Below are 57011 nucleotides of genomic sequence, written 5' to 3'. Positions count from 1 at the left end.
TTTGACGATGACGGCAGTGCCGGTATCAGCAGCCCAGCGCTGGGCGATGACCGTAGCCTCCTCGAAGGTCTGGGCCTGCGGAGTATCTGTGAGCACCGCGAGCTCCTTCAAGTTCGGCGTAATCACGGTGGCCTTGCTGCACAGCTGCCGCACTGCGGCCTCAGCTTGCTCGTCCAAGAGGCGATCGCCACTCGTTGCGACCATGACTGGGTCGAGAACAACCGGCGTGGAAGGTGCTAGCTGGTCTAGAAACTTTTCCACGGAGGCGGTGATATCTGCATTGCCGAGCATGCCGATCTTGACGGCGTCAACCGTGACGTCGTCAAGCACTGCGTCCAACTGGGCCTGTAGGAACTCCAGCGGCGGCGTGTGCACCGAGCGCACGCCCTGCGTATTTTGCGCCACCAGCGCCGTTACCACGGACATGCCATAAGCACCCGCAGCCATAAACGCCTTCAAGTCCGCTTGGACGCCGGCGCCGCCTGTCGGATCGGTGCCCGCAATGGTCAATACGCGCGGCAAACTACCCCGTGGATGAGAATTCTCCACAACTATCCCTTCGCTAGTGCTAACTAAGTGCAGGTTCTAAGGGTCTAATCTCAGCCGCAGGCCTGCGGCACCCCTTGTTGTAGAAGTGAGATTAACAAAGACTGGGAGTGCACGAAGGCGGTTTGCCTAGTTTATCGGCAGGTAGTGCGTTGGAGGCCCCGTCTATTATCACGCAATGTTGCGGAGTTCAGATGCATCGACAAAAGAAGAGTCCAGCTCCCACGGCGTTGTGGGAGCTGGACAATGCATCAACCTAATGCGGACTATGCCCTAGTATTCGGTACTGCAACGTCAGAGATTTTTTGAACAATGACTTTCTGGCCCTTGAATTTGCCGCTCTTCATGATAGCTACGCCATGGCCTGCGTGCTTGGCATCGTCAGCGCGCATGTTGGCGCGGTGGCCGCTGGAATTGTGCCAGCTGTTCCAGACGGCTTCGGACACATCATTGGTCATGATGATCGCAATGTTTTCGCGTTCATTGAACTTAGGGTCGTGGTAGAACTGGCCGGTCTCAGCAAGATAGTTTGCCCACTCCTGAGCGCGCTGATCCATCGTGCTGGAGCGCTGTACCGCCTCCAAACCATACTTTGCGCGGTACTTGTTGAGCTCGTTGAAGACGCGGGTTTGATCTGCAGCCACGTTGAAGTTTCCGTTGCTAGGGCTCGTAACCGAGGGATTGCCCGGCTGCGGTGCATTGGAGCTAGAGCCCACTGAACCGCCGGTGAAAATACCGACGAGAGTCAGGATGAGAGTGAGAAGGCCGGCCAGAATCTGCGGGACCATGTTGAGCAAGGAAGTAGGCATAGAGAACCGTCCTTGTAAGGAGAGAAGGGGTAGATACATTTCTCATATAACCACCCGTCACGCGTCTTCGGACGTGGTTCCGCAGAAACGAGATCAAGGACACAAAATCCCCCGCACACCAGGTGGTTTGGTGGTTGTGCGGGGGATAGCTGCAACAGTTAGAACAGCGACTATTTGGGCCTACTTGTTCTTGTTGATGAAGTTGCGAGCGATGCGCTGCTGCTCGGTGATTTCGAGGTTGCCGCGGTCGCGGGAGATCATGTTCTGGATCCAGTTCACCGCGACGGTGGTGCGGTTGCGGAAGCCAAGGACGTACATGATGTGCAGTCCCATCCAGGAAACCCAAGCCGGGAAGCCATCGAACTCGGTCTTGCCCATCTTCACAACCGCGTTGAAGCGGGAGATGACGGCCATGGAGCCCTTGTCGAAGTACTCGAATGCCTCGCGCTCGTTGGCGGTGGACTCCTCGTCGACCTTTGCCTTGATGAGCTTGGCCACGTGTGCGCCACCCTGGATCGCAACCTGTGCCACGCCAGGCAGGCGGTTCAGGGAGATCATGTCGCCGACCATGTAGACGTTGGAGTGCTGGCCCACGGTCAGATCATCATTAACGGAGACACGGCCAGCGCGGTCTGCTTCGACGCCTGCCTGGTCAGCAACCATCTTGCCCAGTGGGGAAGCGGCCACACCGGCGGACCAAATCTTGGTTGCGCCCTCAATGGTGACGACTTCGTCGTTCTTCATGTTCTTGTAAGTGACGGCGTCCTCGGTGACGTCAGTGACCATGGCATTCAGACGCACATCGACGCCAAGACGCTCCAGGGTGCGCTGCGCCTTGCGGCCCAGGCGCTTGCCGAATGGCGGAAGAACCTGCGGTGCGCCATCAAGCAGGTAGATCTTGGCGCTGGTGGTGCCGTAGTTGGAGTACTGGTCACGCAGAGTGCGGTTAGCCAGCTCGGCGATCTGGCCGGTCAACTCAACACCAGTTGGGCCGGCGCCGACGATGACGAAGGTCAGGAGACGCTCGCGCTCAGCTGGGTCGTCAACGAACTCGGCCTTTTCGAAGGCGGAGACGATTCGGGAACGCAGCTCCAGTGCGTCATCCAGGGTCTTCATACCCGGAGCGAACTCAGCGAAGTGATCGTTGCCGAAGTAGGACTGTCCAGCGCCAGCGGCGACGACGAGGGAATCGTAGGCGAAGGTACGCTGGAAGCCCTCCAGCTCAGCGGTAACGGTCTGGCCTTCCAGGTTGATGTCGGTGACTTCGCCGTTGACGAAGTGAGCGTTGGCCTGGTTGCGCAGTAGCTGACGGGTGGAAGGAGCAATCTCGCCGGCGGAAATCATGCCGGTGGCTACCTGGTACAGCATCGGCTGGAAAAGGTGATGGTTCTTCTTATCAATCAGGGTGATCTCAACGTCAGCGTACTTCAGCTGCTGAACTGCATTGAGGCCGCCGAAGCCGGCGCCGATGACGACTACATGGTGGCGTCCGCCTGCAGGGCGGTAAGGGGTTTCAGCCATAGTGGGGAGATACCTTCCTAAGAAAGCGAAAAGTTTTGTACCGAATCAGTCTAAACCCTAGTCACCGTACATGCATACTTTATGTAGGCTAAACAGCTCCTTCTTCGGCATGGCGGCGCATCTAGGTGGGCTTTTCACACTAGGGTTAATTGGAAGCCTTCGTGCACGTAGACGTTTGCCAAGGAGAAAACCGGACCAATGGGTGATTTTCCACATCTAGCCACCATCGATGCCAATCAGTGGCCGAGCGTAGCGACGCTTCCGGCGGTGAGCTTTGCACGTTTTAAAGCCCGGCGTGCGGAGGCGGAATTCGCCAAGGCCTGTGATCTCGCGGAGTTGGATCTGGATCCTGAATCTAAGGCAGAGGGCGGACCAGACCTTTCCGTGTTGCACGACGCCCTCTTCATTCGCATCGCAGCCACCGGCTGGCTTGGCTTTGCGGAATCTTATCTGGCGGGCGAGTGGACCACCGCTGACTCTGACAAGCTGGTCAAGGTATTGCGTGGACTGCTGCGTGCGAATTATCGCCCGAAGGCGCGCGAGCTCGACGTCGAGCATTCCACCCCGGGTGAGTTACCCGTGGAATTGGTGCGTCTTTATGCCGGTGATGGCTATACCCATTCGGGCGGCATCTTTGCCAGCGGCGTTCCCACGACAGTCCGAGAGGCGGTGCCTAGCTTTAGTCCACAGGCTGGCCGCAAGGAACCTAAGGAGCACTTCGTTGACGTCACGCACGTTAGTGAGCCGACTGCGGTGGACCGTACCGATCTAAAGGATGGCCAAAAGCGTGCTGCGCAGTGGCTTCTCGACGCCACGCGCACCGGCGCCGGCACTCATCTGCTGGTTTATCCCGCAGCCGGAATGAATGTGGCTGTCGAAGCAGTCAACAGGCGGGCGACGGTGGATGTGCTGACTGCCGACGCCGAGCAAGTCGAGGACTTCAACGAAACCCTAGTGCTCGAGGGCGCAGCAGATTCGGTACAGGTTCAGCAGATCGATGACACCGTGCCGCATCCGAAACAATGGCGTGGTCGCTACGACGCGATCATCAGCGTGGAAAAGCTAGAGCTGCTTACGCCTGCAGAGCGCAAGCGCTTCGTGGGGATTCTGGATCGCTCTCTGATCCCAGAGGGCAGGGTCGCGCTCGCCTCGACTTTTGCTACCGAGACGATGACCCCGGCTGCCCGCTCGGCGTTACAGGTACTGCGCGCCTATGTCTGGCCCGGTCTGGATTACCCAACGCTCGAGGAAACGCACAAGCTTTTCGACCGCAACTCGAATCTGCGCATCGTCGCGCAGACGCACGTGGGCGGTCACTACGTGGAATCGCTACGCGAGCAGCGCAGCTATTTCGATGGTCATCTACGCGAAGCCGCGGCGGCAGGTTTCGATCCTGTGTTCCGCCGCCTGTGGACTTTCCAGTTTGCGTTGCGCCAGGCTTTGCTGGAGCTTGGCCAGGTGGATGCCGTGCAGCTCACGGCCACCCACCGCCACCGTGGTGGCCGCCGTTAAGGCGTGACCACTGGGCGCGAAGCCCGCTCGAGCAGTACCGCGATTGAGTCGTAGGCCTTGCCGGAGATCATCTCCAGGCCCATCTCACAGGTGCGGTTGTCGGAGACGAAGGCATCGAAGTCTTCCGCCTCCAGGCTGGCTCGCTCCTCACGGGTGGCAGATTCCACCAGCTCCGGGTGCAGCATGACGCGGTCACCAGCGGAGCCGCAACACATGGCGCCCTCTGGCACCTTGGCTTCGCCGCAGAGTCCGGCCAAGGCAACGAGGTCATCGCTGATACCCATGTGGTGGGTAGAACACGTCGGATGTACTGCGATCCTGCCCATAGAGTGCACGATCGGCAGGTGAGGGGCCACTTCATCGCGCAGCCATTCCACAACATCCATGATGCGCAGCTGATTCCACAATTTTAGCTCGGCGTCGGAAAGCTCTTCTGGCACGTTGTCGAGCAAGCCATGAGTGCAGCTGGCGGCGTCGACAATGATCGGCAGTGCGCCCTCGTCGGACCACTGCCAGAGATCGCGCACGATCTTGGTGGCTTGGTAGGTAAAACCCTCCTTATAGCCCTTGGATGACCACGGGGTGCCGCAGCAATCGCCGGCTACGTCGTTTGGAATCCACACCGGCTGTCCCGAGCGCCGCCCGAGCTCCACGACGGCGCGCGGTAGATCAACGGAGTCTGGGGCTGCGCCGGCCGGACGACCAAAGATGCGGTTGATGCAGGCAGGGAAGTAGAGCGCCTGCGCGCCCTCGCGGGGTGTCTCCGGTAGGCGAGAGGCGCCCTTTGGAAGAGGCCCCGGAACGGTGGGCAGAAGGTCGGGCGAGACCACGTTGCGAGCCATGTTGGTGCCCAGTTCGAGTGGCTTGTGCGGGATCTTATTGGCAGAGATGACACCGGCACGGGCGAGCTTTTCGACGACCTCCCAGCGCTGGGCGGTGCTCAGTGCGACCTTTTCTGCCTTTGGTCCTGCTTCCTGCTTGCGCAGCTGCTTCATCACAGCACCGGTGTCGATGCTGATCGGGCAGGGAATGGAGCAGGTGCCATCGGCGGCGCACATGTCTACTGCGTCGTACTGGTATTCCTCCTGCAACCTGCGCAATACTTCGGAACCTTCTGGTTGGCGAGCCATCTCGCGGCGCAAGAGGATGCGCTGGCGTGGTGTCACAGTAGCGTGGCGCGAGGGACAAACGGGCTCGCAGAAGCCACACTCCACGCAGGGGTTGATGGTGTCTTCGACCTTGGGGAAGGACTTGAAGTTTTTCAAATGGACCGAGTTGTCGCGCGTGAGCTTCACATTTGGCGCAAGGATTCCGTGCGGGTCAAGCATCTCTTTGACCTCCCAGAACAGTTCGAAAGCCTCGGGGCCCCATTCGTGCTCGAGGAAGGGAGCCATGTTGACTCCGGTGCCGTGCTCGGCCTTCATCGATCCCTGGTATTTGTCGATGACCAGCTCGGCCAATTCATCCAAGAAGTTGGCGTAGGCTTCGCGCTCTTCTTCGATGTCGAAGCGAGGGGTAAGGAAGAAGTGAAGGTTACCAAAGGCCGCGTGCCCCATGACAGACTCCGGATAGCCGTATTTGTGCTGTAAGTCCAGCAGATCTGCTGCGGCATTGCCAACCTCTGCCGGCGGGAAGCAGACGTCTTCGGTGATATAAGTGGTGCCGTTGGGGCGGTCGGCGCCGAGCAGGCCGTAAAGACCGTTGCGCAGTTCCCAGGCGCCGCGCATGCCTTCGGCAGTGGTCTCGAATTCGACTGGGCGTAGCAAAGGCGCGTCCTTGAGGACGTCTTGCAGCCTTTCCATGGCGTCATGAAGATCGTCTTCGTTAGCACCGCCGACCTCCACCAGCAGCGCCGCTGCATCGTCGTCGAGGTCTTTCCAGGAAGCTGGCGCGTGCGAGTAGTGCTCGGCAGAGCGACGCATGACTGGTGCCACGAGCAGTTCGCAGGCCTCGGCGCCTGCCTCCATGATGGGGTGCACGAAATTCGCGGCATCACGCAGGTTCGGTAGCTCAACCCAAGTCGTGGCTTTGACCGTGGGGAGCTTGACGGTTTTCATTACCGATTCAACGATGGCGCCAAAGATGCCCTCGGAGCCGACCATGAGACGTTTCAAGATATGGACTGGCTCGTCCTCGTCTAAGAATGCATCGATGCGCAAGCCATTGGTGTTACGGATGGAGAACTTCTTGCGCAGGAACTGAACCATCTTTTCGTCAGCACGCAGGCGATCCCGGAAGGCGAGAAGAGCTGCGTGCAATTCGGGCTCTTGCGCCTTGAACGCGGCGTCGCCGCGCGCCGTGTCCACGATGGTGCCAGACGGCAGTACGAAGACTAGCTCTTCGACGCAGTGGTAACTGTCGCGTTCCAAAGAACAGCGCATACCGCCGGAGTTATCCGCTAGGACGCCGCCGATGGTGCATACGGAAGTAGAGCCTGGGTCTGGTCCCAGCATGAAGCCGTGGCGCCCAAGCACCGCCTGCGCATCTCCCAGGATTACGCCCGGGCGCGACCATAGCTTGGTGCCGCCGTCCCGAATTTCCATTCCGGAGAAGTGGCGCTTGATGTCTACCAGAATGTCATCGGACATCGCTTGGCCGTTAAGGGAGGTTCCCGCCGCGCGGAAGGTCATGTGGCGGCCGTTGTTGTGGCAATAGCGCATCAATGCGGCGAGATCCTGCGCGCTACGTGGAGATACAACAATTTGGGGGATGGAGTGATACGGACCAGCGTCGGAAGAGAAGCGAACGAGATCACTCAGACGCCCGTGCACGTTGGCTTCACCAACGATAGCCTCCATGTCTTTGATAAGCGGCAGGGGAGAGCCGTTGGTGAATTTCGGGGGCACAGCGTCGGCCTGGCTGATAGCCCCGGCCGGGCGGGAAATTTTTGTGGAGTCGGGTGAAAGGAGCTTCTTCATACATTAAAAGTAGCGGTATATATCTATTAACCGATAGTAAGTGTTACCTAACGTGCAGGAGATGGGGTTTCTAGCCAAACAGTGGTGACTTTCGTGGCTGCACATGCAGAACTCTGGTCTGGCTTCAGCATTGGCGCTTCAGTTCTTTACGCCGGAGGCTGCGTTGCCTGGCGTCGTTGCTGCGGTGTGGGCGAACATTACTGGCGCTGTGATCGCGGCGCTGGTTCGCCGCAAGCCTTTGGCGGGAGACAGCGGACCCGGAGGTGATGCCGAGACTGTCAGTGAGTCTGACTCTAGCGCCCGGCGGGAGGCAGACGAGGTTTCTGTGCCTGCCGGTTAGATGGGAGATTGGCCAGCCCAATCTAAAATGACATAATGTACATTATCGGACATTTATCAATATAGATAAACGCGATCGCCCGCCATTTTCGCGGTTGTCCGGCATACACTTACACCACCGTTTAAAGTAACTGTGACTTTAAGCGGTGGTGTTTCCGTTACTGGCGTTTGTATGCGTTAAACAATTGGAACCCCGTCAGACATCCCAATAAGACTGCAACGCCGAGCAACAACCACATCTGTTGGATGCCGACGAATATGGCAAAGCCAATCAACACTACGAGCCTGAACCAGATGATCGGAATCAGATGTTTGGAGTTCATCACTATCTGATTTTCTACTTCTCGAGCGTTACACGGATATTAACTTCGCCTTCTTCGGCGATCTTTGCGGCGATTAGTTCTGGGGTCTCAATTCCATAATCCAGTCGGTTCACCGGAATGTTGCCGCCCAGGACAATCGTCTTGCCGTCACGGACAACGTCAAAATCTTCACTAACCTTCTTCGTCTTGTCCTTAATAGTAAGCTCGCCCGTCAGTGTCACCTTGGCCAACGAGCCGTCCTCAGGAACGTTCGACAAGTCAGCGGGCTCCGTCAGCTTGAAGCTGGCCTCCGGGTACTCGCGCGTGATGAAGAGCTTGTCCTTCATATTCTGGTCACGGACCTTCTTATCCGTGGTCAGGCTGGTCATATCGACAACGATTGTGCCTTCTTCAACCTTTTGGTCCTTAATTACGGCCTGACCTTCAACTTCCTTGGTGGAACCCGAGGTGCGGGTTTTCTCAGCAGGTAGGATTTCGTCGATGCTGAAGCCAACTGAGGTGAAATTATGCGGCGTACCAGCGATAACGTGCCATTTGCCGTCTAGTTCAGTGCTTGCTGGCTTGGTATGTGTGGCGTCGACAGGCTTGGTCTCTACGCCACGGCCCATGTAGATCGAGTAAAACAGCGGGCCAAGCGCCACCAAGGTTGCAATGAGGATCAGCACCACGAAAATGGAGATGACCAGCTTGCGGTTACGTAGAAGTTTCTGCATTTGTCCTTATCTCAATTCCTCGAGCCGACGTGCCAGAGTGACAAGCTCCGTGCATAGCTGTTGAAGCTCTTTAGCGTCCGCGCCTTCCTGTGCGGCAATCCCGATGTCCTCTGCGGAGCAACGCAGCTCAAACAGGCCGTCGCGAAGCGCGTCAGCGCGTTCGGGCGTCATGATGACAGCGTCTTTCGGAATCGAGGTTCCAGAGACGTTGTTGCGCTGCTCGTATGCTCGTTGTTTGCAAGATGGGCTGCAGAATTTACGAGGGCGTCCACGCCCTCCTTGCGGGATCTCCTTGCCGCACCATTGGCATGTGGCTTGGGCGCGGTCGCGGGTAGCTTGACGGATCACCTGATACACCTTAGTCCATTTATCCCGGGGTGGGAACAAACCCGCGGAGTACTTCGTTATACTGTTAGTTTCTTGGGTGATGTATGTCTACCCTTCCAAGCACACTTTATGAAAAGGATGATGTTGCATGGCAGATCGCGTACTCCGTGGTAGCCGCATGGGCGCCGTCAGCTACGAGACGGACCGTGACCACGATCTCGCACCACGCCAGATGGTCAAGTACCGTACCGAAGATGGTGACATCTACGAAGTTCCTTTCGCAGATGATGCGGAAATTCCTGAGGAGTGGATGTGCAAGAACGGTAAGCTTGGCACCCTGATTGAGGGCGAAGGCGTTGAGTCCAAGCCAGCTAAGCCACCACGCACCCACTGGGATATGCTGCGTGAGCGCCGCTCCATTGAGGAGCTGGATGAGCTTCTCAGCGAGCGCATTGAGAACCTGCGCTCCCGCCGTCGTTCTGCCGCTCGCCTGCTCAAGGAAGAGCAGGAGAACCAGGGCTAGTGCGGCCTTCCCCAGCGGAGAAACGCAGCTAAATAGAAATAAGAAAGCGGCCTGTCAGCTCTCCTAGATATTAAATCTAAGTGTTAAAGGAGAAGCTCACAGGCCGCTTTTGCGGGCTTAGCCCGACGAAGTACTTGGTGTACTACTTGGAGTTGCCGAACTGGTGCTTGAGCAGAGACTTGACCTCGTCTGCGAAGTCACCGGTCCAGGCAAGGCCTTCCTTGACCTTGGCACCCAAGCCCGGGATGTTGCTGTGGCGGTAGGTGTAGGATGCGATGTTTCCTACCTCACCGGCGAAGTTCTTGACCTGCTCAGAGCGATGCGCGACGCCCCACTTGGTTACCTCCATCAGTGAATCCTTGACGAAAGAGCCGTCAAGCTTAGACTCGCCGTACTCGCGCTCGGTGAAGGTGATTGGCACCTCGCGTACATCCCAGCCGTCTTTGACGGCGCGGAAAGCAAGATCTACCTGGAAGATGTAGCCAGCCTTAGACAAGTCTTCGAAGTCGATGGACTCGAGCAGCTCGCGGCTGAATGCGCGGTAGCCTGCAGTCATATCGGACAGGCCTGCGCCCAGAGCCACTGAGATGTAGATATTGCCCAGGCGAGACAGGTACTCGCGGGAAGTCGGCCAGTTGACGGTCTCGCCGCCTGGAATGTAGCGGGAGCCGATTACCAGATCAGCGCCCTTGTCGATCTCAGCGAGCAGCAGGTGCAGTTGCTCCGGTGCGTGAGAGCCGTCAGCGTCCATCTCACAGAGAACCTGGTAGTCGCGCTCTAGGCCCCACTTAAAGCCGGCGATATAAGCGCCCAGCAGGCCACCTTTGCCCTCACGGTGCAGGACGTGCAGCTTTTCGTCTTCAGCTGCGAGCTTATCCGCTGCTTCACCGGTGCCGTCGGGAGAATTATCGTCAACGATGAGGATGTTGACCTCTGGCGTTGCCTTGCGGACGCGTCCGGTGATTAGCGGAAGGTTTTCGATCTCGTTATAAGTCGGGATGATAACCAAGGTGGAAGCGTGGGTGTTGCTCACGTTTTTAAAGCTCCTCTTTGTTTGCTGCCGCTAAGACGGCAGAGTTTCTGCGTGGCGCGCTTAAACAAGGTTTCTTCCGCAATGAGCGAAGAGCCCACAACGCGCTGACTGTACCAATGATAACCATCAGCCATTGCAGGAGCGAACCAAACCTTACAGCGATCGTCGTACCCTCGCGCAGCGGAAGCGTCTCAATCAGATACTTGGGCTCAAAAATTTCGCTCTGTTGGCTCACCGTGCCATCTGGGGCGACGATGGCGGAGACGCCGGAGGTCGCCGCCACCACAACCGCGCGGTCGGTCTCCATGGCGCGCAGACGGCTCATGGCCAACTGCTGATAGGTCATGTCGGAGTATCCGAAGGTGGCGTTATTCGTCGGCGTCGTAAGAATCTGCGCCCCATTGCGAATCGAGCTGCGGAAGGCTTGGTCGAAAGAAACCTCGTAACAGGTAGCCACCCCAACCAATACGTTGTTCATGTGGACCACGCCGGGGCCATCGCCGGCCTTGAAATCACCGGCCAAATCCACCAAGTCGGTGATCTTGCGGAAGAAAGAACGCATCGGCATGGTCTCGCCGAAAGGCTGCAGATACTTTTTGTAGTGGTGCTCTCCTACTTCCCCATCTGCTTTAAAGACCTGCATGGTATTACGCGAGCCCGCTGCGTCCTCAGTCAGTGTGCCCACGAGGATGGGGGCCTTGATGGCGTGCACCGCGGCGTCGATAAGCGCGCTTGCTTGGGCGTCCTCAAATGGGTTTACGTCGGAAGAATTCTCCGGCCAAATGACCATGTCCACTGGTTTGCCTGCCGCGGCGGCCTCCTTCGTTACCCGCACGTGGTTTTCCAACACCGCACGGCGCTGAGCGGCAAAGTCTAGCCCCATGCGCGGCACGTTGCCCTGGATTGTTGCAACGTTGACCTCACCTACTGTTTTGCTTGGGCGATTAACTAGACTGCCTGCAGCGAACCCAACGATAAGCGGAAGGATGACAGCAGCGGCAGCCCCCGCACGCAACTTGCCGCGCGATCGAATCATCCCTACGAGGCCGGACGCCATTAGCACCGTGGCGAAGGTGATAAGCGCAGGCCCGCCTAGCGGTGCGAGGTTCGCAAGCGGCCCGTCGATCTGCCCCCAAGCCAGACGCACCCAGGAAAAACCGCCGAAGGGAACGCTCGAACGCAGCATCTCGACGGCGACGTAGAAGAACGCAAAGAAGATAAACCCCGTTTTATGTCGCGCTAACGCAGTGCCGCCCATGCCCAGCAGGAGGCTGTATAGCGCTAGCCAAAACGCCAAGGCGACGTAAGGAAAATTGCCCACCAATTCGCCGATCCATGGCAGCGTGAGCAGGTAGAGCACGAATCCATGTGCAAACGCGTTGCCCGCGCCGGCGCGCAAAGTAGGGGCATTACTCCCCCACGGCGTGAGCACGCCATAGAGCAACGCAATGCCTAGGATTCCCATTGGCCACCAGCCGAGTGGCTGGACGGCTAGAAAAGTAAGACCGCTCGACAGGCAGGCTAGCGTCAGGCGGATTAAAAGGTGTTTCATTACTTCGCGGAATCCCCCGCAGAACCAGATCCACCGTCGGTGAAATCATCCGGACTGAGATTCTCGCTCCACTTGCGGATTTCTTCCTCGTCAAGGACCTCTGCCGAGCCGTCTTGGAAAGGATTCCGCACGTTAGAACCATTGTTTGTTTTGAAGCCATCGAATCCGCCGAAGCTGCCATAAGAATCGTGGTGCTGTGCCATGGGGCTAGCTTCGAAGATGCGGGTACCCATGTGCTCAATCTTGCGCACCATTGATGCTGCGAGGATAGTACGCGCCAGGGAACGGGTAGGCGCGAAGATCAGCAACGCGCCCACAATGGTGGACACAAAGCCTGGCATCGATAAGAGCATGCCGCCTGCCAGCGTGAGTCCCACGTTGCCTGCGGTCTTTCCCGCCTGCTTGCCGTCCATGTAATAGATGCCATCTTCGCCGCGGACCACCTGACGACGCATGATGCGGCGAACCTCCCATGCGGCAATGGTCATGCCGAAGAACATGGTGATAAAAAGCGCCAGCACCGCGCCCAAGATGCCTAGCCATTTAGCCACGGCCCAAAAGGCGACGGACTCGAGCAAAACATAGGCGATAAACAGAACAAAAGGCATGGCTTCTACCCTACCTATCCGCAAACTTTGCGCGTGCGGCCAACACCCCTTGGCAGACGCGAATATTGGCGGTAGGTCGAGGAAAGTTAAGATCGCAGCCATGACTGATTTGCCCCACACCCCGCCCCAAGAATCACCGCAGGGCGCTCCTCATGGCGCGCCGCTGCTGCTTGACGACGCCACCTTCGGCACCATCGCACGCTTTGTTCCGGTCGCAGGCTCGACCACCGCGACCGACTGGGTAGAGATTGCGGCCCTGGCTCAAGATTTGGCCGATGGGAATGTGTACTTGACAGAAGGCGCCGCACTGGAGCTACGCGGCGTGCATGATCAGCAAGAGCTGTTGGAGCGCGTTAGCGCCCCGGGTTTGCTGGCAGGTACTAAGCCGGTGCTGGCCTCTCCTCTATCTGCCGCTGCTCGTGCCGTGGCACGCGATATCGCAGCAGTAGTAGAAAGCTTGGATGCTGCGGCAAACCTGCGCCTCGGAGTCGACGGCGGCCACGGCGACATCCTGTACGAGGGGCTGGACTTTGGTGCGATGCTGGAGGGCGAAAATAGCGCGCGCCTGATTAAAGGCGGCGCACTAGATAAAGATGTTTTCAGCATCGAGGAGCTAGTGCCAGCCCTAGTCCAGGCGCTGGAAGAAAGCGATACCCTTTCAGCTACCGTGGCGCATGGCTCCGGCAATGCCCAACACGACCGTGGGGCTTTTGAAGGCGAGCGGCCAGCGCTGCCAATTGGTTGGCTGGCTGAGCATACTCGCGAAGGAATCGTGGACCTTGGCGCGGGCCTACACAAAGGAATCATCCCGGCAGAGTTTGCGGATCTGATTGGTCGTCTCGATGTCCCGATTACCGTCACCCCGTGGCAGGGACTTATCTTCCACGACATCGCGGAAGGCGATGCCGAAGTGGTCCTGCGTGTTCTTGCGCCACGCGGGTTCATCTTCGACATCAATTCGCCGCATCTCTACAGCTTTTAAGCGCGCCTATTGGCCACGCAGTTTGGCTTGGCTACAAGCTAAACTCGGCAGTCAATTCTCAACGCTGCGTCTAACGCGGCATATGCCGCCAGATAGGACGTGGTACAAGCCGCATGACCCATGCCAGAGCCTGCAAAGCGCGAGGAATCCAAAGCGTGCGGCTGCGAGGCATGCGGCCTTCATCTGCCGTGATGGAATCCACGACGGCGTCTGCCACGACGTCGGGAGTCACTGATAACGGCGCCGGCTTCATACCAGTGGTCATGGAGCCAATGACGAAGCCCGGGCGAGCAGTGATTAGCGCGAGCGGACCACCGTGCAAGCGATCTGCCAGTCCCTGGCAAAAGGCGTCTAGACCAGCCTTGGTGGAACCATAAACATAGTTCGCGCGGCGCGCGCGCCATCCGGCAATCGAAGAAAAAGCGACGATGTGTCCGGACTTCATCTCATCAGCTAAGACCGTAAGCATGGACACCTGAGCGGCATAGTCCACCAGTGCGATATCGAATGCGTGTGCTTCGTCATGCTCCGCGCGTTCTTGCTCGCCCAAGATGCCGAACGCGACTACCGCCGTTTTGAGTTCTTCGCCCTCGCCAAGGCAGCGCTGCGCCGCGTGTACGAGGTCGCGATGCTTTTCTACCTGGGTGGCGTCGAAATCTAGCGTATGTACTTCGGTGGCACCCGCGGCGCGAAGCGTGGCGACGCGCTCGTCAAGGCCTTGCAGGCCACGGGCGGCCAGCACCAGTTCATTTCCCGGCGCAAGGCGCAGCGCAATCTCGCCGGCGATGTCGCTGCGACCGCCCAAGATCAAAACCCCTGCCATCTAGCGCAGCTCCCGCGGAGCCTTGTTCAGGGACTCGTAACCATCCGCAGCGGTGTAAACGATGTCCTCCAAGCGCATGCCCCATTTGCCCGGAATGTAGATGCCCGGCTCAATGGAAAAGGCCATGCCTTCCTCCAGCACGAGCTCGTTGCCTTCCATGATGAAAGGCTCCTCGTGAGTGGAAAGCCCAATGCCGTGACCGGTGCGATGGGTGTAGTACTCGCCATAGCCCGCCTCTTCGATGATGGAGCGGGTGGCGCGGTCTACATCCTGCGCGGTGGCACCGGGCTTGGCCGCAGCGCGGCCGGCAGCCTGGGCACGCTCCAGCACTGAATAAGCTTTCTGGAAGTCCTGCGGTGCCGCGGAAACGTCGCCGCCGACGACGTAGGTGCGGGTGGTATCGGAGTGGTAACCGGAAGGCAAGGTTCCTCCGATGTCGACGACCACCGGCTCGCCTTCAGTGAGCACGCGGTCGCCGTAGTCATAATGCGGGTTCGCGCCATTCGGGCCAGAACCAACGATGATGAAGTCGATCTCGACATGCTCGCGCAGGATCAGCTCACGCAGATCAGCGGCGACGTCGGCCTCGGTGCGGCCAGGCTGAAGCAGCTCCGGCACGGCGTTATGCACGGCGTCGATAGCCGAGCCCGCCTTGGCCAGCTCCTTGATCTCGGCGTCATCCTTGCGGGTGAAAAGCTCAGCCAAAGCGTAGGTGGCTAGTACGTACTGCGGTTGCGCAGAAGAATTGGCGCGCAGCTTATCCTGCAAGCGCAGCACATGATCGGCAGTCAGGGAGGCGCCCAGCGCAATAGTGGGCGCCTTGTTCCCTTTGTCCCCTGTGCTTTCAGAGCCTTCCTGCTGCTGTGCAAAGGAATCGCAGGCCAGCGCATAGGGATTTTCGCCATCTTGCCAGCCGCGCAGTTCGATGCCCAGCTCCGCGACAGGAGAAGCATTCAGCGTCTCAATATCGGTTGCAGGGGCAACGATGAAAGGCGCGGCGTCCGGGCGCAAGACCAGTGCGGTCAGGCGTTCGTGGGAAGAAACCCACGAGCCGGTGAGGTAGGCAAAGTCTGCGCCGGTACCGAGAATAAGGAGGTCAATCCCCTTTTCTGCGGCGACTTCTTGCGCATGCTTAAGACGCTGCGCGTAGACCGAAACGGGAAAAGCAACTTGTGAATCAGACATGCCCTCGAGCCTACCTTTTTGGATTAAGCTCCAATTGCCACAACGCCGCGCTGAATCGCATCCATAGCCCTGCGGGCATTGCGGCGAATATCTTCCTCGTAGCCCGTCTTCGCAATCTGCTGGAGCATATCGACCACCTGGCGGCACCAGCGCACGAAATCACCTGGAGTAAGCTCCGCACCGGCCTCGTTGGCTGCTGCCATGCAGTAGCCCAGCGGTGCGCCCGCGGCCCACTGGTGGATGGCGAGCGCAAAGCCGGCCTCAGGCTCGCGAGTGCGCGGCAGGTTGTGGCGTGCTTCGTCTGCGATGAGCTCAGTGTAGATGCGGTAGGTTGCCTCCATCGCATCGGCCATCGCCTCCGTTGCAGCCTCCGGCTCACCGCGGGTCTCCTTGCGGTTTTCGAAGACACACAGCGAAGCCACGCCCGCGAGCTCCGCGGGATCCAACTCGTTCCAGATACCGCGCTTGAGGCACTGCGCAACTAGTAGGTCGGATTCGCTGTGGATTTGTGCAAGGCGCTCGCCCTCGTCGGTGATAACGGGGGTACGTTCTGCGCCAAGGCCTTCGAACTCCACATAGTCCATCTCTGAAAGTAGGTCTACGATGCGGCTGAAGGTCTTGCCCAAGGTGTCGGTGGCGCGCTCGATACGAGCGTTGACCTTCTCGAGGTCACGTTCACGGCGGGCAAGCTTCTGAGCCAGGCCTGCGAGCTGCTCGCGGTCCGTGGCCGGCCACGCATGCGCTGGGTGTTGGCGAATAGCGTCGCGCAACTGACCGACCTTTTTATTTGGTCGGTTGCGCGGCTCCAAACGCATCTTCTTCGGGCGGTCATAGTGGTTGCGCTTGAAGGAATCCTGCACGAACTTGGTGTTGCGACGGGGATTCTTCTGCACTGGGCGCGGCAGCTTCATACGCCCGACCACAATCGGCGGGTTGTTGATCCCGGAGGCGTCGATGCGACCGGACCAGCCGGTTTCAGTAGTCACCCAAGGGCGCGGATCGGCAGCCTGGTTTGCCGGGGTGACCACCACGGCCAAGATTGGGCGCTTTTTGCCTGCGATAGCAATGACTTTACCGACTTGCAGGCGGGCGAGCATCACCGTGACTTCTTGGTTGCGTTGTGCGGTGTTGTTCGCGTGCGCGGCTTTTTCTTCTTCGGTGAGCTTGCGGCGCAAACGGATATAGTCCATGAGCACCTCGGCCGGGTCCTCCCCGTCACGCGCCGGCGGTGCTAGAGCATCGATGGCGTCGTCAAGCTGATTGCGAAGCTCGCGTACGCGGTGCTCTGCCTTTTCTACCTCGCGGGTCTCCTCCACCACTGAGCCGTCTGCCTGGAACTGTGCAAAGGACTTTTCCAGCAGGCGCAGCGATTCCTCGAAGCCCAGCATGCCGAGCAGGTTGATGGCCATGTTGTAGCCCGGCGTAAAGGTGGAAATGAGCGGGTAGGTACGCGTGGAGGCAAGACCTGCGACGGCATGCGGATCCATCGCTGGAGCCCATTGCACCACCGCATTGCCTATGGTGTCGATGCCACGACGGCCCGCGCGGCCAGTCAGCTGCGTGTACTGGCCCGGGGTGAGATCGACGTGCGCCTCGCCGTTGAATTTGATCAGTTTTTCTAGCACCACAGTACGGGCCGGCATGTTGATGCCCAGCGCCAGGGTTTCCGTGGCGAATACCGCGCGCACGAGACCTTTAACGAAGAGCTCTTCAACGATGTGGCGGAAAGCCGGCAGCATGCCCGCGTGGTGGGCGGCAAATCCTCGCGACAGCGCTTCGCGCCAACGCTTGAAGTCAAGCACCTGGAGATCTTCTTCCGGAATGCCTTCTACGCCGGCATCGATAATCGCCTTGATCTCCTCGGACTCTTCCTGAGTGGTCAACACCATGCGGCTGCGCAGGCATTGATAGAGCGCGCCGTCGCAGCCAGCACGGGAAAAGATGAAGGTAATTGCCGGCAGCATGTCCATTCCTTGGAGCACCTGAAGGGTTTCCGGCCTGCCGAGCGGACGATACCGGTCTTGGGATCGGGCATTGCCAGAGCGGCCGCGCTTATCGCGGCTTCCGCCGTGTCCGCCACCCTTGTGGCGAGCGCGGCTGCGAAAACCTGCACGGTCGTTGCCAGCCGTCTTGCCGTCGTCACTATCGCCGGCTTCAAGGCGCCGGATGCGGCGCGCTAGTTCGGCGTTTACCTGTCCCTCAGTCTCTGGCTCGAAGAGCGGATAGACCTTGCGGCCAATCATCATCCATTGGTCGAGCGGAACTGGACGGTGCTCAGAGACGATGACGGTGGTATCTCCGCGTACGGTAGACAGCCACTCACCGAACTCCTCCGAGTTAGAAACCGTGGCTGACAGACCGATGATGGATACGCTTTCATCAAGGTTGAGGATGACTTCTTCCCAGACCGCACCACGAGAGGCATCGGCCAGGAAGTGGATCTCGTCCATGACAACGTGGCTAAGCCGCTCCAAGGCTCCGGACTCGGCGTAGATCATGTTGCGCAGAACTTCGGTGGTCATCACCAAGATTTCCGCGCCGGAATTGATGGAGACATCGCCGGTTAGAAGCCCCACAGCATCCTCGCCGTGGGCAGCTACGAGATCGTGGTATTTCTGATTGCTTAGCGCTTTAATCGGCGTGGTGTAGAAACAGCGAGTGCCGCGCGAAAGCGCCAGGGAAACTGCAAACTCACCGACGATGGTCTTACCCGCGCCAGTAGGCGCGCAGACCAGCACGCCGTGGTCATCTTCAACCGCACGGCAACCTTCCACCTGGAAGTCATCGAGGGGGTGGCTAAGTTCTGCGCGAAAGGTATCCAGGTGCATGGAAGTCATAAGCACCAAGGCTACCTGTTGCTACAACACATCGTCGAAGAAGCTCGCGTTATTGTTCGGTGCCGACTGAGAGTTGGGAATTGATGGCTGTGAAGCCTGCGTGGGACGGGTTTGCTGCGGTGCGGCAATCGGGGTCGGAGCCGAGACTGCGGAGGCGCCGCCAATGCCGCTGGCTTGGGTATTAAGCGGTGAGGCTGTCTCTTCGTCCAAGTCCAACCACTCGGGGCGTTCGCGTTTGCGGCGCCTATCGTTGATGCGGCAGAACTGGAATGCAAGCTCTACGAGCAAGCACAGCGAGCCAGCGAGCACCAGCATCGAGAACGGATCCTGGCCAGGCGTCATAAACGCGGCAAAAATCATAATCAACACGATGATGATGCGGCGCTTGTCCTTAACGTGCTCGTACCGCAGGATGCCCAACAGGTTCAAAGCAACAACGAGCAACGGGATTTCGAAGCTGACACCGAAGATAATGAGCAAACCGAGCAAGAAACGATAATAGTCCCCACCAGTCAACGCTGCGGTCTGGAATTCCTCACCAATGCCCATGAGGAATTCAAGGCCAACCGACAGAATGAAGTAAGCAAGAACTGCACCGGCAACGAAAAGAATCACCGCGATAGCGACGAAGCTAAAAGTAAAGCGGCGCTCATTCTTATGCAGGCCAGGAACAATGAAGGCCCAGATTTGGTAGAGCCACACCGGCGAAGACAGCACGGCACCCGCTAGGGCGCCCACCTTAACTCGCAGCATCAGCATCTCGAACGGGGTGGTTGCCAAAAGGCGGCACTCTCCGTCCGCGGTGAAGGACACGCGCTTTTCTTCCGGAAGCGAACAATAAGGTCCGCGCAGAATCTCACCGAGCGGTGGCATGTTAAACGGTGCCTGTTGATACCAAATGAAACCGACGATGGTTCCTACCACCAGCGCAAGCAAGGAGATGACAATGCGGCGGCGCAACTCTTGCAGGTGCTGGACGAGCGTCATCTCCCCCAACGGGTTCTTTTTTGCCTTGCGTTGCGCGCGCAAACGCGCAAGTGCGCTCGCGGGCTTCGCGGCTTTCGCAGGAGAATTCTTCGGCATTGTTTAAAAGGATGCTTTCACATAAAAAGGCGAACACCGAACCTCAGCTGAGGCTGGAGTTCGCCGTGGTTGCTAGGCCTAGTGATTAGTTAGCGTTGCCGCCGTTTGGCTGGGCCTGGCCTGGCTGCGAAGAGGTACCGTTCCAGAACTCCTCGTCGGACTGCTTAGCGGCAGAAATCTGGTTTGGCTCCTGCTTTGGCTGGTTTTCCTGGTGCATCTCGTTTACTTCAGACTTGAAGATGCGCATGGAGCGGCCCATCGAACGAGCCAGCTCCGGCAGCTTGGTAGCGCCGAACAGAAGCAAAACGACAAGCAGAATAGCTAGAATTTCCCAAGGTCCCAGGCTCATGGGTTCCTCTTTCTCTTCAGATTATTGGTGTGGGGCGGCAGTTTTAAAAAGCAACCGCCTTCTGAACTTACGAACGGCTATTTAGTATAACCGCCCAGTGCCGCTAGACGGCGATCTGTAATCGCCTTCACGAGCGAATCCGGGCTGGTGACCCGCACTCTATCAGCTTGGCTTAACGCGAAACGAATAAACCACTCCTCCGACCCAATCGCCATCGTTGCAGCTACGTAGCCATTTTTTAACGTCTCGCCCAAGTCAATGTCGTGCTGTTCTGCTAACCATGTGAATTCTGGGTGAATCTCTAATGTCGCTTTCTTGGCGTGTCGCATGGCAAAGGGCTGCTCGGGATCGAAGTCAAGTTCCCGCAGGTGGGGGTAGGCCTTTTCAGCAAGCGTCTCGACCTCTTGAATGCGGTCCAAGCGAAAGGTGCGATGCGCTTTTTTCGATTCCTCCCACGCAACGAGGTATGGCTCGGATTCATAGATAAAGATGCGCGCAGGATCCACTGTGCGTTCTTTTTCCTGGTTGCTGGAGGCGGACCAATATTTAAAGCGCACGCGGTGCCGCTTATCGACGGCGCTTGCTAGCGTGGCCTGGACTTGAGACTCATGTGGATCGGTATCCGCGAGAGAGTCATAGATAGCTGCTGTCTTTTCATCCATAATCTCCCGCAGCTTTGCGGCTGCTGACTTAACGGCCTCGGTATCGATGAGGCCAGGCATGGCCTCGAGGCTTTCGAGGGTGAGCAAAAGCGCACCGGCTTCCGTCGGAGTAAGCCGCAGCGCCTGCGTTAAGCCTTGGTCATTGTAGATTTGGATGCCGTCGCGATAATCGAAGGACAGGTCGATCAGGTCTTCGGTGTGACGGCCTACGCCTGAGCAAAAGAGGCGATCCACCGCGTCTTTAAGCTCCGCCGGCGTCATACCAAGGTCGGTGGCGGCTTCCATCGGGGTTTGGCCCGGATGATTGCGAAAGTACGGGATCAGGTTTAAAGAGCGTACTAGCGCTTGCAACTTCTGCGAACCATCAGCCATGGCTACTCCCCTCCTTCCAGTGCGGCCTCATCTGTGACGCCGAGTGGCGCACTCAGCAGCTTAATTATCGCCTCGCGTACCTCTGCAGGTTCCTTAACCTCCACCTCGGGCGCATAACTTGCTGCTATTCGCACGAGCCAATCCTTATCCACGCCGCGCATCCTCACGATTCCATCATCGCGTCGTACCCCTGCTGCTTCCAGCTCCCGGGCACCGCCTTCAGGAATCGCCACCAGCGCATCGACGCGCTGACCGCGCTTAAGCGTGTCTACCACCAGCTCTTGCAGTGGCTTGGGGGCAACAAGGTGGGTCGCCTCCTGCCGGGAACGTTTCACATTATCGATGCGAGTAGCGCGAAATACGCGAGGGGCTTGCCTGTCGACATCCCAGCCCACGAGGTAAACGCGGCTGTCATGGTTGACTAATCCCCACGGATCCATAGTGCGCCGGACTGCCGGCGCGGAAGGCCGCGCGTAGTAATCGAAGCTGATACGCAAACCCTTACGCACGGCCGTCAGTACTGCAGTGGTTACCTCAGGGCTAATGCGGGTGATGTCGTTAACCGCAACGTAGACGGGCGCACCGCTGAGATCTCTTGAGGCGCCCGAGGCAGCAATCTTGGTCCAAGCAGACAGCGTGAAATCGCTGAGTCCGCCCGGCTTGCCGATGCCGCCGGCTACGCCCAACACCATCGCTTCCTCTGGGGTGAAGTGGACCGGAGGAAGTTGGTATTCCTCCTGGTTAAGACGATAGGTCGAGCCAAATTCACCACTGGTATGGACCACTGGCACGCCTGCGCGCTGGAGGGTGACGACGTCGCGCGCAAGCTGTTTTAGAAAGGCCTCGTCTCCGCGATCTTGGTAGCCTTCCACGTTCTTGCGGATCCAGGCTGCGCTGCGATCGGGACTGCCGCCGCCGTGGGCTGCGCCCTGCAGTGCAAAGGAAAGATTGGTCAATCTTTCAACGGCGGGATCGCGTTTGCCTGGTTGAGGCTTCGCCATAGGCCCGTGTGCTCCTTAAAGGCAATAGGTAAATTTATGCGTTGTGCTCCATGTAGTCTAACAACGCTTGCAGCCGTGCATCTTCGAAGACAAACGGGTCTGAGAACTCCTCAGTGTGCGGTTCAGGTCGGTTTACCTTCAGACGCGTCCAATCCACGGTGACGTTGGCGCCCAAGCGGCGTGCCGTCTGCAGGAATTCTCCGCGCAGGCGCGCACGCGTAGTCTGCGGCGGAGTATCGACGCAGGCCGCGATAGCCGCGTCGGTGGTCCAACGCTCAACCATCTTGCGCGATTCCAACACATTGAATAGGCCGCGGCCAGGGCGAATGTCGTGATAGGTCAAGTCAATCTGCGCCAGCTTGGGGTGGGCCCAATCGCCGCCGAGGCGCTCACGATAGCGATCCAGAAGGCTGCGCTTGATTACCCAATCGATCTCGCGGTCTACGCCGCTGAAATCTTGGGTATCAATTGCGTGCAGCGTGCGCTGCCAGAGGTCTACTACCTTGCGCATCTCGGCATTCGGAGTGCCCTCATCCGGGCGTTCCTCCAGCCAGCGTTGGGCTGCCTCGCACAGGGCGTACTGCACTTCCAATGCTGTGATGGTCGAGCCGTCCTTCAACCCCAATTCGGTACGGCCAGTGGTATCGCGGGCGATGTCACGGATGCGATGAATAGGATCAACGACATCGAAACGCGGTACGTCGAAGCCTGCCTCTAGCATTTCCAGCATCAACAACGTTGAACCAACTTTCAACGCCAGCGTGGTCTCCGACATGTTGGAATCGCCGACGATGACGTGCATGCGGCGGAAGCGTTTCGAGTCACCATGCGGCTCGTCGCGTGTGTTGATGATTGGTCGCGAACGAGTCGTGGCCGAGGACACGCCCTCCCAGACTTGATCCGCGCGTTGGGAAAGCAAAAAGCGAGCTGGCTGGTCTGCCTTAGCCGGTTGAATCTTGCCGGCGCCGCAGATGAGTTGGCGGGTGATCATGAAAGGCAGCAAGGCCAGGCCTAAGTCTTTGAGCACCGCGTGACGGCTAATGAGGTAGTTCTCGTGGCATCCATAAGAGTTGCCTGCTGAGTCGACGTTATTTTTAAACAAGTAGACGGAAGCTGGGCGATTTTCGGCAGCCATCGTCCCTTCAGCCTTGCGGGCGAGCTCGTCTACGATGCGGTCGCCGGCGCGCTCATAGTTGATGAGCTGAGTGAGGCTATCGCACTCGGCAGTGGCGATTTCCGGGTGTGAGCCCACATCAAGGTAGAGCCTTGAGGCATTTGGGCTAAAGATATTCGAGGAAGAATATTGCTCCACAACGGGCCGGAACAGGATGCGCGCCACCTCATCCGGAGTCAGCGCGCGCTGATTGCCATCGACCCGTGAGGTCACGCCATATTCGGTCTCTATGCCCATGATGCGGCGGGCATAGACATGATCCGTGTGCGCCTCGCTCACGTCTATTCGCCGCCCTTTTGCACATATGCGCGTACGAATTCTTCAGCATTGTTCTCGAGCAGGCCGTCGATCTCATCAAGCAGATCATCCGTGCCCGCGCTATTGATGCTCACCTGGCCCGCGGAGAACTCCGCTGCCTCGTCACCGTTGCTACCGCCGTTGCCGGCGTTTACCTGGGATTGGTTTCCGCTCATTGTCCTTAATCCTTCTTTCTTTCCTACTATCTTTCTATCTTTTCGGTGAATTGCTTCCTATGGATTCTTCGCGCTAACTGTGCCGAATCGCTACCCCGGCCTTGTCGAGCTCAACGAGTAGTGTTTCGACGTCGTCAGCCCGCTCGATGAGCTCCGCAGCATCAGCTGCGCCTAGCTCTAGCGTGTCATCGAGAGTGACGGTCGCGATGTTGGAACCGTGACGCAGGGAGACAGACTGCCAGCTGGCGGCAACGACTTCCTCACCGTATTTTTCTATGACTCGGCCGCGGAAGAACGCACGCGTATCCCGCGGCGGGTTTTGGGCTGCCCTCGCAATCTCCTCCTCACTGACGAGCACGCGCATGCGCCCCTTTCGCACCAGCGCATGGTAAAGCGATTTGGCGGGATCGACGTCAGTGTATTGGAGATCGATAAGCGCCAGTTTGGGATCGTCGACGGCCACGCCGCGATCCATGTATGCCTTGAGCAACTGGTATTTGGCTACCCAGTCCACCAAATGCGCCGCGGAAAGCGGCTCTGCCGCGAGCAGGCCGACGACCTCGTCCCACGCCGCCAGGACCTTCTCATCCACGGCGTTCGTCGGAGTGACCCGCTTGCGATATTCAGCTAGCAAATCAAGTGCTGTGAGCTCGCGGCCGTCCTTGAGCTTCAGCTTGTGCTGTAGCTTGAGGTCTCGGCTGACCAAGGAGACCTCGGCTACCGCATCGCGGAGCTGTAGGTCGCTGAAATCGACGCCCGCTTCAATGGCATCAAGCACTAAGGAGGTCATGCCAAGCTTTAACAGGTTTGCTGTCTGTGACATGTTGGCATCGCCAATGATGACGTGTAGGCGGCCAAAGTCCTCAGCTACCGCGTGCGGCTCGTCGCGAGTGTTGATGATGCCGCGGTTGAGCGTTGTCTCCAGCGAGATTTCCTGCTCGATGTAGTCGGCGCGCTGGGAGATCTGAAATCCTGGCTCTTCACCTTCTTGTCCAAGGCCAACGCGGCCAGCGCCAACCACTACCTGACGTGCCACGAAGAACGGGATGAGGCCCGCGGCAATCGCGGAAAATTCGGTAGAACGCCGGTACTGGTAATTCTCGTGCGAACCGTAGGATGCGCCTTTGCCATCCACATTGTTCTTGTAGAACTTCAGTGGCGGGCACGGATCATGGTTCGCCAGCACAGATGTGCCCTGCGCGGATAGGCGCGCTACCGCTTCGGCGGCTTGTTGCAAAACTACGTCACCGGCGGCGTCGTAAAGCATGGCGTCCCAAGCATTCGTGCATTCCGGGGAGGAATACTCCGGGTGCGCGTGGTCGACGTAGAAGCGCGCACCGTTTGCGGTCACCACGTTGGCCACGCCGATTGCATTCGGATCGACCACGGGAACGGTTTGATAGCGCTTCAAATCAAAACCGCGGGAGTCACGCAGCGGATGCTCCTCGCGGAAGTCCCAGCGCGAACGCGCCAAAGTATGAAGCGCCGCATAAGCCACGACCGCATGGGTCGAGGTGACAATGGGCGAAAGCTCTGGACTCGTGGGAGTGGAAATCCCGTACTCAGTCTCTGTTCCTAGGACGCGTGCCATGAGGTACTCCTAAAGCCCATTAGCTCAACTCGGGTTACTTCTGCGCCAGCCTGGGTGCCGGCAACAATCTTGGTCCACTCCTCAGGGCTAGCCGAGGTTGGTACGTATTCTGACTCCGCCTGCTCCGCGGCAATGGCCTGGCGCAAGTGATCCGAAGTAATACCGTGCGTGCTCATCTCGCTATCAGCAAGCGCTTCCTTGATCGCAAGCTTCTTTGCACGCGCTACGATGTTGGCAATCATCGCGCCGGAGACAAAGTCGCGGTAGAACAACGTCCGCGGCTCATCATTGCGGTAATGCAGACGCACGAAGGGCCGCTCCGAATAGAGCTCTTCGACTGCTGAGTCAATGAGCCCCTCGAGGTCCGCCTGGTGCGGTACCTTCTGACCCAGATGCCGGCTAAAGATCTCGCGGGCGCCTTGCTTGTTGGGGCGATTGACGCGAATCTTGATGTCGAGCCGGCCCGGGCGCATGATGGCAGGATCGATGAGCTCCTCGCGGTTGGTGGCGCCGATGACGATGACGTTGCCCAGCTTTTCGACGCCATCGAGCTCCGTCAGCAGCTGCGGTACCACCGTTGTCTCCATGTCTGAGGAAACTCCGGAACCACGGGTGCGGAAGATGGATTCCATCTCGTCGAAGAAAACGATGACCGGGCGGCGCGAGTCCTGGGCTGCGAGTTCGCGAGCGCGTTCAAAGATCAGGCGAATGCGGCGCTCGGTCTCACCCACGTACTTGTTTAAGAGTTCAGGGCCTTTGACATTCAAAAAGAAGCTCGGGCCGCCGCTACCCATCTTGGTAGCAAGGGAGTTTGCCACGGCCTTAGCAATCAAGGTTTTGCCGCAGCCCGGCGGCCCATAGAGCAACACGCCCTTCGGCGGCTCCAAGTCATATTGCCGGTAAAGATCCGGATGCAGGAAAGGAAGCTCGACGGAATCGCGAATTTGGGAGATCTGAGCATCCAGACCGCCGATGTCGTCGTAACTGAGCTCTGGGACCTCCTCCAACGAAAGTTGCGCCACCTCGGACTTTTCAATCTTTTCGAGTGCGACACCTGCCTTGCCGTCGACAAGGACTGTGTCGCCAGTGCGAATGCCCTCGCGAAGACGTGCGGACAAGAGCACCACCTGCTCCTCGCCGGAGGAGTTCGCAATAATGACGCGGGTGGTGCCTAAAGTCTCTTGCACGGTGGCAAGGCTTCCCGTTTGCGGGTGACCACAAGCTTCTACAACGACGAAGCCCTCGCCCAAACGCACGAGTTGGCCGGCTTCGAGGCTGCCTGGCTCTAGGTTGGGCGAGACCTTAACCCGCATGGGGCGGCCGTTGGTATAGACCTCGGCGTCGCGCCGGGAATCATGCGGCTTTCCTGAGTATCCGAGGAATACACCATAGGTCGAGGCAGGCTCTGAAAGCTCATTGACCTCGGCCAACATCTGCTGCAGCTTGTTGCGGGAATCCTGCAGCAGCGAAGCGAGCTTGGTGTTGCGCTCGGCTAACTGATCAATCTGCCTTTTGAGGGCGGCTGTGTGACTTGCGTCGGTCATAGCTACACACTAGCGCGTGAACCATGCCGACAAGTCAGGTTGGCCTAAAATCCCCCGCGGATTCTTTGGCTCCGCTTCGTTTCTTTTGCACCTACTTGCGGGCGCGGCGCTGCGGGCGGGGTGGAGTCACGCCGTCGGCAAGGCGGCGCGTCCAGATGAGGAACGCAGTGTGCGCGTTCATGCGGTGCTCTGGACGGGTGGCAAGGCCTTCCACCTTCCATTCACGCACGAGGGACTCCCAGGCCTTCGGCTCGGTAAAGCACTTCAGCTCGCGGATCCCCTCCATGACCTTCATCAGCTGCGGCACGGTAGCCACGTAGGTCATGAAAACGCCGCCTGGGATCAGGATGTCGCGAACCTTCTCCAGGTGCTCCCACGGCTCAAGCATGTCGAGGATGACGCGGTCAACCGGACCGCCGAGTTCTTCCACGGTGACGTCCGCCAAATCACCCAAGCGCGGCGTCCACCACTCAGGCTGCTCGCCGAAGTATTCCTTGACGTTGTCCACGGCGTACTCCAGGTGGTCATCGCGCACCTCGTAGGAGAAGACGTGTCCCTGCGGGCCAACGGCGCGCAGCAGCGTCATGGACAACGCACCGGAGCCGGCGCCAGCCTCCAAGACGCGTGCGCCCATGAAAATATCGCCTTCGACCAGGATCTGCGCGGAGTCCTTCGGATAGATGACCGCCGCGCCACGCGGCATGGAAAGCACGTGGTCCACCATCAAGTGACGGAAGAGCAGGAAGTCGCTGCCCAGCGTGGAGCGCACCACGGAGCCCTCATCCAGACCGACGATTTCGTCGTGGCGGATGATGCCCTTGTGCGAGTGAAACTCGCCGCCTTCCTCAAGTATCACCGTGTAGTGGCGGCGCTTAGCATCGGTCAGTTGGACGCGATCGCCATAGTGAAAAGGTCCGGAATAAGGCATGGTGTGTGCTTCCTATGCTTTCTCGTGGATTTAAAGGAGGTTTAATTAACCCAACAAGTATGCCTCAATGGCCTTGGCCATCCATACTTGGTCACGTTCGCCGACCATCTCGCGTGCGGAGTGCATAGAAAGCATCGGCACGCCGACGTCGACGGTGTCGATACCTAAGCGGGTCGCGGTGATGGGACCGATGGTGGAGCCACAGGGCACGTCGTTGTTGCCCACGAAGCGCTGGAAAGGAACCTTGGCCCGCTCGCATGCGCGCTCCCACAGGGAGACGGTCGTTGCGTCGGACGCGTAGCGCTGATTGCCGTTGATCTTGGTGACGGGGCCCTTACCGATAATCGGGTGATGCGTGGGATCGTGCTTGCCTGCGTAATTAGGGTGGACCGAATGCGCGGCGTCGGCCGACACGCAGCAAGAACGCGCATACATTTGATACCGCTCCTCCTCGTTGGCTCCCAGCGCGCGACCAGTGCGCCCCAGGACATCGGCGAGAATCGGGCCGGCAGCACCGAAACGAGAAGCCGAGCCCACCTCTTCGTGGTCGAAGGCAGCCATGACCAAAATGTCTTCGTGTCCATAGTCCTTCTGCTGGGCGGCATTGCGCATTGCGACGAGGCTGGCAAACACGGAAGAAAGATTATCCATGCGGCCGGCCGCGATGAAGCGCTCACCGGTGCCGAATACGGCGCCCCGCTGGGCATCGGCAGTAATGAGATTGAATGCAGAGATCTCATCCTGAGCCACGCCGATGGACTCCGCTACCACGCGCAATACCGAGGCATCGGGAGTGCCCACGGAAAGCACCGGCTGCATGTTGTGCTGGCGATCCGGCTTGAACTCGTCCTTGCGGTAGAGGTGGATAGCCAGCGAAGGAAGACGCAGAATCGGGCCGGTGTTAACCAAATGATGCACGCCATCCTTCGTTACCACCTGACCGGCAACGGTCAGCTCACGGTCAAACCAGGTATGCAGCAACGGGCCGCCGTAAATTTCTACCGCGACCTGCTGCCAGCCCGCAGCATCAAAATCGGGGGTCGGCTTGAGCACAAGGCCCGGCGAATCTGTATGAGAACCGATGATCCTAAACGCGGAGTGTTTGCCCGCGCCCTCCGGCACGAACCAAGCCATGATGGCGCCGCCGCGAATCATGTAGTGGCCGCCTGGGGCTGCTGACCATTCCGCGGCCTCATCCTGGCGGACAAAGCCCACCTCTTCTAGCTGGCGCGCCACCTCGTGGGCCGCGTGATAGGAAGAAGGAGAAGCGGCTATGAAATCAAGGAACTCATCCGAAATACTCATGCCTCCTACTTTGCCATGAATTGCGCCGCGCTAGGCTAAAAGGACCATGGCTGATGCACGAAAACCTCGCCCGTTGGCGCTTTCGCCTTCTCGGGCCTCAGACTATAAACAGTGCCCACTTCTCTACCGCTTTCGGGCAATTGACAAGCTCCCCGAGCCGAAGACCGTAGCGCAAGTAAAAGGGACGCTGGTCCACGCAGTTTTAGAAAACACCCACAAGCTGCCGCGCGAAGAGCGTGACTACCCCGCTGCAGTGAAAATGATTAAGCCGGAATGGGCCAAAATGGTCGCTGCCGACGCCGAGCTTAAAGAGCTCGTGCCCGAGGAAGAAACCCTCGATTTCTTCGTAGCGGCCCGCGAATTGCTCAAGGGCTATTTCCAGATGGAAAACCCGCAGGGCTTCGATGCTAAAGAATGCGAGATGTACGTCAATACTGTCTTGCCAAACGGCGTGCCGGTCCGCGGCTTCATCGACCGCGTGGACGTTGCCCCAACCGGTGAGGTCCGCGTCGTGGATTATAAGACCGGCAAGAAGCCAATCCCCCGCTTTAGCCAAGACGCCCAGTTCCAGATGCGTTTCTACGCGCTTGTCTATTGGCGAATGCTGGGCGTCATCCCCGCCCAGCTGCGCTTGATGTATCTCAAGGTCATTGACTCGATGTTCCTTACCCCAACCCGCGAAGAGCTGGAGTACTTCGAGCGCGACCTAGGCGAGCTCTGGGCAAAGATCGAGGGCGACGGTAAGGAAGGTCTCTTCCGCCCGAAGACCTCGAAGCTTTGCGGCTGGTGCTCTTTCCAAGAGCTTTGTCCTGAATTCGGCGGAACCCCGCCCGAGTATCCGGGTTGGCCGGGCTCCGCCGCAGATAACTAGAACAGGCCGGAAATGGTGCCATCGGCGGCAACATCGATGTTGTTGGCCGCCGGCTTCTTCGGCAGACCCGGCATGGTCATGACGTCGCCAGTCAGCACCACGATGAAGCCCGCGCCAGTACGCGGCAGCAGCTCGCGCACGTGGAGGGTATGGCCCTCTGGAGCGCCCAAGGAAGCCGGGCTATCGGAGAAGGAGTACTGCGTCTTTGAGATGACCACTGGGAAGTTATCCCAGCCATTGTCCTTGATGTACTGCAGGTCCTTCTTGGCCTTCGGGTCGTACTCGATAGAGGTTGCACGGTAGACCTCGGTGGCGATCTTTTCGATGGACTTTTCCACGCCCTCTGCTGGATCGTAGAGCTGATGTGCCTGACCCTCGGAGAGGTTTTCTAAGAGAGTTTCTGCCAACTCCTTGGCTCCTTCGCCGCCCTTTGTCCAGACATCTGCCTCAGCCAGGGCGACGCCAAAGTCCTTGGCCCAGGTCCGCATGAATTCGCCCTCGGCCTCGGTATCGCTGTAGAAGGAGTTGAGCGCAACTACTGGTTGCAGACCAAACTTGCGGATGTTTTCAACGTGGCGCTCGAGGTTGACGATGCCCTTGCGCAGTGCGTCAAGATTTTCCGTGGTCAGGTCCTCACGGGCCTGGCCGCCGTTGTACTTTTGGGAGCGGATGGTGGCAACGACCACAGCACCCGCGACGTCGAGCTCGCCAAAGCGAGCCTTGATATCCATGAACTTCTCGCCGCCCAAGTCAGCGCCAAAGCCAGCCTCGGTGAGCACAATGTCGCCGAACTTCATCGCAGTCTGTGTTGCAAGCAAGGTGTTGCAGCCATGCGCAATGTTGGCAAAAGGTCCACCATGTACGAATGCTGGGGTGCCGCCGAGAGTCTGCACGAGGTTCGGGTTGAGGGCGTCGCGCATCAAAGCGGTTAGTGCGCCCTCAGCACCAAGCTCGCGTGCCGTGACTGGCTCTTGGTCGAAGGTATAGCCAACGGTGATATCACCCAAGCGCTTCTTAAGGTCTTCGAGGTCAGTAGCCAGGCCCAAGATAGCCATGATCTCAGAAGCTGCGGTGATGGTGAATCCAGTTTCCGCAGGCACTCCGTGTGCCGGGCCGCCGAGGCCGGTGACGATGCCGCGCAGCGCACGGTCATTGACATCGAGGCAGCGCTGCCAGGTCACGCGGCGCGGGTCGATGCCGAGCTGGTTTCCTTGGTGTATGTGGTTATCGACGATGGCAGCCAAGGTGTTGGTGGCCGCTGCGATGGCATGGAAATCACCGGTGAAATGAAGGTTGATATCCTCCATCGGGACAATTTGGGAATAACCACCGCCGGCGGCACCACCCTTGATGCCCATGACTGGGCCTTGGGAAGGCTCACGCAAAGCGACGATGGCCTTGTGCCCCAGTAGTGCCAAAGCATCGGTTAGGCCAATCAGCGTGGTGGACTTGCCTTCACCAGCCGGTGTTGGAGAAACACCAGTGACGAGCACCAGCTTGCCTTTAGTGGGAAGGTCCTCGAGCTTCGTGATATCCACCTTGGCTTTGGTGTTGCCATAAGGAATTAGCGCTTCCTCCGGGATTCCCGCACGAGAAGCAATATCGGTAATTGGCTCCAGTTTGTGAGCCTGTGCGATTTCGACGTCTGAGAGTTGGGTAGCCATGGCTTTATGCTACAGAGAAAAGCCGCCCGATCTGCCGGTTTCGGAGAAAAGGACAGTGGGCGGCTAAATTGTCAAATCGCGGGCTCTAGGCGATGACAGCACCGAGTGCGTAACTCAGCAGAACAGCGACCACGATGGAGACCGTTCCTGGGATAAGGAATGGATGGTTGAACACGGCCTTTCCGATGCGGGTGGAGCCGGTATCGTCCATCTCAACTGCGGCCAGCAAGGTTGGGTAGGTCGGGAGGATGAACAGAGCGGAAACGGCTGGGAATGCGGCCAGTGCGGTCAGCGGACTTGCGCCCAGGGCCAGTGCGGCCGGCAGCAGCGCCTTGGTGGTAGCAGCTTGGGAGTACAGCAGTGCGGCGGCGAAGAAGAGAACGACGGCCAGCATCCACGGAGCGGACTTGACGACGTCGCCCGCCATGGCCTGGATGTTGTCCATGTAGTGGTTGATGAGCGTGGTGCCCAGCCAAGCGACGCCGAGAACACACATGGAAGCAGACATACCGGACTTGAATACCGGGGTGTTGAGGATGTCGGCGGCTGGAATCTTGGTGATCATCACGATGAGCGTTGCTGCGGTGAGCATGACCGTCATGATGGCCTCGTTGCGTGGCAGAGTCGGTTCTGCGATGAGGCCAACCTGCTCCGAGGTCAGCGTTGCCCAAATCATGACAATGACGATGGCAGCCAGGAAGATGTAGATGGAGGCCTTTGCACCCTTTTGCGTGCTTTGGTCGGTGTGTCCCTTCGGCATTGCGACGAGGCCCTGTGCGAGGCGCTCCTGATAGACCGGATCGTCTTCTAGTTCCTTACCCGAGTGGTTTGCTAGCCAAGCAGCCGGGAAGATGCTGAGGAATGTTGCTGGAATAAGAACGCCGAGCAGCTGGAGGTAACCGATGCCGGTTGGCTCCAGAAGTGAGGCCAGCAGGACCACAGCGGCGGAAATCGGCGAGGCACAGATTGCCATCTGGGAGGCTACAACGGCGATGGAAAGCGGACGCGATGGGCGTACCTTGCCTTCCTTTGCTACCTCGACGATGACGGGCAGCGTAGAGAATGCGGTGTGGCCAGTACCTGCTAGAACGGTCATCAGCCAGGTGACGATCGGTGCATAGTAAGTGATGCGGCGCGGGTTCTTACGCAGGAAGCGCTCGGCCACCTGGACTAGGTAGTCCATACCGCCCGCGCGCTGCATGGCGGCGATGGCGGCAATAACGGTCATGATGATGCCGATGACGTCGAAAGGAATATCTTCTCGGGTAACCGGTACGCCTGTTAGGCCCAGCAAGAGGACGCCGAGACCGCCGGCGACACCGATGCCGATTGAGCCAATGCGGGCACCTAAGTAAATCGCGGCAAGGACAATGAGGATATGGACTACAGCCATGAGAATCTCCACAAGGTCGAAAAATTAAATGGCTTCCTCAGCCGAAAATAAACGAGTCAGCCATGCTCTGTCCTCCCCATTGTCCCCCAAATCATGTGGCTTTGGTTAATTAAAACGCCCGTTTGTGCTTGTTCCCACAAAAATAGCCTATTGCATTACGGTTGGTTGATTGAAAACCAAAGAAATCCCTGTACAGCAACAAAACGACGAAAGGCCATGTGGTAAAACCACATGGCCTAAAACCCGTACTTAATAGCTCGCGGGGGCGCTGATACATTTAGGGCTTAGGTCGGATTTAGTCCTCGTCGATGTAGAGCTGGCCGCGGAACTCTGGGTGCATCAGGTTCTCAACGGACAGAACCTTGGACAGGGTTGCCTCGTCCATAAGGCCCTTCTCCAGAACGAGTTCCTTGACGCCCTTGCCGGTCTTCAGGGACTCCTTAGCGATTTCGTCACCGTTGTGGTGACCGATGAACGGGTTCAGGTAGGTGACGATACCGATGGAGTTTTCAACGTATGCGCGGCAGACATCAGCGTTGGCGGTGATGCCGGTGACGCACTTCTCGCGCAGGGTGTCAACAGCGTTGCCCATGATACGGATGGACTGGAACAGTGCCTCACCGATGACCGGCTCCATGACGTTGAGCTGGAGCTGGCCAGCTTCAGCAGCCATGGTGACAACGTGGTCATTGCCGAAGATCTTGAAGCAGACCTGGTTGACAACCTCTGGGATAACCGGGTTGACCTTACCCGGCATGATGGAGGAACCAGCCTGGCGAGCAGGCAGGTTGATCTCGCCCAGGCCAGCGCGTGGGCCGGAAGCCAGCAGGCGCAGATCGTTACAGATCTTGGCCAACTTCATAGCGGTGCGCTTGATGACGGAGTGCAGCAGAACGTATGCGCCGCAGTCGGAGGTTGCTTCGATGAGGTCGCGAGCGGTCTTGATCTCCAGGCCAGTGACCTCGGATAGAGCTGCGGTGACCTGGTGGCGGTAGCCAGCTGGGGTGTTAACGCCGGTACCGATTGCGGTGGCACCGAGGTTGATCTCCAGCAGGCGCTTCTGAGCGTCGCGCAGTACAGCCTGCTCCTCAGCCAGGTTATGAGCGAATGCCTTGAACTCATCACCCAGGGTCATAGGAACAGCGTCCTGCAGCTGGGTGCGGCCCATCTTCAGGATGTCCTGGAACTCGTTGCCCTTGTCGTGGAAAGCGTTCTGCAGGGAATCGATACGCTCGATCAGGGTGTCCAGGGAGTAGTACAGACCCAGGCGGAAACCGGTTGGGTATGCGTCGTTGGTGGACTGGGACATGTTGACATCATCGTTCGGGTTGATGATGTCGTATGCGCCCTTTTCCTCGCCGAGGTACTCAAGAGCGAGGTTGGCAACAACCTCGTTGGTGTTCATGTTCAGCGAGGTGCCCGCGCCGCCCTGGAAGACGTCGAGCGGGAATTGGTCCATGCAGCGACCCTCGTCCAAGATCTGGTCACATGCCCAGATGATTGCTTCTGCCTTCTGCTTAGGCAGAACGTGCAGACGACGGTTGGCCATTGCGGTGGCCTTCTTGACCATCACCATGCCGCGGATGAAGTCTGGAATGGTGTTGATAGTGACGTAGGAGATCTGGAAGTTGTCGATGGCGCGCAGGGTGTGGACACCGTAGTACGCGTCATTCGGGATCTCCATGGAGCCGAGAAGGTCGGTCTCGGTGCGAGACTTCTTAGAAGAAGACTTCTTAGCCTTGGCAGCGTCCTTGGCCTCGTTAGCAGAAGGTTTTACGCCCTCCTGCTTAGCGTCGATTTCTGCATCCTTCTTAGTGGTCTTAGCCATTTGGCGGGACTCCTTAAGTGGTCAATACTCGCTGAAAAATCCGCGAGCATTTCGAACGATAGTTGTTTGAGTAAACTCAAGGCCCATCGTAGCTAGAGCAGGCATTCCGGCGTTCAATCTGCGCAAGATCTCTAAAATTTACCCCTAAAAGCGGGCGATGCGTAGCTCTGATGCCAGGATAGCTTCCGCTCCCAACGCCGAAAGGTGGTCCATAATTCGATTCGCATCCTGCCGTGGGACCATCGCGCGCACCGCTACCCAATTGTCCCTTGCGAGAGGGGCAACCGTGGGCCCGGTAAGCCCCGGTGTTACTGCCGAAGCCGCCTCCAAGTCTTCTTTGGGCACGTTGTAATCGAGCATCAAATAGTTACGCGCATTTAGGATGCCCTGGATGCGTTGGAGGACTACTTGCTCTTCATCGCTCAATCCCACGCCGGCGCGCTTGATGAGGACCGCCGTGGACTCGGTGATGGCTTCCCCAAACGGGGCAAGCCCCTGCTGACGCAGCGTCGCTCCGGTAGAGACCACGTCTGCGATCGCATCGGCAACGCCTAAGTGGATGGAAATTTCCACCGCACCATCGAGGCGGATAACTTCAGCTTCAATCCCCCGCTGCCGCAGATCCGCGCGCACGAGATTGGGATAAGAAGTAGCGATCTTTTTGCCCTGCAGCTTCTCAATGGTCCAGTCTTCACCTTGGCGGGCGGCGTAGCGGAAAGTGGATGCGCCAAAGCCTAGATCTAGAACCTCGTTGAATGATGCGCGGGAGTCACGCGCGAGATCGCGACCAGTAATGCCTAAGTCCAAGACGCCTTGGGCGACGTAGATGGCGATGTCTTTGGGGCGCAAAAAGAAAAACTCGACACCGTTAGCCTCGTCAACGATGTTGAGTGCCTTGGAGTGCCCGCGGCCTTTGTAGCCGGCTTCTGCCAAGATGCTAAGGGCAGCCTCGGACAATGATCCCTTGTTGGGAACGGCAACTTTAATCATCTTAAGGCTCCTTCCCTTTAGAGATACTTGTAGATATCTTCTGGCCTAAGGCCCCGCTTTAGCATCATGACCTGTAGCCAGTAGATAAGTTGCGACATTTCCTCGGCGAGCTCTTCGTCGGATTGATACTCGGCAGCAATCCAGACCTCACCGGCTTCCTCGATGATCTTCTTGCCAAGATGATGAGCGCCCTTATCGAATGCAGTCACGGTTCCAGAGCCCGCCGCACGGGCCTGAACCTTCTCGGACAGTTCTGCAAAAAGGGACTCGAAATTCTTCACGGATTCTATTGTTGCATAGAAACTTGGCTCCGAGGGCTAAAATCGATAACTAAATAGATTTGGACGAATTAGAGCTGATCTCGCCAAACCACGCATAGACATCGGCCGCATTAACGCCGTCTAAGTGACGCGCAGGCCGTAGCGTAGAAATTTCAGTTACTTCCGCTGGAACCACTACCCTGTCATCCTCCGGTAGGCCAATGACATGGCAGCCGGCGTCGACAGCCGCACGCATGCCCGCAGCGGAATCCTCAAAGACCAAGCAATCAGCGGGATGAAGGTCGAGGCGACGCGCTGCCTCCAAGTACATATCGGGTGCAGGCTTTCCGGCTGGTACTTCGTCACCGCAGATTGTATCGACGAAGAACTCTTCGCCTATCTCCGGAATGGCCGAAGAAGCGACATAGCGCTCCGTATTCGTGGTGACCATCATCGGCATACCATCCGCATGCAGTTCGCGCAGAAGCTCCGGGATACCTGGGAAGATTTCTAGGTTGCCGTGGAAGAGATTTTTGACGTAGTCAAAAGTAACCTCCTGGTAACGCTGATAGTCACCGGGCATAAGCTCGACTCCAGCCAACTCAGCGCAGACTGAAAGAGTTTTTTCAAAAGTGCCGCCAACCGTAGCAAGCCGCTCCTTCGGGGTCATTGCATGGCCCATAAGGCTAGACAGATGCAATGTGGCTTGGGCCCACAAAGGCTCAGAGTTGGTTAGTGTGCCGTCCATGTCCCAAAAGATTGCTGCGGGCCGTTTGGGTATGGCTTGACTGGATGCGAAACCTGCAGATTCGAAAGATGAGCTCATCAAAAGATAAGGGGTTACGTTTAGAAGTCGAGCTCAGGCAGTTGTGCCAAGGCTTCGTCATCGGCGCCGGTGGCTGCGGAGGCATTGTAGATAAGCTCAGAGAGCTCTTCCTTTTCCTCCGGCTCCAAAACTGCATCCGCGTTCTTGCGGTTGAACGCAGCCAGCTTCTCTACTGACTTGTTGACGCTCGCGGTAAGAGATTGCCCGTCTGGATCATCAGGGAGTGCATCAAGATCGTCAAGAAGCTTTTCCACAATGGAACGCAGCTCTGGAAGAACGCCGGCGTCGAAGGGCGCCTCCCAGAATTCTTTCTCTTCTTCTTTGAGGTAGCTGCCAGTGGCAAAAGACTCGAGATTGCTGATGAACTCATCGACGGTGGGCTGAAAGTCTGCGCGAATGCTCATGAAGTGAATTCTGCCTGATATTTCTTAAACGTGCACGCCAAGTAGCGAATAAAAAGCGGTGCGCAGCAATTCAGCCGCCTGCTCGTCATCTGCGCCGCGCTCGCCCGCTGCCCACTCGTCGACGGCCTGCAAAGCTGCCGGCGTATCCAGGTCATTGGAAAGCGCGAGACGCACTGCGTCGACAAGCGCCTGTGCGGCATCTACGCTGCCCGGATTCTCCAGAGCCTTACGCCAGTTTGCCAGGCGTTCGTTGGCCGCGTGCAGAACCTCATCGGACCAATCGCGCTCGCTGCGGTAGTGGCCTGCGAAGACGCCCAGGCGAATGGCGGAGGGATCAACGCCCGCTTCAACCAGCTTGTGTACGAAAACGAGGTTGCCCAGAGACTTCGACATCTTGACGCCGTCGAGGCCAATCATGCCGGTGTGCACGTAAACCTGCGCCATACGCTCCACACCCAAGGCTGCCTCCGCATGCGCTGCTGAGAACTCGTGGTGTGGGAACTTAAGATCGCTGCCGCCGCCCTGGATATCAAACGAGGCGCCCAGGCGATTGGTGGCGATAGCAGAACACTCAATGTGCCAACCAGGTCGGCCCGGGCCAAATGGAGAATCCCATGCCGGCTCGCCTTCACGGTTAGCGCGCCAAATCAAGGCATCCAGCGGGTTGCGCTTTCCTGGACGCTCAGGGTCCCCACCGCGTTCGGCGAAGGACTCCTCCATCTCCGCTGCGGAGTAGTTGGACTCGTAACCAAAGGCTTCCGTGGCTTCGATGGAAGCATAGACGTCGGGGTATTCGGGGTCGTCAACGATGTAGGCGGCGCCGGCGTCGAGAAGCTTGCCCACCATCTCGGTGACCTCATCGATGGCTTCCATCGCGCCCACGTAATCCTGGGGTGGCAAAACAGAAAGCAGCTCCATATCGGAGCGGAAAAGATCAATCTGGGAGGTGCCGAGCTCACGCCAATCGACGCCGTCGCGCTCTGCACGCTCAAAGAGCGGGTCATCCACATCCGTGATGTTTTGGACGTAATGAACCTTGTAGCCGTTATCCAGGAGCTGGCGATAGGCCAGGTCAAAGGTCAAATATGTTGCCGCGTGGCCCAGGTGGGTCGAATCATAGGGAGTAATACCGCACACGTACATGGTGGCGGTGTCCCCCGTTACCTCTACCTTCTGGATCTGCTGATCCGCGGAGTCGTAGAGGTGGAGTGCGTGGGGTTTCCCTGGAACTAATTCAACATGGGGTTCAGGCCAAGAATGCATGCGGTCTATCGTAGCGCCCTTTTCATGCCTAATGCACTTTGTACAGCATTAGGCATCAGGCAGGGCTAATAGCCAGTTATGAGAAAACCGGCCTATGGCTGAAGGTAGCCGAAAGCGATGAGCGCCATGATGATAATGCCCACTGGGATGCGGTATGCGGCAAACCATTCGAAGGAATGGTTGCCCACGAACTTCAGTAGCCATGCAATGGAGGCATAGCCAATCGCAAAGGCGATAAGGGTGCCCACTAGCAACTGCGCGCCGGTTGCGGACTGGCCGACAGTCGGGCCGAAGGCATCCCCCAAAGAAAACAGCCCGGAAGCCAACACGGCTGGGATTGCGAGCAAGAAGCTAAATCGAGTTGCCACCTCGCGGTCGAGGCCCAAGAAGAGACCTCCAGAGATGGTACCGCCGGAACGGGAAACGCCAGGCACCAGCGCCAAGCACTGGCATAGACCCATGACGATGGCGTCCTTCATGTTCAATTCTTCGAAGCCGCGCTCCTTTTTTCCGGTGCGCTCAGCCGCGATGAAGACAAAAGAGAAAAGGATGAGCATCGCAGCCGTAATCCACAGGTTGCGCAGATTGTCACGGATGAAATCCTTGCCCAGCACGCCCAGGATGCCGATCGGAATGGAACCGACAATGACCATCCATCCCATTCGATAGTCTTGACCCCGTTTTTCCTTGTTGAAAAGTCCAGCAAACCAGCCTTTAAGGATCTGCCAAATCATTCCGGCGAAGTAGACCAATACGGCTGCTTCCGTACCAAGCTGGATCACGGCAGTAAAGGATGCACCAGCGTCTTGACCCCAAAAAAGCTCGGAGACGATCCGCAGGTGGCCGGAAGAGCTAACTGGCAGAAACTCGGTGAGGCCTTGGACAATGGATAGGACGATGACCTGAAGCCAGGACATTGCGTCTGTTGCTGCTGCAGTATTCACTCGGGTGAGCATACATAGTCTGGCGCGCTTCGGGATCTACCCACGCTGGCTGCTAGGATAAACAACCGTGAAACCACTGGCCAGAACAAAGAAATTGATGCCACTGACGCTTTTTGCAAGCGCCCTAGCACTTAGTGCATGCCAGCCGGAGGTAGGCGTTGGCGGCGATCCAGATTCAGCCCTGAAGGTAAACGCCACGCCTGCCCCTGCCTCCAACGATGGGGCAAAGCCTGCAGGCAAGGTCGCGAAATTTGAGGAGAAGGTAACGGACCTCGCGGCCCACGGCAACACCATCGCCGTCCGCACAAAGGACGCACTTTACGTCGGCCAGCAGAGCGAGTTCCTCGGCGGCGACGCGAAGAAGATCGACATCGACGAAAAGTGCGGCGATTTGAACGCCTCCCAGCAGGGCTTCGTACTTGCCTGCGGCGATAAGGTCTATCTCTTTGACCCAACCAAGCCCGATGCCCCGACCGAGGTAGCCATGGAGGAAGAAGCTCCGGTCACCGTCGCCACGCAACTTTCCAGCGGCGAGATCTTCGCAGGCTCCAAGGACTCGCGCACGGTTGGCATCTATGAGGACGGCAAGCGCGATCGCGACATTGAGGTCGAGGAAGGCTCCGATCAGCTCCTAGCTGTGCCTAACGACGCCGGTGCCGACAACGTCGTGCGCATCCTGCGCGCTGATTCCACGATCCAGAACATCGATTGGCAAAACGATCGCGCCGGCGGCCGCCTTCGCGCAGGCCAAGGCATCGGCCAGATCTCTGTTGGTGGCGGCGCCCTCGTCCTTGCCTCCGATACCTCTGGCGAGCGTCTTGCGGTATATACCGCCGACGACGTAATCCGCCTGCACCAATACGGCAACGTCGACGGCTCGCCATGGGGCGTGGCATGGGACCCACAGCGCCAGCTGGCATGGGTTACGACCACCGACAACGGCAAGGCACATGCCTTTTCCATCGTCTCCGGCGTCCCAGAGAACAAAGGTAGTGTTGACACGGTCGCAGATGCTCAAAATATCGCCGTGCTTGACGACGCCACCGTGGTCACCGCCTCTGCGAGTGGCAACGGCATCCAGTTTATTTCCGAACCGAATCTGAAGTAAGGGCCCTTTAAAACCATGCAAGAAACTCGCGTCGACGCACTGCGCAAAGCCGCCTATCAATTAGCGCTCAAAGGCATGTTTAAGGTCGCGCCCGAGCGCATTCACCTCATTATGATGGGCGCTTTATCCGGCTTGCAGAAAGCGCCCCTGCTGCACCGCGGCCTACACAAGGTGGTGCCAGTCAATGATTCAGTACTGGAGCAAGAGGTATTCGGTGTAAAATTCCCGCGCCCGCTGGGACTTGCAGCTGGTTTTGATAAGAATGCCGCAGCCGCCGATACTTGGTCTGCTGTTGGCTTTGGCTATGCGGAACTGGGCACCGTCACCGCAAAGGCGCAACCGGGAAACCCTGCCCCACGCCTTTTCCGCTTGAAGGCGGATCGCGCAATCTTAAACCGCATGGGCTTTAACAACGAGGGCGCAGCCGCTGCAGCCCGCAACCTGCGGGCACGTCGGACTTCCGACGTCATCGGTATCAACATTGGCAAGACTAAAGTCACCCCTGCCGAAGAAGCGGTCCAGGACTACCGCCAGTCAGCTTCGGTTTTGGGCGACCTGGCTGACTACCTCGTAGTTAACGTCTCCTCGCCAAACACCCCGGGCTTGCGTGACCTCCAAGCCGTTGAGTCCCTGCGTCCGATCATGGCCGCTGTGCAGGAATCCACCAGCTCTCCAGTCCTGGTCAAGATCGCTCCAGATCTCTCTGACGAGGACGTTGACGCCGTTGCCGATATGGCGGTCGAGCTGGGCCTTGCGGGCATCGTGGCCACCAACACCACTATTTCACGTGAGCGACTCAAGACCCCCGCCGACGAGGTTGCTGCAATGGGCGCCGGTGGAATTTCGGGCGCACCGGTTGCGGCGCGCTCCTTGGAGGTCCTCCACCGCCTCCACGCGCGGGTGGGTGACAAGCTCGTGCTCATCTCCGTTGGTGGCATCGAAACCCCGGAGCAGGCGTGGGAGCGCATTGCTGCAGGAGCCAGCCTCCTGCAGGGCTACACGGGCCTGATTTACGGCGGCCCGGACTGGATTCGCGATATTCACCGCGGCATCGCCGAGCAAATTCGTGCTCACGGCCTTCGCAACATCTCTGAGGCTGTAGGCTCCGGCCTTCCTTGGAAGTAGAAAGCTGCCAAGCCAAAACCACGAAACGCCCGTCCCACCACCTCAACCTACAAGGTGGCGGGACGGGCGTTTTAACACGTCTTTAACGAGCCTTAGGTGGTCTCGTACCAACCCCAAGTGATCGCACGCCCCAGGGCGTGGAAATGAAGATTAAAGCCTAGGACAGTCGGCGTGGATTCTGGGGCGATGTCGAGCTTTTCCACATCTACCGCATGCACTACGTAGAGGTAACGGTGCGGGGCATGCTCTGCGGGCGGATTCGGGCCGTAGTAGGTCTTCTTGCCGGAATCCCCGCGCAAGCTAACCACGCCTTCGATGCCTAGGTCCTCAGCCGAACCTGCGCCGGTTGGAAGTTCTGTAACGGTGGCTGGGATGTTAAAGGCCGCCCAGTGCCAGAAACCCGATGCCGTAGGCGCGTCTGGGTCGAAGCAGGTAACCGCATAGGATTTCGTGCCTTCAGGCGCGACGCTCCACTTCAGCTGTGGAGAGACATCAGAGGGGGCGCGGAAACGCTCAGCGATCTCCTCGCCCTCTACAATGTCTGCGGAGGTCAGCTCGAAGCTCGGCAGATCCTTTAACGGCGCATACGGATCGTGGCCGGGGAAACGGGAATCTTGTGCATATGAAGTCATATTTCAGTTGTACCTGAGGCCACACTATGCTGTCGATGAGTCTGGCATCTCAATTGGCAGCCCCCACGACATACCGCAGGCGCAACTGCCAACTTACAACGATGTACTTTTACGCGCTTTAAAGGCCTCAAAACTAAGCCATTTTCCACTACTACCTGCTGATTTGTTTAATCTACGCGTTTCGCGCTACAGTATTCGAGTGCCCAGCCGAGAGGCTGAAAACACCCAGCCCGGGTGGCGGAATGGCAGACGCGCTAGCTTGAGGTGCTAGTGTCCTATTAACGGACGTGGGGGTTCAAGTCCCCCCTCGGGCACAAATGTGAAGTCTCGCGACATCGTTCCTATCGATGTCGCGAGACTTTTTCCGTAGCATCTATTGCCCTCCCTGCCTCGAGCTAAGATGAGGGCAATTATCCAAATGTTAAAACAAGGCGCACAACTCTCGCTTGCCTCGGAAGCGCGGCCACCGCCAAGGTAGCCGCCTAGACGACAGCCTCCGGCTCAGCCTCGGAACCCTTAAGCTTTTTCGCTTTACGGCGTTCGATGAAGTACTTGATGATGATAGGCAGTACTGAAAGGAAGATGATGAGCAACATGATCTTCTCAATCGAGTCCGCGATTCCCGGAATATTGCCCAGGAAGACGCCCACCAGATTCATCGACACCACCCACGCGATGGCGCCAGAGACGTTCCACCCCACGAAGTTCTTATAAGGCATCTTCGCTGTTCCAGCGGCAACCGGGATGTAGGTACGAACAATCGGTACGAAGCGGCCGAGCACAAGCGCAACCGGGCCATGCTTGGCAAAGAATTTTTCTGCCGCGACGAGGTGCTCAGTCTTCAAGATGCGTGCATCATCTTTGAATAGGCGGCGGCCGAAGCGATGGCCCAGGTAGTAACCAACTTGATCGCCCAGCACTGCAGCCACAATACCCACGCCGAGAAGCGTCCAGATATTCACGTGCAGCTGGTCGCGCAAGATCGCCGCTGTAACCAGCAGCGAGTCACCCGGCAGGAACGGGAACAAAACGCCCGACTCAATGAATACAACGACGGCAATGCCGGCGATTACCCATGGCCCAAATGATTCCAATAGGGTCGCAGCGTCCATGTAGGACAAAAGGTTAGAAATTGCGTCCACTCGATACTCCAAAACATTCTTAAAGCGCCTCAACCAAAAAGGAGGCGCAGGTGATTGCATTTAAGTATCTCCCCTGTCTTGCCACTAAGTACAGCTCGACATGGCCCTTCACGGCAAATTGTCGCGATCGACACAGCATACATTCAGCCACCGCGATTCCACATCCAAAGATTGGCCCACTACTGTTTTATCCATGACTCGACTTCTTGGATGGCTGCGTAGCTTGGGCGGCTTCGTAAAAGACGTCTGTGCCTCTGCAGTCGCCGCCGTGCAAGGTTGGTCAGCCACGCGATGGTTGGTCGTCCTCACTGCTGCCATTTGCCTAGGCGTTGTCGCAGCGCTTGTCGATGTCCCCGACATCACCGCCCTGCGCTCCTGGGCCGAGAGCATGGGCACCTGGTTCATCATCGCCTTCTTCCTAGGTTATGTCATATTTACGCAGTTTCCGCTGCCCCGCACCTTTTGGACCGTGGCAGCCGGCATCCTCTTCGGCCCTTGGCTCGGTCTTAGCATCTCTCTTGCGGCATTGACCGTATCTGCAGTGCTTTCGCTTTTCATCGTTCGCCTACTTCTCGGCGACTGGATTCGCCCGCACCTAACCCACCCTGCGGTCTTCAAAATCAACACGAGGTTAGAAAGGCGCGGGTGGCTTGCCATCGCAAGCTTGCGAATGGTGGCAGGCGTGCCCTTTTCCCTCCTCAATTATGTCGCAGCGCTCACCCCTATCCCAGTCGGCCAATTCACCGAGGCCACACTTGTGGGCTCCATTCCTACCACCGCAATCGGCGTATTCTTCGGTGATACCCTGACCGGCCAATCGGAGCCTTGGATCTTCGTCGCCATTGCCTTTCTCGCCGCCATAGGCGTCGCAGGCTTGGTTCTCGACGCCAAGTTGCCGATGCGCCCCTAGTTAAACCCTCAAATGCTATGAAAGCCAAAGACCAGCGAGTCAAGTTTCATCTATAGACTTTATGGGCGCTATGCTGATTAGCACTTCCCTTTTAATATTCTTCGCCCCTAGGAGGAACAATGCTCGCTGTACACGCACGTTATCGCGGCCGCTCGGTACGCCGCGCGGAACTGGTGCAGCGATCCGCCACCGCCCTTTCCACGCTCGACGGAGTCGGTGAGTTCCACGTCCTGGGTGTCGAGGACATTTGCGCGGTGGCGCACTCTGCGTCCTCCGTGTGTGACGTTGTCATGGCGCTGCTTGCCGACGGTGACTGGGCCATCGGCATCGGCGTATCCCCCGGAGCAAGCGGCGACGAAGACGCTGCCCGCCAGGTGGCCACTGCCGCGCTGAAAGCCTCGGCGCGCGCGGGCCAGGTATACGCCAAGATCAGCAAGCGAGGGCGCGCTTCGGAAGCAAACGATATTGCCGCCACCTTTGCCTTGCTTGGATTCGTACTCCACAAGCGCACGATTGAGGGCCGCGAGGCAACCTCGCTAGTGCGCGCTGGCCTAAATCAGAATGAGGCAGCCGAGGAACTCGGTATCTCCAAGCAGGCAATGTCGCAGCGTCTACAGGCCGCTGGTTGGGCCGCCGAGATGGCGGGTTGGCAGCTGGCGGTCAACATCATTGAACGCGCCGATACCCTTTAATATCCGAGGTCAGCTTTCGAAAGCTCGGGCGTAGTCACGAAATCGACCAGCCTTTCCACTGCCCCAATCAGCGTCGGATCTAGATCCCGGAACGTATTGACGGCGGTATAAACTCGGCTCCAGCCTTCCTTCGGGTCAGACCAGCCCACGCGCTTAACGATGCCCGTCTTCCAATCCTCACCGTATGGCACCTCCGGCCATTCGCGAAGACCCAGACGCTCGGGCTTTACTGCCGCCCAAATATCGATAAAAGGATGGCCCGTTACCAGCACGTGCTCGCCCACACTCTGGGTAAGGCGGGTTTCCTTAGAACCTTCGACTAGATGGTCTGCCAGAACGCCGACGCGCCGGCCAGGGCCAGGCTGGAACTCAGCGAGACGTTCTTCCAAGTTGTCTAGACCCTCCAGGTATTCCACTACCACGCCCTCAACGCGCAGGTCGTGGCCCCAGACCTTCTCCACAATCGCGGCGTCGTGAATGCCCTCAACCAAGATGCGCGAGGGTGCCGCAACCTTTGCCTCAACATTGGCCACCCGCCGCGAACCGGAGTTGGACTTTTGCGGGGCCTGCTTTTCGACGTAGCGCGTCAGGGTAACCGGCTGCCCCTCCAACAGGAAGCCGCCTTCCACCAAGTTGAAAACACGCTCGTTTCCGTACCGATCCTCGAGGCGGACTACTTGACCAAACACGGTCTTGTCCACGCCCATCACTGCGCCGACAAAGTCGTCGCCACGTACCTCAACAACCATTCCAGGTTCTGCTGGAACTTTTGGGTACTCCTTCTTCTGTGCGCGCTTATGGCCTGCAAAGATGTCGCCGCCGTATGGATCGATACTCATGGGCCAAAAGTCTATCTACTAAACTTTGCCGTCATGGATATGCGCGCCGAGGTTTGGTCTCCTTTACAAAACACCGCAGTCTGGCTGGGCGCCTGGCTGTGGGGACACGAGTCCACGGACGATCTCTTGGATGCGATGCAGGAGCTCGGTGGCTTGCATGTGATGGAGGATGAAGCACCCTTTGTGGATTTGCTAGCTTACCTGCGGGCAGAAACTTCCGCGATTGTGCAAAACGGCGAGCTCGAACCCGTGCTGCGTCTTGTCCTTTCCGGGCCGGGTGAGTCCCCGCTTTTGCCGGCAGGCTCGAAATCATGGAAGGCGGCGGCCGCAAGCGATGCGGGCGCAATCGTTGTGCGTACCAATGATCACAACCGCCACTTAGTGCTCGTGCCCCACTATGGAAACTCCAGCACCACTTGGCACGTGTTCGAGGAGGAACTGCCCTTGCCTGCACCTGCGTGGCTGAGTCCGGGCGAGGCTGACGAGCTGCTCAGCAAGGCAACCAACCAAGCCGCAATACTCATCGAAGCTGCGGGCTATAAATCGGATGCTTTGCATAATCCACGGCTTACCGTAGGCAGCCTCAGCGATTTTTATGACACTCCGAGACTTCCACGATCAGTATCACCGCGGGCCGCAAAGCTTTTCGCCCGTGCAGACCGCGTGGGAGCGATTATCGAAACCGTGACGGAAAGAATGAACGATCACAGCCTCGATCATCACCTTTTAGGTCTGTGGCGGCACATCCGTCAAGCGCGTATGGCGGGCGTTGCACACGCGCTTTCGGATTTCAGCCGCTAAGGGCCATTATTTACGCAGCGACCAAATATCGCAGCAGCCCTCAGCACAGGGAGCGCCGTTAGTAGTACAGCCCTGAACGGTGACGTTGCCAATGCTCTCCCACTGCTTATCTTGCTCGAGCTCCTCGATAAGATCCACGATCATCGATGCAAAGGAATCGGTCGGGCCAGCGGTACGGGTACGTTCAACGAGCACACCCATCTCATCGGCCGCATTCTTAAGCTCCGTATCGAGGTCCCATACAACCTCCATATGATCGGAGATGAAGCCGATCGGGCAAACGACGACCGCCTCAACGCCATCCTTGTCATGAATTTCGGTGGTGTGGTCGACGATATCGGGCTCGAGCCATGGGGTCTTTGGGTTGCCGGAACGCGACTGCCAGACCAAGTCATAGTCAGCTACACCTGCGGCTTCTGCCACGAGACGGGAGGCTTCGGCGACCTGGCGGGAGTAGATATTTTTATCGCCTTCGCCGCCACCGACGTTATCGTGCGCGGTAGGTACGGAGTGCGCAGTAAAGAGCATGCGTGCCTGCTTGCCCTCTGGGATCTTGGCATAGGCATCCTTTACCGCCTGGGTCATCTCTGCGATGAACTTCGGGTGATCGTAGAACTGACGGATCTTGGTGAACTCAATCTCAGGCAGGCCTTTTTCGGCGAGATGCTCGCGCAGCTGGCGAATATCCTCGTCGTACTGGCGGCAGGCAGAGTAACCGCCCCACGCAGAGGTTGCGAGAACGGCGGCGTTACGCACGCCGTCGGCAGCCATCCGCTCCACTGTCTCGGTGCCGAATGGGTGCCAATTGCGGTTACCGAAGTAGACAGGTAGATTATGTCCGCGTTTTTTCAGCTCCTGCTCGACATGGTCGATGATTTCACGGTTTCGCTTGTTGAGCGGGCTTACGCCGCCGAAATGGAAATAGTGCTCGCCCACTACCTCAAGGCGCTCACGTGGAATGCCGCGCCCGCGGGTAACGTTCTCTAGAAAAGGAACGACCTCCTCGTTTCCTTCCGGGCCACCGAAAGAAAGAACGAGGAGGGCGTCGTAGTTGCAGGCAAGCTGTTGTGCGTCAGTCATACCGCAACTTTACCAACCAAAGGTTGGGGCTTAGAGGAGGCGCACGACATTAGGCGTCATTCCGGACCAACGCACAGGAGAAATCTGAACGTTAGATCCAGACTGAGGGGCCTCAATCATGGTGCCGTCGCCAAGATAGATAGCTACGTGCTGGCTTGCGCCGGGCCCGTAGAAGATAAGATCGCCGCGCTGCATCTCGCTAGCTGGGACCTGAGTACCCTTCTGGTACTGGTAGCCGGTGTAGTGCGGCAAGGAGATGCCGACACCGGCAAAGGCGTACATCGTAAGGCCAGAGCAGTCGAAGCCGACCTTGTTGTAGTCGCCGTAGGAGTCAGCCACGCCGCCGTCGCGGATACCCTTGGTGGGGCCGTTCGCGTTGCCACCGCCCCAGGCATAGGGCATGCCGATCTGGGACTTTGCGCGGGCGATGACCGCTTCAATCTTCGCGTTGCGGTCGGCATCGCCAAGCGCACTCGTTGCTTTTTCCGTGACATCATCCGTGGTGTCCAACTCGCCCAGGACGTCAGAGACCTCACCGGTCAATTCATCGTCCTCGGTGTTGCTGGTGGTGCCGCCCTGGAGAGCTGCTAGCTGCGAAGAACCCTGCGCCAGCGAGTCCAGCTCCTCCTGGGTCAAGCCCGTATGATTTGGCTGGGCCGCGCCAACAATCGCGGCAGCCGCACCGATTGCCGTGCCCGCGAGCGCCAGCGTCGAGGAGTCGACGGAAGAACCGTGCATGCTGAAACCTTCGGAGGAAAGCTTTTGCACGTTCGGATCCGAAGACAGCTCCTGGGCCGCCTCCGCTGCCTTCTGGACGTCGCTCGCGCTAAACTGCGAGCCAGACCTATCCGCACGGAAGTCCCGGGTTACGGAATCCGGCTCGCCGCCCTGCATCATCGAATCAGACTCGGTAGCTGATGTAGATGACTCCGCCGCGGAAGCGTCAGGAGCAAGCGCCGCTTCGCCACCGTTGGCATTAGCATTCGCAGAAGCGCTTTCCGACGTCGACTGCGTTGCGCCCGCAGCATTGCTTGCCGCCGCGTTAGCGGTGTTGGATGCGGATGCGTTCTGCTCAGTGGAAGCCACCGCGGACTCCTGGGAGCCTGCTGCCGGCGCCTGCGAAGTAGCCGCGCCAGAGGTCTGAGCTTCCTTCTTTGTTAAGTCATTTGACTTGACGTTTGAGCCGGGCTCCGCAGCCTTAGACTCGTTTGTATCTAGCCCCTTGGCTTGATTTAGTGCATCTTGTACCTGGGAGCGCTGCTTTAGCAAGCTCTCGCGCTCGGAGGAAAACTCGGCCACGTTCGACTGGCTTTCTTCCAGGGTTTGACGCGCTTGAGCTTCAGCCTCGGTAGCTTTTTCCTCGCGCAGCTGTGCCAACTCCTGGGTCTTGCGAAGCTGCGATTCCTTGTTCGCCTTCTCGGTGCGCTCTCGCTCCAACCGATCCAAGACCGCCTGCTGATCCTTGGCTTGCGTATGCAGATAGGTTTGGCGCTCCAGCATGTCGCCGCGCGCATCATTTCCCGCAGCCGTGGAGACAGCGTCAGAAGTATTGGCACGGCGATAAGCAGTACGCGAAAGCTCATTGAGCTTCTTCTGAGCCTTTTCGACTTCCGACTGTGCGGAATCGAGTTCACCACGCGCCGCAGTGGTGCCACGGCGAGCCTGAGCGGCTTCCGTACGCGCGTCCTGGAGGTCGACCAAGGCACGGTTTACTGCCTCACGTCGCATTCCAATTTCGCCCTCGAGCTTCGCAATCTGCTCTTCAATGGTGGCAATGGCGCCAGCAAGGTCAGCGACAGATGCATCTTTCGAGGAAAGCAAGGACTGGATGTTGACCGGTTCTTCCGCCTGGGCGGCAACCGGAGCAAGGGTGGAAACGGTAGATAGCGTCGCGGTGGTTGCGACGGTGGCTAGCAGCGTCTTCAGACGCCGAGAGCCGTACTTAAAGATGGTGGCCACGAGAAGTATCTCCTAGACACCCACGCTTCGCCGAATTGTTTCACGTCATGCAAAAGCTCATCCCTACACAATCAGCCACAATCAGCCCAGCCAAACCCGATAGAAGCTATGAGAGTCCTCGCCTGCGACCGGCGAGGTAGCCTTCGAGCATCCACCTCGGCACAAGATACAGATGCGCCTGTCAGCGAGCTGGCTGGCGGAAAGCTAGCGGGTTTACACTGTTGATTTAGATATAGGAATGCCCGGGACTTAGCTTAAGCCAGCTTAAAAGCGCATGTCTTAACTAGCGCACCCCTTTGAACTCTTTTACCTAATCGCACAATGGCAAAAGTTAGGGGCACGTTACCCGGCACCAGGCAGCCTTGGAATAGGTGCAGATATACGCATTCGATGCGTACACCGCCCTGGCAGTACAACCTTTAGGCAGGTTGTGCCTACGGTGAAAATGCGTGACGTTTATGCGCCGATCACAGGCGCGGGAGAAGCAATGCTGTGTTGAACTCGCGTCTTAACCCCGTATGAACCGCTCTAAAATCCGTGGCCTGCCGTCGCCGCAATTCCGTTGCGCTTGCGCGCGGTCGGGAGGGCGGAAAGCAAAATCCACGAACCTTGAACGGGCCGCACGAAGCTAGCCCTACGAGTAACTCGCTATGCCGATCACATTGCCATCCCCTTACCGAGAACCCGCAGAAGCTTCTCGCCCCAGAAGGCTGAAGCTGCACCGGCACCCGGTGAGGCGACGACAAGACCAACCGGCTTGCTTGTCCCCAATCGGAATGTGGGTGTGTCAATTCTTAAAAAATTCGAACACTGGAATCGGCTTCGACGAATCGTTCTTGGGGTGCCAGGTGTGTTCGAAATAAGCCAGCGCTGCTTTACGACGCCGCTGTCTCCGACACGCAACAGAGTTAAAGGCTCGCGCCTTAAAGCGTTATGCGTCAGGGCTTCAAACAACTAGGCCCCATCCCATCTGCTCATCGTGAGCCAGGCGGCGAACCTCAATCCCGCGATTTCCACTCGTGGCGTGCTTCCCCACATACCCGTGTGTCATCTCGATTGAGAGTCAAGGCTTGGCCCATGAACGTATGGAACAAGAATCAACCCGTGAGTCGATATTTGAACCATACGTCATCGACACACCGTCGCGCACACTTTCCTCAAAATTCACTCCAGTCAAGTCGCGCCACATGACGTTACAAAGGCAGCCAACCTGCAATAATTTTGTTACCTTCCCGTGATTGTGTGTTTCATCACACTACTAGTGAAATCTCCACGCAAACCTCCTTTAGCAGCCCCTCCCCCACCGCTTGTCAAGTCAGGGTGGTTGACTAGATCCCCTACCCCACTCTTGGAATTTGACACTCGCCAGACCAATTTCGACATCCGCCGGCGTCCAGATGTCCACAATCCCATAGCCACCAGATGGGCATGGATTGGTTTCCGCTTTAACTAAAGGGCGCAAAACGATCGCCTCGCCCAGCGTTAAATGGGAGGCAAATTCCCAACGGATTGAGGTCCAGATCCGCGCGAGATCGATGACTCAGGTGTAGCCAGATCGGTAAATTTGATGGCCAACTTTCGGGTTGATTGCAACCGCACGGTTCCCCTCATTCGGCACCCGGTGGCCCCAGCAGTTCACTCAGGTTCTAGGGATAGTTTTTCGAACAAACCTAAATCTGATAGTCTCCGAAACGCTGAAAACGAGAGAAATCTTCGGGCTCCGGTTGAACCGAGTCTTGACGGGCAATCGTCCAACCGTTAGGTCTAGCCTATTTTCTCGGAACGCGTTTCATGCATTGATGCAGACCTGAAAGCTACCCAAGCAATGGCGAGCGCGAGCGCCACAATAATGGCGGTGAGAAACACCGAATGGACGTCAAACCTATCTATGCCATCATAAAAGCGTTCAAGGAGCTCAACCTGATCGATACCCCTAGGAATCTTGCGTTGCACCGCTTCCAGTTCCGCACGCGACAGCGAGCTACTCACAGCAGAGACATGCGAAGGCACTTGAACAATGACGGTATCTAATCCCGTGGCATTTTGAAGATCGACGGCAAGGTTGCGGCTTTCTGCCGCAGTGGCGGTGTAGTCATCCACAACAGCAACGCCATGGCCGGCATGCAACGCCGCAGAAATGGAGTCCTGAACGGATTGATCGTTGGCCAGGTCCGCATTAGTAAAGGCGGAGCCATCCGCACGTAGCTGCGCGGCGAGGTCAGCGATATCAATCACCGGAGATTCGGCGCTTTCCACACTCATTGCTCCCCTCCTCCACTTCGGTTGCTAATGCTGCCTTGCCGTAACCCACCCTATAAATAGCAACCCATGGGCGCCCGTGAGCGAGCAGCTTCGATCTATAAAGTATCGCTGCCATCATCGGGACCGCCTATGTGACGCGCGGAACTTTCCAAAAAGATGAAACAGAACGCTCGTACTGTTATAGTTGACACGGTCGTCGGTCGAAACCATTAGACTGGTTTCCGAACCTTCGCGTTCTTCTTGTTTCCAGCGCCTTGGCCTTAGAAGCAAGCGCCTTATTCCTCATATATATGTGAACCATATATGAGAACAAGGAAAGTGGCGGCTTACTTTTAATGCGGTAGAGCTGGAAACCATGAACTTTTGTTCTAACAAACAAGGAATGGAGCTCCCTGTGACTGAAAGCCTAAACTCCTTCGGTGCCAAGAAGACTCTTGACGTCAACGGCAAGTCCTATGACTACTTTGACATCAACGCAGTCGCTGGCCTGGAGAAGCTGCCTTACTCCCTGAAGGTGCTTGCTGAGAACCAGCTGCGCTACGAGGACGGCAAGAATGTAACCAAGGATCACATCAACGCACTTGCTAACTGGGATCCGTCCGCTGAGCCGGACACCGAGATCCAGTTCACTCCGGCACGTGTTCTGATGCAGGACTTCACCGGTGTTCCGTGTGTAGTCGACCTCGCCACCATGCGTGAGGCAATCTCCGCTCTGGGCGGCAAGCCAGAGCAGGTTAACCCGCTGAACCCGGCAGAGATGGTCATCGACCACTCCGTTATCGTTGAGGCCTTCGGTTCCGCAGAAGCGCTCGAGAAGAACGTTGAAATTGAGTACGAGCGCAACCAGGAGCGCTACCAGTTCCTGCGTTGGGGTGCTGAGAACTTCTCCAACTTCCGCGTTGTCCCACCGGGAACCGGCATTGTCCACCAGGTCAACATCGAGTACCTGTCCCGCGTCGTCTTCGACAACGACGGTGTCGCATACCCAGATACCTGTATCGGTACCGACTCCCACACCACCATGGAAAACGGCCTGGGCATCCTGGGCTGGGGTGTTGGCGGCATCGAGGCTGAGGCTGCAATGCTCGGCCAGCCGGTCTCCATGCTTATCCCGCGCGTTGTCGGCTTCAAGCTGACCGGCGAGATCCCAGTCGGTGTTACCGCAACCGACGTCGTTCTAACCATCACCGAGATGCTCCGCGAGCACGGTGTTGTCCAGAAGTTCGTTGAGTTCTACGGCAATGGCGTTAAGTCCATTCCGCTGGCTAACCGCGCAACCATCGGCAACATGTCCCCAGAGTTCGGCTCCACCGCCGCAATCTTCCCGATTGACGAGGAAACCATCAAGTATCTCGAGCTCACCGGTCGCCCAATGGAGCAGATCGAGCGCGTCGAGGCTTACGCCAAGGCGCAGGGCATGTGGCTGGAGCAGGACGCTCCAGAGGCAGAGTACTCCGAGTACCTCGAGCTGGACCTGTCCACCGTTGTTCCTTCCATCGCTGGTCCGAAGCGCCCACAGGATCGCATCCTGCTGTCCGAGGCTAAGGAGCAGTTCCGTAAGGATCTACCGACCTACGCAACTGGCGACGTCGTCGTTGACGAGTCCTCCCTTGAGGCAAAGCGCATGACCTCCGAGGGCGACGCTGACGAGGCACTCGTTGACGTTACCGGCGGTCTGAACAACTCCCGTGAGGGTCACGGCGAGTCCGCAGCCAAGGGTGGCTCCGGCCGTCAGTCCAACCCAGTTACCGTCACCTCCCCTAATGGCGGCGAGTACACCCTTGACCACGGCATGGTTGCAATCGCTTCTATCACCTCTTGCACCAACACCTCTAACCCATCCGTCATGGTTGGCGCTGGCCTCATCGCCCGCAAGGCTGCTGAAAAGGGCCTGACCTCCAAGCCATGGGTTAAGACCATCTGTGCACCGGGTTCCCAGGTTGTTGACGGTTACTTCCAGCGTGCAGACCTCTGGAAGGACCTTGAGGCTCTGGGCTTCTACCTCTCCGGCTTTGGTTGCACCTCCTGCATCGGCAACTCCGGCCCGCTTCCGGAGGAGATCTCCACTGCCATCAACGAGCATGACTTGGCTGCAACCGCAGTCCTGTCCGGTAACCGTAACTTCGAGGGACGTATCTCCCCGGACGTCAAGATGAACTACTTGGCTTCCCCAATCATGGTTATCGCTTATGCTATTGCCGGCACCATGGACTTCGACTTCGACACCCAGGCTCTGGGTCAGGATCAGGACGGCAACGATGTCTTCCTGAAGGACATCTGGCCTTCCTCCGAGGAGATCGAGGACACCATCCAGAAGGCAATCTCCCGCGAGCTCTACGAGGCTGACTACGCTGACGTCTTCAAGGGTGACGATGCATGGCGCTCCCTCGATGTGCCAGAGGGCGAGACCTTCGACTGGAACGACGACTCCACCTACATCCGCAAGGCACCGTACTTCGACGGCATGCCGGCAGAGCCGTCCCCAGTCGAGGACATCAAGGGCGCTCGCGTTCTTGCCAAGCTGGGCGATTCCGTCACCACCGACCACATCTCCCCTGCTTCCTCCATTAAGCCGGGCACCCCTGCTGCTCAGTACCTGGATGAAAACGGCGTTGAACGTCAGGACTACAACTCCCTCGGTTCCCGTCGTGGTAACCACGAGGTCATGATGCGTGGTACCTTCGCTAACATCCGTCTGCAGAACCAGCTGGTCGACGTTGCTGGTGGCTACACCCGCGACTTCACCCAGGAAGGCGCACCGCAGTCCTTCATCTTCGACGCTTGCGAGAACTACAAAGCAGCTGGCATTCCGCTGGTTGTTATCGCTGGCAAGGAGTACGGCACCGGTTCTTCCCGTGACTGGGCTGCTAAGGGCACCAACCTGCTTGGCGTCAAGGCTGTCATTACCGAGTCCTTCGAGCGTATCCACCGCTCCAACCTCATTGGTATGGGCGTTATCCCGCTGCAGTTCCCGGAGGGCGAGTCCCACGAGTCCCTCGGCCTGGATGGCACCGAGACCTTCGACATCGAAGGCATCTCCGCTCTCAACGAGGGTGGCATCCCGAAGTCGGTTCATGTGACCGCTACCAAGGAGTCTGGCGAGTCCGTCGAGTTCGACGCTAAGGTCCGCATCGATACCCCGGGTGAGGCCGACTACTACCGCCACGGCGGCATCCTGCAGTACGTGCTGCGCCAGATGGTTAAGGCTTAAGGTCTTCACACCATCTAATTCCTAGGTAAAACCCTAGGTAGAGCGGGGATCGCAAGTTATCTTGCGGTCCCCCTTTTAGACTTGACCGGGGGAATCCAAGCTCCGGTTAGAACTAAATATTTCTAACTTGCTATCTAGAAGAAACGGATTTTCTATGCCCATCGTGAGTGATGCTGAGCTCAACCGACGTCGACATGACATCCTCGTTGGTGCACGCAAGTGTTTCGCCGAGCATGGCTACGAGGGAGCTACGGTCCGCCTTCTAGAAGAGGCCACGGGCAAGTCCCGCGGCGCCATCTTCCACCACTTTGGCGACAAAGAGTCATTGTTCTTGGCGCTGGCGCGTGAAGACGCTGCCCGCCAGGCGGAGGTCGTTGCGAATAACGGCTTGGTCGAAGTAATGAGTGAGATGCTCCGCCACCCAGAGCGCCACGATTGGCTGGCTACTCGGTTGGAGATCTCATCGCTGCTGCGGACCGATCCTTCGTTCCGCGCGCGGTGGGTGGACCAACAATCGGTGCTTTCCGACGCAGTCCGTGCCCGCCTACAGTCCAACGCTGAGGAAGGTCGCATGCGCGACGACGTCAGCGTGGACACGTTGGTGCTCTACCTCGAGACCTTCATGGATGGCTTCATTTCCCGCCTAGCACTCGGTGACCACGCTGGTCTTAGAGCTGTGCTAGACCTCGTGGAGCAAACCATCCGTAAAGATAAAGCGGGTGCCTAGCCGGCTTAAATACTGCTGACTGGATTCTCGCCATCGATGAAGGCCAACGGGCTAGCCGGAAGGCTCTCGCGGCCAACAACTTCAGTAATCACCTCGGCAACCAGCTCACGGCTAGTCTGGCCGTGAGGATTCGTATCCTCGATTACCTCGATGCCGCCCGCTGGCTCTTCCGTAAGCGCAGATGGGCCGAGGATGACATAGTTCAGTTCAGAAGAATTCAGGCGGTTGTCTACTGCCTTCTTTGACTCAACGTAGGCGTACCAAGACTCATCATTGGGATCGGTCTCGTTGTGCGTTGCGCCAACGTAGGAGATCATCACGTAATCAGGTACCTTTTTGCCCTCTGCTTTGAGCAGCTCTAGGGCGTCGATAGTTGCCATTGCGCCATCGCGATCTACAGCCCAGGTAAGGTCTGCGCCGCCACGGCCGCCGTTACCGGCACCCCACACCACGGTGTCGAAGTCCGCGAAAAGCTCAGCCCATTCTTGGGCGCTGGTCTTTGTGATGTCCTTCAGCACTGCGGTAGCGCCTAGGTTTTCAATCTCCTCCACTTGGGACTCGGAGCGGATCAGCGAATGAACGTTGTGGCCCACTTTTAGCATCTTCGGGGTGGCAAGCAGACCGACCTTTCCGTGTCCGCCAATGTAAAGTACTTTCTTTTTCGTCAAAGTCATGGCCCCCACCGTACGTGAAGAGCGATAGAATTTAATCCATGATTGCCATTATGACTGTTACCGGTGCGGATAGCACCGGAATTATCGCTTCTGTTACAACCAGTCTCGCTGAACTTGGAGTCAACATCGTTGACGTCTCCCAGACCTTGATGTCTGGCTTCTTCACCATGATTCTGCGCGTGGAATTTGATGAATCTGAGGTTTCGATCCAACAGATTCAAGAGCGCATGAATAAGGTGGGCGAAGACATCAACCAGTCCATCCGTGTTCAATCCGAGGCGCTGTTTACAGCGATGAACGAGATCTAGATATGCTCAATCGCTTTAATACCGTAAGTATCCTCGACACGATCGAGATGATCGATAAGTACCGT

51 protein-coding genes, 1 tRNA gene, 1 pseudogene and 1 riboswitch (2 of these 54 running past the window's edge) are annotated in these 57011 nt (G+C 58.0%); of the genes and pseudogenes, 15 read left to right on the top strand and 38 right to left on the bottom strand.

Features of this window, described 5'->3' with window-relative positions; genetic code table 11:
- From thiD to HMPREF3158_RS10590, 3 genes are all read right to left on the bottom strand, one after another.
- A protein-coding gene (gene thiD / locus HMPREF3158_RS10600; RefSeq protein ID WP_062034996.1) for a bifunctional hydroxymethylpyrimidine kinase/phosphomethylpyrimidine kinase crosses the window boundary here: on the bottom strand, window positions 1-549 show its 5' portion. 294 nt of this gene lie to the left of the window's left edge; only the first 549 of its 843 coding nucleotides appear in the window; the start codon lies at window positions 547-549; its stop codon lies off the left edge, out of view.
- Window positions 537-634, bottom strand: a riboswitch (TPP riboswitch). Its footprint overlaps the gene before it by 13 nt.
- A gap of 178 nt (window positions 635-812) precedes the next feature.
- Window positions 813-1355, bottom strand: coding sequence for a CAP domain-containing protein (locus HMPREF3158_RS10595; protein ID WP_062034998.1), 543 nt, complete (start codon window positions 1353-1355; stop codon window positions 813-815).
- Window positions 1356-1535: 180 nt separating this feature from the next.
- Window positions 1536-2876, bottom strand: a complete 1341-nt coding sequence (locus HMPREF3158_RS10590; protein ID WP_062035000.1) for an NAD(P)/FAD-dependent oxidoreductase — start codon at window positions 2874-2876, stop codon at window positions 1536-1538.
- Window positions 2877-3074: 198 nt separating this feature from the next.
- Here HMPREF3158_RS10590 and HMPREF3158_RS10585 point away from each other — a divergent pair, with 198 nt between their 5' ends.
- Entirely contained in the window at window positions 3075-4388 is a 1314-nt protein-coding gene (locus tag HMPREF3158_RS10585; protein WP_070498480.1) for a class I SAM-dependent methyltransferase, read from the top strand.
- Here HMPREF3158_RS10585 and HMPREF3158_RS10580 read toward each other — a convergent pair.
- Window positions 4385-7306 (bottom strand): FAD-binding and (Fe-S)-binding domain-containing protein, encoded by a 2922-nt coding sequence (locus HMPREF3158_RS10580; RefSeq protein ID WP_070498479.1) that lies wholly within the window; start codon window positions 7304-7306, stop codon window positions 4385-4387. The genes HMPREF3158_RS10585 and HMPREF3158_RS10580 overlap by 4 nt on opposite strands.
- A 106-nt stretch (window positions 7307-7412) precedes the next feature.
- Here HMPREF3158_RS10580 and HMPREF3158_RS13225 point away from each other — a divergent pair.
- Window positions 7413-7646, top strand: a pseudogene (locus tag HMPREF3158_RS13225) (hypothetical protein); the annotation flags it as partial.
- Window positions 7647-7982: 336 nt separating this feature from the next.
- On the opposite strand, the gene HMPREF3158_RS10570 reads toward HMPREF3158_RS13225, so the two are convergent.
- Both HMPREF3158_RS10570 and HMPREF3158_RS12615 read right to left on the bottom strand, forming a co-directional pair.
- Window positions 7983-8681 (bottom strand): YceI family protein, encoded by a 699-nt coding sequence (locus HMPREF3158_RS10570; protein WP_062035006.1) that lies wholly within the window; start codon window positions 8679-8681, stop codon window positions 7983-7985.
- 6 nt (window positions 8682-8687) lie between these two features.
- The gene (locus HMPREF3158_RS12615; RefSeq protein ID WP_235591278.1) at window positions 8688-9029 is read right to left on the bottom strand and encodes a hypothetical protein; all 342 of its coding nucleotides are present in this window, start codon (window positions 9027-9029) and stop codon (window positions 8688-8690) included.
- Between the two features lie 127 nt (window positions 9030-9156).
- Here HMPREF3158_RS12615 and HMPREF3158_RS10565 point away from each other — a divergent pair, with 127 nt between their 5' ends.
- A complete protein-coding gene (locus tag HMPREF3158_RS10565) occupies window positions 9157-9531 on the top strand; it encodes an RNA polymerase-binding protein RbpA (RefSeq protein WP_070498475.1) in 375 nt (124 codons plus the stop codon).
- Between the two features lie 142 nt (window positions 9532-9673).
- Here the strand turns inward: HMPREF3158_RS10565 and HMPREF3158_RS10560 are convergent, their stop codons facing one another.
- From HMPREF3158_RS10560 to HMPREF3158_RS10550, 3 genes are read right to left on the bottom strand one after another with little or no spacing between them, the layout of a single operon-like run.
- Entirely contained in the window at window positions 9674-10564 is an 891-nt protein-coding gene (locus tag HMPREF3158_RS10560) for a polyprenol monophosphomannose synthase (protein WP_070498473.1), read from the bottom strand.
- A gap of 4 nt (window positions 10565-10568) precedes the next feature.
- The gene (gene lnt, locus HMPREF3158_RS10555) at window positions 10569-12116 is read right to left on the bottom strand and encodes an apolipoprotein N-acyltransferase (RefSeq protein WP_070498471.1); all 1548 of its coding nucleotides are present in this window, start codon (window positions 12114-12116) and stop codon (window positions 10569-10571) included.
- A complete protein-coding gene (locus tag HMPREF3158_RS10550) occupies window positions 12116-12724 on the bottom strand; it encodes an FxsA family protein (protein ID WP_062035012.1) in 609 nt (202 codons plus the stop codon). Before HMPREF3158_RS10550 ends, lnt begins: the two co-directional genes overlap by 1 nt.
- Before the next feature lie 100 nt (window positions 12725-12824).
- Between HMPREF3158_RS10550 and HMPREF3158_RS10545 the strand changes: the two genes are divergently transcribed.
- The gene (locus HMPREF3158_RS10545) at window positions 12825-13706 is read left to right on the top strand and encodes a hypothetical protein (protein WP_062035014.1); all 882 of its coding nucleotides are present in this window, start codon (window positions 12825-12827) and stop codon (window positions 13704-13706) included.
- A gap of 70 nt (window positions 13707-13776) precedes the next feature.
- Here HMPREF3158_RS10545 and HMPREF3158_RS10540 read toward each other — a convergent pair whose 3' ends face one another.
- The 13 genes from HMPREF3158_RS10540 to HMPREF3158_RS10480 form a co-directional block, all read right to left on the bottom strand.
- On the bottom strand, window positions 13777-14529 hold the full coding sequence (locus HMPREF3158_RS10540; protein ID WP_062035016.1) for an SDR family oxidoreductase: 753 nt from the start codon (window positions 14527-14529) through the stop codon (window positions 13777-13779).
- Window positions 14530-15714 carry a M24 family metallopeptidase gene (locus tag HMPREF3158_RS10535; protein ID WP_070498469.1) on the bottom strand — a complete coding sequence of 395 codons (1185 nt, stop codon included), beginning with the start codon at window positions 15712-15714 and terminating at the stop codon, window positions 14530-14532.
- Window positions 15715-15737: 23 nt separating this feature from the next.
- Window positions 15738-18551, bottom strand: a complete 2814-nt coding sequence (locus tag HMPREF3158_RS10530; RefSeq protein ID WP_070498468.1) for a DEAD/DEAH box helicase — start codon at window positions 18549-18551, stop codon at window positions 15738-15740.
- A 21-nt stretch (window positions 18552-18572) separates the two neighbouring features.
- Entirely contained in the window at window positions 18573-19634 is a 1062-nt protein-coding gene (gene tatC / locus HMPREF3158_RS10525) for a twin-arginine translocase subunit TatC (RefSeq protein ID WP_371326207.1), read from the bottom strand.
- A gap of 85 nt (window positions 19635-19719) precedes the next feature.
- Window positions 19720-19983, bottom strand: coding sequence for a Sec-independent protein translocase subunit TatA (tatA, locus tag HMPREF3158_RS10520; protein ID WP_062035022.1), 264 nt, complete (start codon window positions 19981-19983; stop codon window positions 19720-19722).
- Window positions 19984-20060: 77 nt separating this feature from the next.
- Entirely contained in the window at window positions 20061-21017 is a 957-nt protein-coding gene (locus HMPREF3158_RS10515; RefSeq protein ID WP_062035024.1) for a helix-turn-helix transcriptional regulator, read from the bottom strand.
- Window positions 21018-21019: 2 nt separating this feature from the next.
- The gene (locus tag HMPREF3158_RS10510; protein ID WP_070498466.1) at window positions 21020-22018 is read right to left on the bottom strand and encodes a helix-turn-helix transcriptional regulator; all 999 of its coding nucleotides are present in this window, start codon (window positions 22016-22018) and stop codon (window positions 21020-21022) included.
- Window positions 22019-22052: 34 nt separating this feature from the next.
- Window positions 22053-23429 (bottom strand): Pup--protein ligase, encoded by a 1377-nt coding sequence (pafA, locus tag HMPREF3158_RS10505; RefSeq protein ID WP_201057431.1) that lies wholly within the window; start codon window positions 23427-23429, stop codon window positions 22053-22055.
- A 44-nt stretch (window positions 23430-23473) separates the two neighbouring features.
- The gene (locus tag HMPREF3158_RS10500; protein WP_061922482.1) at window positions 23474-23665 is read right to left on the bottom strand and encodes a ubiquitin-like protein Pup; all 192 of its coding nucleotides are present in this window, start codon (window positions 23663-23665) and stop codon (window positions 23474-23476) included.
- Window positions 23666-23738: 73 nt separating this feature from the next.
- Complete coding sequence (gene dop, locus HMPREF3158_RS10495) at window positions 23739-25256, bottom strand: depupylase/deamidase Dop (protein WP_062035030.1); 1518 nt, start codon at window positions 25254-25256, stop codon at window positions 23739-23741.
- Window positions 25241-26800 carry a proteasome ATPase gene (gene arc / locus HMPREF3158_RS10490; RefSeq protein WP_070498464.1) on the bottom strand — a complete coding sequence of 520 codons (1560 nt, stop codon included), beginning with the start codon at window positions 26798-26800 and terminating at the stop codon, window positions 25241-25243. Before arc ends, dop begins: the two co-directional genes overlap by 16 nt.
- Window positions 26801-26891: 91 nt before the next feature.
- On the bottom strand, window positions 26892-27728 hold the full coding sequence (locus tag HMPREF3158_RS10485; protein ID WP_061922473.1) for a tRNA (adenine-N1)-methyltransferase: 837 nt from the start codon (window positions 27726-27728) through the stop codon (window positions 26892-26894).
- A 45-nt stretch (window positions 27729-27773) separates the two neighbouring features.
- A complete protein-coding gene (locus HMPREF3158_RS10480) occupies window positions 27774-29033 on the bottom strand; it encodes a M18 family aminopeptidase (RefSeq protein WP_061922470.1) in 1260 nt (419 codons plus the stop codon).
- Window positions 29034-29079: 46 nt separating this feature from the next.
- Here HMPREF3158_RS10480 and HMPREF3158_RS10475 point away from each other — a divergent pair, with 46 nt between their 5' ends.
- Window positions 29080-29904: a RecB family exonuclease gene (locus HMPREF3158_RS10475; protein ID WP_061922467.1), complete on the top strand. Its 825-nt coding sequence runs from the start codon at window positions 29080-29082 to the stop codon at window positions 29902-29904.
- Here HMPREF3158_RS10475 and HMPREF3158_RS10470 read toward each other — a convergent pair.
- The 9 genes from HMPREF3158_RS10470 to HMPREF3158_RS10430 all read right to left on the bottom strand — a co-directional run bounded on the left by HMPREF3158_RS10470 (window position 29901) and on the right by HMPREF3158_RS10430 (window position 39449).
- Window positions 29901-31568 carry a formate--tetrahydrofolate ligase gene (locus tag HMPREF3158_RS10470; RefSeq protein ID WP_062035034.1) on the bottom strand — a complete coding sequence of 556 codons (1668 nt, stop codon included), beginning with the start codon at window positions 31566-31568 and terminating at the stop codon, window positions 29901-29903. The two genes, HMPREF3158_RS10475 and HMPREF3158_RS10470, sit on opposite strands and share 4 nt — an antisense overlap.
- A gap of 85 nt (window positions 31569-31653) precedes the next feature.
- Window positions 31654-32961 (bottom strand): anaerobic C4-dicarboxylate transporter, encoded by a 1308-nt coding sequence (locus HMPREF3158_RS10465; protein WP_062038975.1) that lies wholly within the window; start codon window positions 32959-32961, stop codon window positions 31654-31656.
- 295 nt (window positions 32962-33256) lie between these two features.
- Window positions 33257-34789, bottom strand: a complete 1533-nt coding sequence (gene aspA, locus HMPREF3158_RS10460) for an aspartate ammonia-lyase (protein WP_061922458.1) — start codon at window positions 34787-34789, stop codon at window positions 33257-33259.
- Window positions 34790-34933: 144 nt separating this feature from the next.
- Window positions 34934-35779 (bottom strand): ATP phosphoribosyltransferase, encoded by an 846-nt coding sequence (gene hisG, locus HMPREF3158_RS10455; protein WP_061922455.1) that lies wholly within the window; start codon window positions 35777-35779, stop codon window positions 34934-34936.
- A gap of 17 nt (window positions 35780-35796) precedes the next feature.
- Window positions 35797-36060: a phosphoribosyl-ATP diphosphatase gene (locus HMPREF3158_RS10450; protein WP_062035036.1), complete on the bottom strand. Its 264-nt coding sequence runs from the start codon at window positions 36058-36060 to the stop codon at window positions 35797-35799.
- A gap of 49 nt (window positions 36061-36109) precedes the next feature.
- Window positions 36110-36865 (bottom strand): HAD family hydrolase, encoded by a 756-nt coding sequence (locus HMPREF3158_RS10445; RefSeq protein WP_062035038.1) that lies wholly within the window; start codon window positions 36863-36865, stop codon window positions 36110-36112.
- Between the two features lie 20 nt (window positions 36866-36885).
- Entirely contained in the window at window positions 36886-37269 is a 384-nt protein-coding gene (locus tag HMPREF3158_RS10440; RefSeq protein ID WP_070432919.1) for a hypothetical protein, read from the bottom strand.
- A 24-nt stretch (window positions 37270-37293) separates the two neighbouring features.
- On the bottom strand, window positions 37294-38532 hold the full coding sequence (gene mshC / locus HMPREF3158_RS10435) for a cysteine--1-D-myo-inosityl 2-amino-2-deoxy-alpha-D-glucopyranoside ligase (protein ID WP_070498462.1): 1239 nt from the start codon (window positions 38530-38532) through the stop codon (window positions 37294-37296).
- 92 nt (window positions 38533-38624) lie between these two features.
- Window positions 38625-39449 carry an undecaprenyl-diphosphate phosphatase gene (locus HMPREF3158_RS10430; protein WP_210386648.1) on the bottom strand — a complete coding sequence of 275 codons (825 nt, stop codon included), beginning with the start codon at window positions 39447-39449 and terminating at the stop codon, window positions 38625-38627.
- A gap of 124 nt (window positions 39450-39573) precedes the next feature.
- Here HMPREF3158_RS10430 and HMPREF3158_RS10425 point away from each other — a divergent pair, with 124 nt between their 5' ends.
- Both HMPREF3158_RS10425 and HMPREF3158_RS10420 read left to right on the top strand, forming a co-directional pair.
- Window positions 39574-40584: a hypothetical protein gene (locus tag HMPREF3158_RS10425; RefSeq protein ID WP_141741041.1), complete on the top strand. Its 1011-nt coding sequence runs from the start codon at window positions 39574-39576 to the stop codon at window positions 40582-40584.
- Between the two features lie 15 nt (window positions 40585-40599).
- Window positions 40600-41709, top strand: coding sequence for a quinone-dependent dihydroorotate dehydrogenase (locus HMPREF3158_RS10420; RefSeq protein ID WP_070498459.1), 1110 nt, complete (start codon window positions 40600-40602; stop codon window positions 41707-41709).
- A gap of 92 nt (window positions 41710-41801) precedes the next feature.
- On the opposite strand, the gene HMPREF3158_RS10415 is transcribed toward HMPREF3158_RS10420, so the two are convergent.
- Entirely contained in the window at window positions 41802-42341 is a 540-nt protein-coding gene (locus HMPREF3158_RS10415) for a YbhB/YbcL family Raf kinase inhibitor-like protein (protein WP_070498457.1), read from the bottom strand.
- 228 nt (window positions 42342-42569) lie between these two features.
- On the opposite strand from HMPREF3158_RS10415, the gene HMPREF3158_RS10410 reads away from it, so the two are divergent.
- Window positions 42570-42655, top strand: a tRNA-Leu gene (locus HMPREF3158_RS10410).
- A gap of 168 nt (window positions 42656-42823) precedes the next feature.
- Here HMPREF3158_RS10410 and HMPREF3158_RS10405 read toward each other — a convergent pair.
- Window positions 42824-43453: a DedA family protein gene (locus HMPREF3158_RS10405; protein WP_062038979.1), complete on the bottom strand. Its 630-nt coding sequence runs from the start codon at window positions 43451-43453 to the stop codon at window positions 42824-42826.
- Between the two features lie 223 nt (window positions 43454-43676).
- On the opposite strand from HMPREF3158_RS10405, the gene HMPREF3158_RS10400 reads away from it, so the two are divergent.
- Window positions 43677-44393, top strand: coding sequence for a TVP38/TMEM64 family protein (locus HMPREF3158_RS10400; RefSeq protein WP_070498455.1), 717 nt, complete (start codon window positions 43677-43679; stop codon window positions 44391-44393).
- Between the two features lie 119 nt (window positions 44394-44512).
- Entirely contained in the window at window positions 44513-45085 is a 573-nt protein-coding gene (locus HMPREF3158_RS10395; RefSeq protein ID WP_061922425.1) for a hypothetical protein, read from the top strand.
- On the opposite strand, the gene HMPREF3158_RS10390 is transcribed toward HMPREF3158_RS10395, so the two are convergent.
- Window positions 45082-45924, bottom strand: a complete 843-nt coding sequence (locus HMPREF3158_RS10390; protein ID WP_070498453.1) for a DUF3097 domain-containing protein — start codon at window positions 45922-45924, stop codon at window positions 45082-45084. The two genes, HMPREF3158_RS10395 and HMPREF3158_RS10390, sit on opposite strands and share 4 nt — an antisense overlap.
- Before the next feature lie 33 nt (window positions 45925-45957).
- Here HMPREF3158_RS10390 and HMPREF3158_RS10385 point away from each other — a divergent pair, with 33 nt between their 5' ends.
- Window positions 45958-46725: a hypothetical protein gene (locus HMPREF3158_RS10385; protein ID WP_070498452.1), complete on the top strand. Its 768-nt coding sequence runs from the start codon at window positions 45958-45960 to the stop codon at window positions 46723-46725.
- 6 nt (window positions 46726-46731) lie between these two features.
- On the opposite strand, the gene HMPREF3158_RS10380 is transcribed toward HMPREF3158_RS10385, so the two are convergent.
- The 3 genes from HMPREF3158_RS10380 to HMPREF3158_RS10370 form a co-directional block, all read right to left on the bottom strand.
- Window positions 46732-47805, bottom strand: coding sequence for a ferrochelatase (locus HMPREF3158_RS10380; RefSeq protein WP_070498450.1), 1074 nt, complete (start codon window positions 47803-47805; stop codon window positions 46732-46734).
- Window positions 47806-47835: 30 nt separating this feature from the next.
- Window positions 47836-49764, bottom strand: coding sequence for a DIP1281 family NlpC/P60 protein (locus HMPREF3158_RS13220; RefSeq protein WP_070498448.1), 1929 nt, complete (start codon window positions 49762-49764; stop codon window positions 47836-47838).
- Between the two features lie 1764 nt (window positions 49765-51528).
- The gene (locus tag HMPREF3158_RS10370) at window positions 51529-52026 is read right to left on the bottom strand and encodes an Rv1476 family membrane protein (RefSeq protein ID WP_070498446.1); all 498 of its coding nucleotides are present in this window, start codon (window positions 52024-52026) and stop codon (window positions 51529-51531) included.
- 394 nt (window positions 52027-52420) lie between these two features.
- Here HMPREF3158_RS10370 and can point away from each other — a divergent pair, with 394 nt between their 5' ends.
- Together can and HMPREF3158_RS10360 are read left to right on the top strand one after the other, a co-directional pair.
- On the top strand, window positions 52421-55237 hold the full coding sequence (gene can, locus HMPREF3158_RS10365; RefSeq protein WP_210386645.1) for an aconitate hydratase: 2817 nt from the start codon (window positions 52421-52423) through the stop codon (window positions 55235-55237).
- Between the two features lie 154 nt (window positions 55238-55391).
- Window positions 55392-55964 (top strand): TetR/AcrR family transcriptional regulator, encoded by a 573-nt coding sequence (locus HMPREF3158_RS10360; protein ID WP_061922406.1) that lies wholly within the window; start codon window positions 55392-55394, stop codon window positions 55962-55964.
- Between the two features lie 5 nt (window positions 55965-55969).
- On the opposite strand, the gene HMPREF3158_RS10355 is transcribed toward HMPREF3158_RS10360, so the two are convergent.
- A complete protein-coding gene (locus tag HMPREF3158_RS10355) occupies window positions 55970-56638 on the bottom strand; it encodes an SDR family oxidoreductase (RefSeq protein WP_061922403.1) in 669 nt (222 codons plus the stop codon).
- Between the two features lie 38 nt (window positions 56639-56676).
- Between HMPREF3158_RS10355 and HMPREF3158_RS10350 the strand changes: the two genes are divergently transcribed.
- Entirely contained in the window at window positions 56677-56946 is a 270-nt protein-coding gene (locus HMPREF3158_RS10350; protein ID WP_049062390.1) for an ACT domain-containing protein, read from the top strand.
- A gap of 2 nt (window positions 56947-56948) precedes the next feature.
- Window positions 56949-57011 carry the 5' end (the start) of a PFL family protein gene (locus HMPREF3158_RS10345; RefSeq protein ID WP_061922400.1) on the top strand. Its footprint extends 1302 nt past the window's final position, so 63 of the gene's 1365 nt are visible here — the first part of the coding sequence; the start codon lies at window positions 56949-56951; its stop codon lies off the right edge, out of view.

The sequence above is a fragment of the Corynebacterium sp. HMSC06G04 genome (assembly GCF_001807365.1).
GTDB lineage: Bacteria > Actinomycetota > Actinomycetes > Mycobacteriales > Mycobacteriaceae > Corynebacterium > Corynebacterium simulans.
The sequence above is the reverse complement of the archived record's forward strand: the minus strand, read 5'-3'. Positions and strand labels throughout refer to the sequence as shown.

Bases quoted from the DNA above. Each gene is read 5' to 3' on its own strand.
- HMPREF3158_RS10385 (WP_070498452.1), top strand. From the start codon at position 45,958: ATGGATATGCGCGCCGAGGTTTGGTCTCCTTTACAAAACACCGCAGTC.
- arc (WP_070498464.1), bottom strand. From the start codon at position 26,800: ATGACCGACGCAAGTCACACAGCCGCCCTCAAAAGGCAGATTGATCAG.
- pafA (WP_201057431.1), bottom strand. From the start codon at position 23,429: ATGGGCATAGAGACCGAATATGGCGTGACCTCACGGGTCGATGGCAAT.
- HMPREF3158_RS10355 (WP_061922403.1), bottom strand. From the start codon at position 56,638: ATGACTTTGACGAAAAAGAAAGTACTTTACATTGGCGGACACGGAAAG.
- hisG (WP_061922455.1), bottom strand. From the start codon at position 35,779: ATGATTAAAGTTGCCGTTCCCAACAAGGGATCATTGTCCGAGGCTGCC.
- HMPREF3158_RS10595 (WP_062034998.1), bottom strand. From the start codon at position 1,355: ATGCCTACTTCCTTGCTCAACATGGTCCCGCAGATTCTGGCCGGCCTT.
- HMPREF3158_RS10405 (WP_062038979.1), bottom strand. From the start codon at position 43,453: ATGGACGCTGCGACCCTATTGGAATCATTTGGGCCATGGGTAATCGCC.
- HMPREF3158_RS10445 (WP_062035038.1), bottom strand. From the start codon at position 36,865: ATGAGCTCATCTTTCGAATCTGCAGGTTTCGCATCCAGTCAAGCCATA.
- HMPREF3158_RS10500 (WP_061922482.1), bottom strand. From the start codon at position 23,665: ATGAGCGGAAACCAATCCCAGGTAAACGCCGGCAACGGCGGTAGCAAC.
- HMPREF3158_RS10515 (WP_062035024.1), bottom strand. From the start codon at position 21,017: ATGGCTGATGGTTCGCAGAAGTTGCAAGCGCTAGTACGCTCTTTAAAC.
- lnt (WP_070498471.1), bottom strand. From the start codon at position 12,116: ATGAAACACCTTTTAATCCGCCTGACGCTAGCCTGCCTGTCGAGCGGT.
- HMPREF3158_RS10350 (WP_049062390.1), top strand. From the start codon at position 56,677: ATGATTGCCATTATGACTGTTACCGGTGCGGATAGCACCGGAATTATC.
- HMPREF3158_RS10430 (WP_210386648.1), bottom strand. From the start codon at position 39,449: ATGTCCTGGCTTCAGGTCATCGTCCTATCCATTGTCCAAGGCCTCACC.
- HMPREF3158_RS10540 (WP_062035016.1), bottom strand. From the start codon at position 14,529: ATGGCAGGGGTTTTGATCTTGGGCGGTCGCAGCGACATCGCCGGCGAG.
- aspA (WP_061922458.1), bottom strand. From the start codon at position 34,789: ATGGCTAAGACCACTAAGAAGGATGCAGAAATCGACGCTAAGCAGGAG.
- HMPREF3158_RS10475 (WP_061922467.1), top strand. From the start codon at position 29,080: ATGGCTGATGCACGAAAACCTCGCCCGTTGGCGCTTTCGCCTTCTCGG.
- HMPREF3158_RS10420 (WP_070498459.1), top strand. From the start codon at position 40,600: ATGCAAGAAACTCGCGTCGACGCACTGCGCAAAGCCGCCTATCAATTA.
- HMPREF3158_RS10370 (WP_070498446.1), bottom strand. From the start codon at position 52,026: ATGAGTGTGGAAAGCGCCGAATCTCCGGTGATTGATATCGCTGACCTC.
- HMPREF3158_RS10570 (WP_062035006.1), bottom strand. From the start codon at position 8,681: ATGCAGAAACTTCTACGTAACCGCAAGCTGGTCATCTCCATTTTCGTG.
- HMPREF3158_RS10550 (WP_062035012.1), bottom strand. From the start codon at position 12,724: ATGCCTTTTGTTCTGTTTATCGCCTATGTTTTGCTCGAGTCCGTCGCC.
- HMPREF3158_RS10425 (WP_141741041.1), top strand. From the start codon at position 39,574: ATGCCACTGACGCTTTTTGCAAGCGCCCTAGCACTTAGTGCATGCCAG.
- HMPREF3158_RS10470 (WP_062035034.1), bottom strand. From the start codon at position 31,568: ATGGCTACCCAACTCTCAGACGTCGAAATCGCACAGGCTCACAAACTG.
- HMPREF3158_RS10590 (WP_062035000.1), bottom strand. From the start codon at position 2,876: ATGGCTGAAACCCCTTACCGCCCTGCAGGCGGACGCCACCATGTAGTC.
- HMPREF3158_RS10580 (WP_070498479.1), bottom strand. From the start codon at position 7,306: ATGAAGAAGCTCCTTTCACCCGACTCCACAAAAATTTCCCGCCCGGCC.
- mshC (WP_070498462.1), bottom strand. From the start codon at position 38,532: ATGCATTCTTGGCCTGAACCCCATGTTGAATTAGTTCCAGGGAAACCC.
- HMPREF3158_RS10585 (WP_070498480.1), top strand. From the start codon at position 3,075: ATGGGTGATTTTCCACATCTAGCCACCATCGATGCCAATCAGTGGCCG.
- HMPREF3158_RS10360 (WP_061922406.1), top strand. From the start codon at position 55,392: ATGCCCATCGTGAGTGATGCTGAGCTCAACCGACGTCGACATGACATC.
- HMPREF3158_RS10485 (WP_061922473.1), bottom strand. From the start codon at position 27,728: ATGCCTTATTCCGGACCTTTTCACTATGGCGATCGCGTCCAACTGACC.
- HMPREF3158_RS10465 (WP_062038975.1), bottom strand. From the start codon at position 32,961: ATGGCTGTAGTCCATATCCTCATTGTCCTTGCCGCGATTTACTTAGGT.
- HMPREF3158_RS10415 (WP_070498457.1), bottom strand. From the start codon at position 42,341: ATGACTTCATATGCACAAGATTCCCGTTTCCCCGGCCACGATCCGTAT.
- HMPREF3158_RS10510 (WP_070498466.1), bottom strand. From the start codon at position 22,018: ATGGCGAAGCCTCAACCAGGCAAACGCGATCCCGCCGTTGAAAGATTG.
- HMPREF3158_RS10535 (WP_070498469.1), bottom strand. From the start codon at position 15,714: ATGTCTGATTCACAAGTTGCTTTTCCCGTTTCGGTCTACGCGCAGCGT.
- HMPREF3158_RS10380 (WP_070498450.1), bottom strand. From the start codon at position 47,805: ATGACTGACGCACAACAGCTTGCCTGCAACTACGACGCCCTCCTCGTT.
- HMPREF3158_RS10480 (WP_061922470.1), bottom strand. From the start codon at position 29,033: ATGAGTATTTCGGATGAGTTCCTTGATTTCATAGCCGCTTCTCCTTCT.
- tatC (WP_371326207.1), bottom strand. From the start codon at position 19,634: ATGCCGAAGAATTCTCCTGCGAAAGCCGCGAAGCCCGCGAGCGCACTT.
- HMPREF3158_RS10395 (WP_061922425.1), top strand. From the start codon at position 44,513: ATGCTCGCTGTACACGCACGTTATCGCGGCCGCTCGGTACGCCGCGCG.
- HMPREF3158_RS10565 (WP_070498475.1), top strand. From the start codon at position 9,157: ATGGCAGATCGCGTACTCCGTGGTAGCCGCATGGGCGCCGTCAGCTAC.
- HMPREF3158_RS10390 (WP_070498453.1), bottom strand. From the start codon at position 45,924: ATGAGTATCGATCCATACGGCGGCGACATCTTTGCAGGCCATAAGCGC.
- HMPREF3158_RS10400 (WP_070498455.1), top strand. From the start codon at position 43,677: ATGACTCGACTTCTTGGATGGCTGCGTAGCTTGGGCGGCTTCGTAAAA.
- dop (WP_062035030.1), bottom strand. From the start codon at position 25,256: ATGGCACGCGTCCTAGGAACAGAGACTGAGTACGGGATTTCCACTCCC.
- HMPREF3158_RS10530 (WP_070498468.1), bottom strand. From the start codon at position 18,551: ATGACTTCCATGCACCTGGATACCTTTCGCGCAGAACTTAGCCACCCC.
- HMPREF3158_RS10440 (WP_070432919.1), bottom strand. From the start codon at position 37,269: ATGAGCATTCGCGCAGACTTTCAGCCCACCGTCGATGAGTTCATCAGC.
- tatA (WP_062035022.1), bottom strand. From the start codon at position 19,983: ATGAGCCTGGGACCTTGGGAAATTCTAGCTATTCTGCTTGTCGTTTTG.
- HMPREF3158_RS10545 (WP_062035014.1), top strand. From the start codon at position 12,825: ATGACTGATTTGCCCCACACCCCGCCCCAAGAATCACCGCAGGGCGCT.